This window comes from Candidatus Edwardsbacteria bacterium RifOxyA12_full_54_48, from assembly GCA_001777915.1.
Lineage (GTDB): Bacteria > Edwardsbacteria > AC1 > AC1 > EtOH8 > UBA2226.
In genome coordinates, this window is record MFFN01000006.1 from 337,672 (window position 1) to 395,342 (window position 57,671).

Annotated in this window: 52 protein-coding genes, 1 tRNA gene and 1 other RNA gene (2 of these 54 only partly in view); 1 reads left to right on the forward strand and 53 read right to left on the reverse strand. The window is 53.5% G+C overall.

The genetic code is table 11. The features are described 5' to 3' along the window. The 50 genes from A2273_01350 to A2273_01595 all read right to left on the reverse strand — a co-directional run. Positions 1-577: the 5' portion of a hypothetical protein gene (locus A2273_01350; GenBank protein OGF06879.1), read on the reverse strand. 371 nt of this gene lie to the left of the window's left edge; only the first 577 of its 948 coding nucleotides appear in the window; its start codon is at positions 575-577; its stop codon lies beyond the left edge, outside the window. A 19-nt stretch (positions 578-596) separates the two neighbouring features. Next, positions 597-1,367, reverse strand: coding sequence for a hypothetical protein (locus tag A2273_01355; protein OGF06880.1), 771 nt, complete (start codon positions 1,365-1,367; stop codon positions 597-599). 56 nt (positions 1,368-1,423) lie between these two features. Next, a complete protein-coding gene (locus A2273_01360) occupies positions 1,424-2,497 on the reverse strand; it encodes a hypothetical protein (GenBank protein OGF06881.1) in 1,074 nt (357 codons plus the stop codon). 41 nt (positions 2,498-2,538) lie between these two features. Beyond that, the gene (locus tag A2273_01365; GenBank protein OGF06882.1) at positions 2,539-3,660 is read right to left on the reverse strand and encodes a hypothetical protein; all 1,122 of its coding nucleotides are present in this window, start codon (positions 3,658-3,660) and stop codon (positions 2,539-2,541) included. A 44-nt stretch (positions 3,661-3,704) separates the two neighbouring features. After that, positions 3,705-3,935: a hypothetical protein gene (locus tag A2273_01370; protein ID OGF06883.1), complete on the reverse strand. Its 231-nt coding sequence runs from the start codon at positions 3,933-3,935 to the stop codon at positions 3,705-3,707. A 332-nt stretch (positions 3,936-4,267) separates the two neighbouring features. Further along, positions 4,268-5,503 (reverse strand): hypothetical protein, encoded by a 1,236-nt coding sequence (locus A2273_01375; protein OGF06884.1) that lies wholly within the window; start codon positions 5,501-5,503, stop codon positions 4,268-4,270. Beyond that, positions 5,496-6,128 carry a hypothetical protein gene (locus A2273_01380; GenBank protein OGF06885.1) on the reverse strand — a complete coding sequence of 211 codons (633 nt, stop codon included), beginning with the start codon at positions 6,126-6,128 and terminating at the stop codon, positions 5,496-5,498. The genes A2273_01375 and A2273_01380 overlap by 8 nt, the downstream gene beginning before the upstream one ends. A gap of 59 nt (positions 6,129-6,187) precedes the next feature. Beyond that, positions 6,188-6,826, reverse strand: a complete 639-nt coding sequence (locus tag A2273_01385; GenBank protein ID OGF06886.1) for a hypothetical protein — start codon at positions 6,824-6,826, stop codon at positions 6,188-6,190. Between the two features lie 835 nt (positions 6,827-7,661). Beyond that, positions 7,662-8,051, reverse strand: coding sequence for a hypothetical protein (locus A2273_01390; protein ID OGF06887.1), 390 nt, complete (start codon positions 8,049-8,051; stop codon positions 7,662-7,664). Positions 8,052-8,061: 10 nt separating this feature from the next. Then, positions 8,062-11,280 (reverse strand): hypothetical protein, encoded by a 3,219-nt coding sequence (locus tag A2273_01395; protein OGF06888.1) that lies wholly within the window; start codon positions 11,278-11,280, stop codon positions 8,062-8,064. Between the two features lie 1,118 nt (positions 11,281-12,398). Beyond that, positions 12,399-13,088 carry a hypothetical protein gene (locus tag A2273_01400; GenBank protein ID OGF06889.1) on the reverse strand — a complete coding sequence of 230 codons (690 nt, stop codon included), beginning with the start codon at positions 13,086-13,088 and terminating at the stop codon, positions 12,399-12,401. A 379-nt stretch (positions 13,089-13,467) separates the two neighbouring features. Then, positions 13,468-14,067 carry a recombination protein RecR gene (locus tag A2273_01405; GenBank protein ID OGF06890.1) on the reverse strand — a complete coding sequence of 200 codons (600 nt, stop codon included), beginning with the start codon at positions 14,065-14,067 and terminating at the stop codon, positions 13,468-13,470. A gap of 102 nt (positions 14,068-14,169) precedes the next feature. Continuing rightward, positions 14,170-14,484 (reverse strand): nucleoid-associated protein, YbaB/EbfC family, encoded by a 315-nt coding sequence (locus A2273_01410; protein ID OGF06891.1) that lies wholly within the window; start codon positions 14,482-14,484, stop codon positions 14,170-14,172. A gap of 446 nt (positions 14,485-14,930) precedes the next feature. Further along, positions 14,931-16,577 (reverse strand): DNA polymerase III, subunit gamma and tau, encoded by a 1,647-nt coding sequence (locus tag A2273_01415; protein ID OGF06892.1) that lies wholly within the window; start codon positions 16,575-16,577, stop codon positions 14,931-14,933. A gap of 216 nt (positions 16,578-16,793) precedes the next feature. Continuing rightward, positions 16,794-16,893, reverse strand: an RNA gene (gene ffs, locus A2273_01420) — signal recognition particle sRNA small type. A 47-nt stretch (positions 16,894-16,940) separates the two neighbouring features. Beyond that, positions 16,941-17,624, reverse strand: coding sequence for a hypothetical protein (locus A2273_01425; protein ID OGF06893.1), 684 nt, complete (start codon positions 17,622-17,624; stop codon positions 16,941-16,943). A gap of 290 nt (positions 17,625-17,914) precedes the next feature. Next, positions 17,915-18,919, reverse strand: coding sequence for an aspartate-semialdehyde dehydrogenase (locus tag A2273_01430; GenBank protein OGF06961.1), 1,005 nt, complete (start codon positions 18,917-18,919; stop codon positions 17,915-17,917). An 11-nt stretch (positions 18,920-18,930) separates the two neighbouring features. Beyond that, positions 18,931-19,167, reverse strand: coding sequence for a hypothetical protein (locus A2273_01435; GenBank protein OGF06894.1), 237 nt, complete (start codon positions 19,165-19,167; stop codon positions 18,931-18,933). A gap of 244 nt (positions 19,168-19,411) precedes the next feature. Further along, entirely contained in the window at positions 19,412-20,617 is a 1,206-nt protein-coding gene (locus A2273_01440; GenBank protein OGF06895.1) for an aspartate kinase, read from the reverse strand. A 66-nt stretch (positions 20,618-20,683) separates the two neighbouring features. Further along, complete coding sequence (locus A2273_01445) at positions 20,684-21,799, reverse strand: hypothetical protein (GenBank protein ID OGF06896.1); 1,116 nt, start codon at positions 21,797-21,799, stop codon at positions 20,684-20,686. A 68-nt stretch (positions 21,800-21,867) separates the two neighbouring features. Continuing rightward, positions 21,868-22,608, reverse strand: coding sequence for a hypothetical protein (locus A2273_01450; protein ID OGF06897.1), 741 nt, complete (start codon positions 22,606-22,608; stop codon positions 21,868-21,870). Between the two features lie 131 nt (positions 22,609-22,739). Further along, the gene (locus tag A2273_01455) at positions 22,740-23,306 is read right to left on the reverse strand and encodes a hypothetical protein (GenBank protein ID OGF06898.1); all 567 of its coding nucleotides are present in this window, start codon (positions 23,304-23,306) and stop codon (positions 22,740-22,742) included. 269 nt (positions 23,307-23,575) lie between these two features. Continuing rightward, a complete protein-coding gene (locus A2273_01460; GenBank protein OGF06899.1) occupies positions 23,576-23,782 on the reverse strand; it encodes a hypothetical protein in 207 nt (68 codons plus the stop codon). A gap of 110 nt (positions 23,783-23,892) precedes the next feature. Next, positions 23,893-25,398 carry a hypothetical protein gene (locus A2273_01465; GenBank protein OGF06900.1) on the reverse strand — a complete coding sequence of 502 codons (1,506 nt, stop codon included), beginning with the start codon at positions 25,396-25,398 and terminating at the stop codon, positions 23,893-23,895. A gap of 90 nt (positions 25,399-25,488) precedes the next feature. Beyond that, a complete protein-coding gene (locus tag A2273_01470) occupies positions 25,489-26,280 on the reverse strand; it encodes a hypothetical protein (protein ID OGF06901.1) in 792 nt (263 codons plus the stop codon). A 60-nt stretch (positions 26,281-26,340) separates the two neighbouring features. Beyond that, positions 26,341-26,844 carry a hypothetical protein gene (locus tag A2273_01475; protein ID OGF06902.1) on the reverse strand — a complete coding sequence of 168 codons (504 nt, stop codon included), beginning with the start codon at positions 26,842-26,844 and terminating at the stop codon, positions 26,341-26,343. Positions 26,845-26,846: 2 nt separating this feature from the next. Continuing rightward, positions 26,847-28,646 (reverse strand): hypothetical protein, encoded by a 1,800-nt coding sequence (locus A2273_01480; GenBank protein OGF06903.1) that lies wholly within the window; start codon positions 28,644-28,646, stop codon positions 26,847-26,849. 154 nt (positions 28,647-28,800) lie between these two features. Then, the gene (locus tag A2273_01485; protein OGF06904.1) at positions 28,801-29,403 is read right to left on the reverse strand and encodes a hypothetical protein; all 603 of its coding nucleotides are present in this window, start codon (positions 29,401-29,403) and stop codon (positions 28,801-28,803) included. Between the two features lie 3 nt (positions 29,404-29,406). Next, positions 29,407-30,711, reverse strand: coding sequence for a V-type ATP synthase subunit B (locus A2273_01490; protein OGF06905.1), 1,305 nt, complete (start codon positions 30,709-30,711; stop codon positions 29,407-29,409). Next, on the reverse strand, positions 30,708-32,477 hold the full coding sequence (locus A2273_01495) for a V-type ATP synthase subunit A (protein OGF06906.1): 1,770 nt from the start codon (positions 32,475-32,477) through the stop codon (positions 30,708-30,710). Before A2273_01495 ends, A2273_01490 begins: the two co-directional genes overlap by 4 nt. Then, complete coding sequence (locus A2273_01500) at positions 32,474-33,202, reverse strand: hypothetical protein (protein ID OGF06907.1); 729 nt, start codon at positions 33,200-33,202, stop codon at positions 32,474-32,476. The genes A2273_01495 and A2273_01500 overlap by 4 nt, the downstream gene beginning before the upstream one ends. A 5-nt stretch (positions 33,203-33,207) precedes the next feature. Continuing rightward, positions 33,208-33,828, reverse strand: coding sequence for a hypothetical protein (locus A2273_01505; protein OGF06908.1), 621 nt, complete (start codon positions 33,826-33,828; stop codon positions 33,208-33,210). Between the two features lie 79 nt (positions 33,829-33,907). After that, positions 33,908-34,270 (reverse strand): hypothetical protein, encoded by a 363-nt coding sequence (locus A2273_01510; GenBank protein OGF06909.1) that lies wholly within the window; start codon positions 34,268-34,270, stop codon positions 33,908-33,910. 55 nt (positions 34,271-34,325) lie between these two features. After that, a complete protein-coding gene (locus tag A2273_01515) occupies positions 34,326-35,480 on the reverse strand; it encodes an LL-diaminopimelate aminotransferase (protein ID OGF06910.1) in 1,155 nt (384 codons plus the stop codon). Continuing rightward, a complete protein-coding gene (locus tag A2273_01520; GenBank protein ID OGF06911.1) occupies positions 35,480-36,226 on the reverse strand; it encodes a hypothetical protein in 747 nt (248 codons plus the stop codon). Before A2273_01520 ends, A2273_01515 begins: the two co-directional genes overlap by 1 nt. 101 nt (positions 36,227-36,327) lie before the next feature. Beyond that, positions 36,328-37,095: a 4-hydroxy-tetrahydrodipicolinate reductase gene (locus tag A2273_01525; GenBank protein OGF06912.1), complete on the reverse strand. Its 768-nt coding sequence runs from the start codon at positions 37,093-37,095 to the stop codon at positions 36,328-36,330. Positions 37,096-37,143: 48 nt separating this feature from the next. Next, positions 37,144-37,893: a hypothetical protein gene (locus A2273_01530; GenBank protein ID OGF06913.1), complete on the reverse strand. Its 750-nt coding sequence runs from the start codon at positions 37,891-37,893 to the stop codon at positions 37,144-37,146. 2 nt (positions 37,894-37,895) lie between these two features. Beyond that, on the reverse strand, positions 37,896-38,552 hold the full coding sequence (locus A2273_01535) for a hypothetical protein (GenBank protein ID OGF06914.1): 657 nt from the start codon (positions 38,550-38,552) through the stop codon (positions 37,896-37,898). Positions 38,553-38,585: 33 nt separating this feature from the next. Further along, the gene (locus tag A2273_01540; GenBank protein OGF06915.1) at positions 38,586-39,467 is read right to left on the reverse strand and encodes a hypothetical protein; all 882 of its coding nucleotides are present in this window, start codon (positions 39,465-39,467) and stop codon (positions 38,586-38,588) included. Between the two features lie 220 nt (positions 39,468-39,687). Further along, positions 39,688-41,160: an IMP dehydrogenase gene (locus A2273_01545; protein OGF06916.1), complete on the reverse strand. Its 1,473-nt coding sequence runs from the start codon at positions 41,158-41,160 to the stop codon at positions 39,688-39,690. Positions 41,161-41,392: 232 nt separating this feature from the next. Then, on the reverse strand, positions 41,393-42,196 hold the full coding sequence (locus tag A2273_01550; protein OGF06917.1) for a diaminopimelate epimerase: 804 nt from the start codon (positions 42,194-42,196) through the stop codon (positions 41,393-41,395). A 76-nt stretch (positions 42,197-42,272) separates the two neighbouring features. Continuing rightward, positions 42,273-42,491 (reverse strand): hypothetical protein, encoded by a 219-nt coding sequence (locus A2273_01555; GenBank protein ID OGF06918.1) that lies wholly within the window; start codon positions 42,489-42,491, stop codon positions 42,273-42,275. Positions 42,492-42,558: 67 nt separating this feature from the next. Beyond that, positions 42,559-43,518: an ornithine carbamoyltransferase gene (locus A2273_01560; GenBank protein ID OGF06919.1), complete on the reverse strand. Its 960-nt coding sequence runs from the start codon at positions 43,516-43,518 to the stop codon at positions 42,559-42,561. Between the two features lie 298 nt (positions 43,519-43,816). Continuing rightward, positions 43,817-43,893: transfer RNA gene (locus A2273_01565), tRNA-Arg, on the reverse strand. A gap of 197 nt (positions 43,894-44,090) precedes the next feature. After that, positions 44,091-45,284 carry a methionine gamma-lyase gene (locus A2273_01570; GenBank protein ID OGF06920.1) on the reverse strand — a complete coding sequence of 398 codons (1,194 nt, stop codon included), beginning with the start codon at positions 45,282-45,284 and terminating at the stop codon, positions 44,091-44,093. A gap of 165 nt (positions 45,285-45,449) precedes the next feature. After that, positions 45,450-46,574: a glutaconyl-CoA decarboxylase subunit beta gene (locus A2273_01575; protein ID OGF06921.1), complete on the reverse strand. Its 1,125-nt coding sequence runs from the start codon at positions 46,572-46,574 to the stop codon at positions 45,450-45,452. After that, a complete protein-coding gene (locus A2273_01580) occupies positions 46,571-46,906 on the reverse strand; it encodes a hypothetical protein (GenBank protein ID OGF06922.1) in 336 nt (111 codons plus the stop codon). The genes A2273_01575 and A2273_01580 overlap by 4 nt, the downstream gene beginning before the upstream one ends. A gap of 13 nt (positions 46,907-46,919) precedes the next feature. Beyond that, complete coding sequence (locus A2273_01585) at positions 46,920-48,119, reverse strand: electron transfer flavoprotein subunit alpha (protein OGF06923.1); 1,200 nt, start codon at positions 48,117-48,119, stop codon at positions 46,920-46,922. A 73-nt stretch (positions 48,120-48,192) separates the two neighbouring features. Then, the gene (locus A2273_01590) at positions 48,193-48,978 is read right to left on the reverse strand and encodes an electron transfer flavoprotein subunit beta (GenBank protein OGF06924.1); all 786 of its coding nucleotides are present in this window, start codon (positions 48,976-48,978) and stop codon (positions 48,193-48,195) included. A 112-nt stretch (positions 48,979-49,090) separates the two neighbouring features. Continuing rightward, a complete protein-coding gene (locus A2273_01595; protein ID OGF06925.1) occupies positions 49,091-49,441 on the reverse strand; it encodes a hypothetical protein in 351 nt (116 codons plus the stop codon). A 142-nt stretch (positions 49,442-49,583) separates the two neighbouring features. On the opposite strand from A2273_01595, the gene A2273_01600 reads away from it, so the two are divergent. Next, positions 49,584-50,243, forward strand: coding sequence for a hypothetical protein (locus tag A2273_01600; protein ID OGF06926.1), 660 nt, complete (start codon positions 49,584-49,586; stop codon positions 50,241-50,243). A gap of 497 nt (positions 50,244-50,740) precedes the next feature. Here the strand turns inward: A2273_01600 and A2273_01605 are convergent, their stop codons facing one another. From A2273_01605 to A2273_01615, 3 genes are all read right to left on the reverse strand, one after another. Then, positions 50,741-52,108: an MATE family efflux transporter gene (locus A2273_01605; GenBank protein ID OGF06927.1), complete on the reverse strand. Its 1,368-nt coding sequence runs from the start codon at positions 52,106-52,108 to the stop codon at positions 50,741-50,743. Positions 52,109-52,421: 313 nt separating this feature from the next. Beyond that, complete coding sequence (locus A2273_01610) at positions 52,422-53,594, reverse strand: hypothetical protein (protein ID OGF06928.1); 1,173 nt, start codon at positions 53,592-53,594, stop codon at positions 52,422-52,424. A gap of 182 nt (positions 53,595-53,776) precedes the next feature. Beyond that, positions 53,777-57,671, reverse strand: the 3' portion of a protein-coding gene (locus tag A2273_01615) for a DNA-directed RNA polymerase subunit beta' (protein ID OGF06929.1). The gene runs 194 nt beyond the window's last position; 3,895 of the gene's 4,089 nt are visible here — the last part of the coding sequence; its start codon lies beyond the right edge, outside the window — the gene reads right to left on this strand; the stop codon is at positions 53,777-53,779.

Here is a 57,671-nt window from a genome sequence, read left to right on the forward strand (position 1 = left end):
CCACATGGACCGTAACCGGTATTTTCAGGCGGTAGCCCTCGGCCAGCAGGCTGTGGTTGATGAAAGGGAATCTCCCCTCGTTCAGCATCAGCCCCAGGGTTTCGCCGAAGCCCAGATCCTGGGCATCGCCCTGGATCACCGCACCGTTGATCAGGTCGGCCGTCTCCCGGGCCATGCCGAAGGACCCGTCCTCCAGCCCTATTTGGACATCCTCCGAGGTCCGCCCCCAGCAGGCCAGCTCGAAATCGTGGATGGCCCCGGCCCCGTTGGTGGCCAGGCCGGTGATGAAGCCCCTTTTCATCAGGTCGATGATCACCGGGTTCAGTCCGCATTTTACGGGGTGGGCCCCCATCATCAGGAGCACCGGGCGCTTTTTGCGGCGGGCCGTATTTACGGCCGCCGCAATTTCCCGCAGGTCGCGGGCCCTGAGAACGTCCGGCAGGCCCTTGATGAAATCCTTCAGCGGCCTGGCGGGATCGGGCACGCCGGCCAGATTGCCCTTGCCCACCTTGCTTTTGCGCTTGGCAATGGAATACCGCTTGACCTTCGTCAGGTCGGCCTCGGGGTATCTTCCCATATCGTTCCTGAAATAATTATTATTTTTCGGTGATGCCGGGGCTGTATTCCTTGAGCACCGCGTTGATGGAGCCGATCAGGATCTTGCTCTTCATCAGCACCGGGATCTTCCGCTCGTCATTGGTCAGCCACACCAACAGCCGGCCCTGGTTCTCGAACAGCCCCGGGGTCCTCAGGACCGGCTCCACCAGCAGGCACTCCACCTTGCCGAAGATGGTCTTGATCTTCTCTTTTTTGTAGACCTTGACCTCCAGGGGGTAATTCTTCTTGTCGGTGTGGTTGTCTATGTAGATCGACTTCCCCACCTCCAGCGGGAAAAGCCGGGCCCAGTACAGCGAGATCAGTATGTCCTTGGCCTCCGGGAACAGATCCACCTCCTGGCCGGTGCTGTAAATGGCCTTTCTTTTCTCCTGGTCGAACTCCACCGATTCCTGATGGTGATAGCCGCCCTCGTTGAGCATCTTCTGGTAACGCAGGGAGTACAGCTTCTCGTGGTCCACGAACGATTCTATCCGATCGTGCACCCGGTAGAAGAAGGAGAAAGTGGGATTGGACCAGGTTTCGTTGACGATGTGATAGGCCCGCCGGTCCCGGGCCCAGGTCAGTTCGCTGTCCACCCGCATGAATGAGGTGCCGGCTTTGATGAAGGTTATTCCGGCGCCCTTCCATTCGATGGAATAGGTCATCTTCTCGCCGCGTTTCAGTTTTTTCCCGGAGATGGTGGATCTCAGTGTATCCGCCACCGGCAGGTCTGCCCAGGCGATATTTGACAATCCCAGGAACGTTATCAAGCAGAGTAAAGTACTAATGCCTTTTGATGATCTCATAATGCAACGCTTATTCTCTATTATCGTTTTCGGTCAATGACCGGGTTTATTTTCGAATAGACCTCGTCAACCGTTATCTTCTCCATGCAATCGTATTGGGGGCATTTCCGGCCGGTGCATTTTCGGCATAATCCCACCGGAGGAATAAGCGTTGAATGCCCCGGACCATACGGCCCCCAGCGCTTGGGATGGCAGGGGATCATCGGGCAGTACAGGCCGATCACCCTGGTCTTCACCGCCGTGGCGATATGCAGCGGCCCGGTGCTGTTGGATACCATCGATTCTGCCTGCGACAGAAAGGCCGCCAGCTGCGGCAGGGACAGGCCCGACACCCAGGCCGGTTGGGTTTTAAGATGAGTCTGCAGTTTTTCTTTGAGGTGTTCTTCCCCCGGCCCCAGGGTAACGACTATATTTGAATTTTGAGATTTGAGATTTGAAATTTTAATTTTATCAATAAGCTCGGCAAACTTTTGGAGCGGCCAATCCCTGGCCGATCCGCCGCTGCCGGGGTGTATGGCCATGAACGGCCGGTTGATGTCGATGGTCCCGGACAGTTTCCTGGCCGCCCGTTCTTTAAGCTCCGGCGGGATGGATATCTCCGGCAGGTATTCTTTGCCCTCGCCGGAAGGCAAGCCCAGCCCGGTTCTCACCAGGTCCAGATTGTGCTCCAGTTCGTGCTTCAGGCTGAATTTGCGGTGCTGTTTCACCCGGCGGTTGAACAGCAGGCTGTACCATCGGTAGGCCGTCCCGATCCTGACCGGGATCCCGGCCAGCCGCAGGGCCCAGGCCAGCCGTCCGGTGGGATGCAGCAGTATGGCCGCATCGAAAGCATGGGCCTTGAGGATCTTGGCCAACCCCCGGGCGCTTAAGGCTGGATCGTCATTGATCACCTCATCGACCGATCTTGAGAGCGCGATCAGCGGGGCGGTGTATTCCCGGGCCAGAAATGTTATCCGGCAGCCGGGATACAGATCCTTTAAAAGAGCGGCGGCGGGCAGCGACAGGACCACGTCCCCGATCCGGTCGGTCCTTACCAGCAGTATGTTTTTATATGTTCTATCAGACAATTTATTGAAGAAATATTTTAATTTCAACCTCACCCTTCCCTCTCCTAAAGCATTAGGAGAGGGGGTGGTCAACGATTTATCTTTAGATGATTATACCCCTTCTTGGCCGCCTTGAAGATGGCCCCCAGGTCCAGATCTTTTACGCATTCCAGGCTGTCGCAGGATCTCTTCCAGCAGGGGCTGCAGTCCAGGTCGGGAACGATCTTCTCCCCCCGGCCGAACAGCTCTATCTCGCTGGCGCAGGACAGCCCGAACCACACCACCACCTGCTTTTTGAGGGCGATGGCCATGTGCATGGCCGAGGTGTCCCCGGTGATGACAAGATCGCAGGCGTCCACGTAGACCATGCCCCGGCGGATGCCCTGGTCGGTGGGGCTGTTGATGATGAAGGCCCCGGCCCGGTCCTTGATCTCCTTGTTGCGCTGGCTCTCGGCCTTGCCGCCCAGCAGCATTATCCGGGCATTGGGCAGCTCGTTCTGGATCCGGCCGATCAGCTCCAGATGCTGTTCGACGGTCATCTTCTTGTTGGGAAACAGGTCGGAGCAACCGGTGTTGAAGCCGATGACGATATCGTTCTTCCCGATCCCGTTGTCCAGCCGGTATTGCCGGGCCCAGTCCTTCTCCTCCGGGGTCAGCTCCAGCACGTAATCCTCGCCCTGGTAATCCAGCGCCAGGGCCTGGGCCAGAAATTGGATGCCAGTCACCTGGTTCTTCTTGAACTTCAGGTCGTCGTCTATCCCCAGGCGGTAGGCGTATTCGGCCTCGGGGTTGAAATGGGTGATGGCCCCGTTCTGATCCAGGGCGAAGCCAAGTTTCTCTTCAGCCTGAATCAGCATGGCCAAAGCATCCGAGCGGTAGGCCTTGTCGATGGAGTAGATCTTGTGGTACTTGATGGCCTGGAGAATGGTGACGGTCTCGAAATCGTAGGGCCAGATCCTGTCGATGTAGGGGTTGTTCTGCAATAATGGGATGGCCATCGGCAGGGTCACCCAGTGGAGGGTGCTCTGGGGATCCTGGCGCTTGATGGCCGGCAGCAGGGCGGTGGTCATCAGCACTGCGCCCAGGGCGTCCAGGTTGATGATCAATATCTTTTTGCCACGGGGCTTTTGCTCCTGGCAGGTCTCGCATAGCCAGCCCGGCCGGCAGGGCTTGTAGCCGTTAAAATCCTTGCAGTCGATGGTGGGATTCAAATTTCGTAACCTATAAGTGGGTTAATATATTACAATTCGGGACGTTAGTGTTTTATTATAACAAAATAAAGGGAAATTGCAACAGAAATATGCATGGCTGTTAAATTTAACCCGTTATCATTCCATGCAATGGCTTTTATCATTTCTTTCGGTAATTGCGAGGTTAGCTTTTCACAATACCAAATGAAGCAATCCCCGAGCTGCTTTCTTTCTACAAGCCCGGGTGAGGACCGCTTGGTATGCAAAATAATGGCCGTCTCGCGATGACCATTCATTAGATTCTCAACGATACGGTTGAAATTCAGTTTGAAAGGTAAAATAAAAAGACGGTCTTAAAGGCCGTCTAAAGTTATATTGATATTTTATATTTAAACAGGTCCGGGTCCGGCACTAAGAACCGCCCGATCCGGCAATCGTAATACCGCGCCCCGAAGTAATCCAACCCCGACCAATCCCGCTCCTTCCGCTTACGCTACTATTCATCTTCCTCGAGTGCCACAGCTTCTTTATCTCTTTACAGCTACAGCGGAGGCACTGGCCGTGAACTTGCGGTTATTTTAAAAACACCCGTTTTGATGAATGAACTGTTTACTAGTAAATCAAATAATTAAGGATGTACCTTAAAATATGAAATATACTTATTATCACTCTCTTTTTCATGTGATAACCAAAATACACATAGAACACCATCAACCGCAACTGTTATCCTTGGTCCTACAAAACCAAATGATTTGGGGTTATTATTAATTTGTTGGATATTTTTAGAACCATCCTCATTTATAACAATATATTCTTTTTTATCAGAAAACACAAAACAATGAATTTTCCCAGTCTCATCAATTACCGCATCTCCGAACAGTGTTCGTCTATTGAGGGAATCTGTGCGATCTACTGTGTAGTCGTTCTTATTTATTTTTATAAATTGTACCATATTATTTGATGGCAAATTGATCGAACTTTCCCAAAATGCAACGAAGCACTTGTCGTTACTTATAAGTTTTAACGGAGAAGCCATTGGGGAATGTGTTTGTTTATATTTTCTAGCAAATATTTTTTTTCTGATTTTCCACCCTTTTTCGTTTAAACAAGCAAACCATACATTGTCTCCCTTATTGTAACATCCGTAATCATCAACCCAGATTGTATATAATCCGTCGAGATCTTGATTATATTTTATTCCATTGACACCTTGCACATGATATTTGCCGCGCTTTTGTATATTGATTCTCCTTTCACTACACAAATTTGACAATGGCAACAGATAATGTTTCAAATATCCTTGAAACAAATCGTGGCCAATATTAAATACAAACTGCCTATCGCTAATATCTGCATAGGATAAATACCCTTCGTCTTTTCCCGAAGGCACAATCATGAGATCAAAGTATTTATTCGCGGGATAAGACAATAATTCTTCAATAGAACCATTCCCTGTGCATAGGTTTTGCAATAACAACACAGCCATATTCTTGTCTTTGGCTACTTCCCAATACAAATCGAGACAGTTATTTTTGCCCTGTAATATTTGTACTGGTTTTTTATACGCAAATATCCACGGTGATTTTATACCAGCAATTTGTTTTAAAGAATCATCGGTAAACTCAAATACATTTATAATATTTTTATTAAAATTAGTGACGCAAATATATATTTTTTCTTCCGTTTCACACAAATCATATGCCAGAATATCATTAGTCTGAAGCGAGATCGAGGTAACGGCGGATATTTTACTATTTTGGCCATGTGCATTATCTAATATAATGAGACTTGCGAAAGGAATAATAAACAAAGGAAGTGCCCTGATTCCTTTCACAAATCCTCCCATGAAGTTTTTCTTACTCAAGGGGATACTCCTTTTTTAAGTTTTCGCTATTTACATTAATAAACTTATTTATGTAATGACTTGTAATATCTTTTATTGCCACATCAGCTGGATCATTCTCATCGTACGGCCGATCCGGTGTCTTTTTATCAAATATCGATTCAACGCTATGGCCAAATCGCAGGCCAACAAACAGCCCTCTGTGGGGATGTCTATAGCTATCTTGCAATGAATGCAATGATTCACCAAAATCTGCGACATTTCCTGTTTCAATCGATTTTTCTACCAGTTGAATCGCATCATTTGTAGATATAAAATGTTTTTTATAAGGTGATGAGAAATTATTGATTAGATTTTTCACAGCTGAATTTAAATTACCCTGAAAGGGATTAACACCATATATATCATCCACGCTTTGGTTTGCATAACTAAGATCTCTGGAAAAATTTAGTGAATTTATCTTACCATAACTTGCATCTATTGCGAGATTAAAGGTTAATACATAGTGAATATCTATCCCACACTTTCCGGTAGGATCTTTGTACTTATAGGGGTTATTCAAACAATACGAATACCGGTTCAGCCTTTGCGGGTTGGATAAGATCCCTTCCTTGGGAACGCCGAACAGGTCCGGGTCAGGCACCAAGAACCGCCCTATCCGGCAATCGTAATATAATGTTAATTAAATTTATTTTAGCATATATGCTATGGATAAATATTAGCAGTTTTTGAAAAAGTATATTTATAAAATATTTGGTCATTAATTAAATAACCTATCGCAAATTCAGCTGTCGGATAATCTTTTATCTCAAAATCGATAATAAATACTGCATTTTTATCATAATGACCCTTGATGAATACTTCCGATATTTTTTCAATAACAGCATTACTTTGCTCTTGTTTAGGCATGATATTTTGCAACTCAGATAAAATTATATTTTTCGTCTTTTCATTTTCTTTAATGCTCAACGTGCCATATAAAATAATAGTGTTGGGCTTAATGCTTAAATATGTTTTATATAATAATGTATCTTCTATTGGCCCATATGATATAGTGACATTATCTATACTATTTGTTTTATATTCTTTTTTTATAAGATCTTTTTTCGTATCTATAAAAATAATAGCAACTTCCGTATCCACTTGGGTTTTATGATTTATTTTTTTTTCAATCTCCCCAAAGCTTGAATTTAATATCGAAGAAAATTCATATCCAAAAGGTTTTATGGTTACACTGGGTTTAATTATTACTTTCCCAACCACTTTATCCTTCATGCCGTTGTTGTAACAAGATATATTAAGCAAGGCACAGAAAGCACAAGCAACAATATAATAATATTGCATATTGACACCTATTTTAATAGATTTTTAAGGTCATTAATTAATTCTCCTGGTCTAATTATCATAGCTGTACCTGATGGGTGCTCCTTGAAATTAGAGATGAAATCATTATAATATGACCAGGTTTGAGGATCGTCCTTGCTATAACCCTTTGAAACTGGAGATTGAACCGTAGGCACCGTCCAGCACCCAGCCGTCCCTGATACCAAATTCTCATCCGAAGCCGGATTCCCTGCATGCGAATGAATATGGTCGGCTACACTTTACCCTTGTTGTTGTGGATTTGGTGCTTCTGTCGGCAATGCTTCATTGCTATTGATTATTAATGCATCATGCTTAGGGAAATACGTTCCCTTATGTTTATCAAGCTTATAATTATAGATGCCACTTTTTACGGCTGCATTTGTGTTTTTTATATCAGCCCTTGTTTTCATTCGGTATACTCCGTCAGGTAGCCAACCATTCCACACCAGTGCCAGCGAACCATACTGTGCACTGCGATTATATTCTACGGCTAATATAAATCTACCGTCTGGATCAATGTACTTATATGGATTATTTACACAATAAATATATTTGTTCAGCAGTTGTGGATTCAATAAAATACCTTCTTTTGGTTCGCCTATAAGCGCTGGGTCCGGTGTTAAGAACCGCCCGATCCGGCAATCGTAATACCGCGCCCCGAAGTAATCCAGCCCCGACCAGTCCCGCTCCTTGGCGGCCTGCCTTGAGCAAGACCGCATCGTGGTCGTGTCGAACGGGTGAACTTGTTATTATTATTGTGCCCTGCGGCTTAACCGCAGGGCACAATAGGATACGCCGTTGCCTACTCTATTATTTACTTCCCTAATTCATCAACGTAACTTTTAAATATTGCCAAAGCATCCGGTTCTCTTTCTAATAATGCATCATGGTGCTCATTGTCTTTAATCAACTCCTTATAACCCCAAGACGCTTTTACAAGAATATCCGGTTCTGTAAAAAAGTCCCTGTAATACCACCAATCGGGAATTTTATCATCTAAAATATCAAAGCACGCAGTAGAATACCAATTGGGAAGGTTATAGTCATCACAAACCAATAAGCATACTATACCGTCCGCAAGGTCCATGCCAAAAACATCGTATTCTTTACCAATGCTTAAGTCATATACAGCTTCATCTTCTTCCCCTTCTGCTCTAATACCCTTGATTTGATATCCGCGATTATATTTGCACTTTACACGCATTTTTTAACTCCTATTTGAATTTAAAATCAGCTACCGTGTTTGTCCTTGTGTTTCTTAACCAGTGAATTTCTACTCCATCAATATTTCTTGCCATTTTTACCCACCCTTCAGAGGCATGCCATATGGGGTCCTTCATTTGAATACGCAATTTAGCGCCTTCCAATGGATTAGCCATTACTTTATCCATTGCAGCTTGCTCTACGGCATTTTTCGCCACGTTGCGCCCAGTGCTTAACTGCGGTATTTGCTTTGGCGAACTCGCAACTTCATTCCCAATGATCCCTGCACCCTTGGCGGCAATGGATACATAGGCAACAACCTGTGCGGCCCGCAACACATCCTGTCCCACATAGCCCACGGTCTCCCACAGGGTGTTATTGCCGTTTATCGCATTGTAGGTCCCCACCCCAAAGCGCAGGAAATCATAACTGCCACGGATCACGCTTTCGGTGACATAGGCCGTGGCCGGGGTCATGGTGATCGAGGCGGTGGCCTTGGAGGCTTCGCTGAATATCGTCCGGCTGAGGAATCCGTCTATGGCATCGGCCCAGTCGTAGGGAGCTTCGCCGTTGGGATCTATGAAGCGGTATGGGTTATTCAGACAATACGAATACCGGTTCAGCCTCTGCGGGTTGGATAAGCTCCCTTCCTTGGGCGCACCGAACAGGTCCGGGTCCGGCACTAAGAACCGTCCGATCCGGCAATCGTAATACCGCGCCCCGAAGTAATCCAGCCCCGACCAGTCCCGCTCCTTGGAAGTGAACTTGCGGTTGTTGCTGTAGGTCCCGGTATAATTATACTGCTTGCCGAACGGGTAGTAATTGTCGGTGCGCACCACCGTGCCACTGGAATTGGTTATGGCCTTGGGCGTCCCCAGGTAATCGCAGTGATAGTAATAAGCGCTGGTCCCCTCGACCTTTACCGCCAGCTTGCCGTTAAGATAAATATACTTGCACTTAAGGGCATTGTACTCGTCGTACTCCGCCAGGGTATTGTTCCCGTTGCAAACGTAATATCTGACATAGGGCGGAGTTTGTGGCACCAATGCCGTGACAATGCCGGGTGAATAGTTTCTGGGCAAACCGTTCTTCTGATACTGCTTGACCCTGACGCCGTCTCCATCATACCAGTAATTGGCCGGATAGCCGAAATTGCCGTCCAAAAAGTACTTGAGCCGGCCGGCCGGATCGTAGGTCATGGTCAACCAGGCCCATCCGCCGTCGCTGACCCCGGTCACTTCCCCGGCCCCATTATAAGTATAACCCCAACTATCCGCCGTAGTCAATCGGTTTGTGGAGTAATTATAGGCATAGGTTGAGCTGTATTCCACGGTCTTGGCGGTGATGTTTCCGTGAATATCATAGCTGTATGAATTGCCTGCCCATGGTCCGTTGGCGGTTATCATCCGGTTGACGTCGTCATAGGCATAGCTCTGATTGTAAGCGCTGTTGATGTTGTCGGTCAGCGTGGTCATATTCCCCACCCCGTCATAAAGGTAAGAATAGCCTATGGCACCCGACACGCTGATGCCGCTTATCCGGTAGCGGTTATTGTAGGAGATGGTGGCTGTTTTACCGTTGGCATAGCTGATGGTGGCCTCCCCGCTGGAGGGGTGATAGGTGACCCCGGTTATGTAGCCCGATATTGCCGTTGTCCGGTTTCCGTTATCATAGGTATAGCTGACGGAAATGTTATCGGGATAGATGATGGAGGTCAGATTGTCCCTGGTATCGTAGCCGAATGTCAAATTATAGGTGCGGCTTTCGATGTTCATGACTTTTGATGTCATCCGGTCGGCATTATCGTAAACAAAAGAATATGACACTACCAGGGAACTCAGACTGGTTCGGTTGTTGGCATTGTCATATCCGATGGCCACATCGGCCGAATCGCTGGGATAATCGATGCTGGTCAGGCGGTTGATATCATCATAATCGTAATTGATGGTGCGTTCGGCATCCGCTCTTTGAGTGACTAAACCGATGGCATTGTAGGCATAATTCACCGTTCCCGCTTCGGGGGTCGTTTCCGAGACCAGGAAATTAGTGGTGGTATTATAATTATACGTCCTGATCAGGCTGCCCTTGGTGATCTGAGTCACGCTGCCCAGGGTATTTCGGGTATAGCTGGTGGTCGCGATTGCATCAGCCACTTGCATCAGCCAGCGCTCGTCGGGGTCGCCAAAGGCCTGGTAGGTATAGGTTACGTTCTTGCTCCTCTCGTCATTGACCGTGGTGTTGGCGCCGGAAAAAGTATAGTTTATGGTCGTAGCATCGGGATTGGTTATTTTGTTTATCCTGCCCAGGTTGTCATATTCAAAACTTCGTCCGATATTAGTGGATGTATGGGGGTAGGATTCGTAGGACTTCAATCCCATATTATTATAACTTATGGAGGTATTAACCCCCACCACGTTGGTGGTGCCGGAGGATCTTCCCAACCCGTCGTAATTCTTTTGTGACCAGTAACTACCCCGGGCGCTCTTTTCCCAGGTGCAATTGCTGGCATAAGTGATGGCGGTGTAATCCCCTAAAGGTGGGGTGATTCTTGTTAAACGATTGGCATTGTCGTAAAGATATGACGTGGTCTTGCCACGGCCGTTGGTTTCCGTGGCAACCGTTCCCTCCCAATTTATCGTCCTGGTAATGGAATATATCGGATTTTGTATGGTCTGGGGCAAGCCATAGGCATAGCTGCTGTAGTCGATCCAACTCCCGCTGGCATCGGTGACCCGGTCGATATCGCCGTTGGTGTAATAAGTAAAGGTGGTGGTTACGCCGTATTTATTTTCCGTCAACACGCTGCCCTGGGAATTATAGGTATAACTGATGCCGAAGCTTTGCCCGTTTACGGTTACTGTTTTTGTGGCCGGTTTGTCAACCACATAATACGTGCCGCTGCTCCAGTAGGTTAGGGCGGTGGTTCTGGTGCTTTGGCCGGTCTCGTTGATGTTTTGAGGGTTGCCGTAATTGGTAAAATTGCTGTTGGTGGTGGTATAATTGACCCCGTCGCGCGATATAACCGTAGAACTCAATAAGGGCACAAATATTTGCGTATCGTAGGCGTCATATAGCCATTCCCGGTCATTTGAGATATAGGTGGATTTTATCCAGGTATAGGTTTTGGCTTGGCTTGTCCCAATCGATTCATACACCGGCAAGCCCATCTTCCATTTGTTCCCGCTGCTATAAGAATTATAAGCGCCGTTATAACGATATTCATATACCAAGCCGTTGGGAGCAGTAACTTGGGTTTTATCTTCAGTGCTTTGGGCGGTTGGTTGAATATAAGAAAAGCTCCAAGTATTGTTATCAAGCTTTCTGGTGCTGACCACGAAAAAGTAATTGGTAAAAGTACTAAAGGTATACGTTCTGGTTACGTATGCATATTCGATTGTCCCCCCCTGCGGCGTGGTGATCTTACTAAGTTCATAGGCAGGTCTGGTGGTGGTATATAGATAACCCCAGGAAAACCCGGCCGGAGAAGTCACGCTGGTCAATAAGGGGTGGGAATAGGTAAGGTTATAGGCATAATTATAGGTCTTTCCATTGGCGGTTATCTGGGAAAGCCTTAATTTTGTTGTAGTGTCGTATATAAAATCCACTGTACGACTATAACTATTATCATAAATATAATCTATTACCATTTGAGATAAAATAACAGCGTACGCTATAGTTATGGTATTTCCATAAGGATCCTGAATGGATTTTACCGGGTAACATGTATTACCGTCTATATAATATGCATTCTCATCGCCAAAAATATATTTAATGCCATTGGTCATAGTCAAGGCGTAATCGCCATTGCCTATGTTTTCATAACGCCAGTATTCCTTGGTTATCCAGCGGGCAGTATTGTTTTTATCGCTATAAGCAATATGCTGGGAGCCATCTGCCAGTTCAATTAATGGTTGGTACTTGCTGTCACCCCCGGGCGTAGTGCCGGTCGGGCGGATGACCCGTCCCATGTGCATGGACCAACCCAACCCCACAACAGAAGTGGAGATATCAACCAAAGCCTCATCTACGGTTCCAATATTCCGCCAAACACTGCTGTTGTAATAACGCATTATTTTTAAATCCAGCCCGGCCTTCCCCGGTAACATCAGATCGGTGTGTATTATCGTCAGATTTCCGGTAAAGGGATCCACTTTTTCATAGGGCATACCCTGAAATGCATTTCTGTTTGGGTTTTGGCCCCGATAATTATAATATACATCATCCGCGGCTGTTTTCGATCCGCTGCTGACCTGGGGGATAACTATTTTCTCTTTGTACACTTTTGCAACTAATTGGGTGGAAATAATTGCAGAAATGAACAATGTCACTAATATCTTTTTCATTTTTCTTACCTCAATATTGTTATTTTGCCCTTGGCAAAACTGTTGTTGTTATCCGATAAGACATAGAAATATATTCCGGCGGAAACCTTTTCCCCGCCGTTGTTCATGCCGTTCCAGGTTATTTCGCCGGATGCTTGTGTTATATTTATTTGCTTAACCAACTGGCCCAAAAAATTATATATATTAATTTTTGAGTTATTGCTTAAGTTATTGAAATTAAATTTTATATTGCCTGTTGCCGGATTTGGGAAAGATGTGAATTTCAGGCCTTCAACTTTTGGCGCAACATCTTTTAAAGCCAAATTTATAGTCTTCGAAAGGACAACACCTGATTTATTGCTGATTTGAACAAAAACATTTGCTGTATCAGTTTGAAATTTTGATCCATCAATACTGAAAGGAAAAGATAATTCAATATCTTCACCATTGGGAATAATTACTTCTCTTTTGTTTTCTATGTCTGAAAAAATAATATTTTCAGAACACTTTTCCAATTCAACAGTGAAAGTATTTTTATTATTGACCTCTTCTGCTGCAACCTCAGATACAATGTTCAAAATATCACCGTTTTTGATCTCTAAAATTAAAGTATTATTTTCTATAGTTAATTGATCACTGGTTGCATAAACAGAACTAACCGCTGTAATTAATAACAGCATTAGCAATGTAGCCAACAGGGATGAGGTTTTTTTCATGGCTTTTCTCCCTAAAATAAAAATTTTTATTAATAGACAACCCATTTTACCTCGTATATAAAAGCAAACAAACAATAGGATTACACTCAATATCCGTGCCAATTAAATATTATATTTTTTGTTAATTGTAATGCCTTGCATTACAATTTGTTAGAATTTATCTAATGATGCTGCTCCCTAACAATAAAAAAGGCCAATGAGACATTATGTCTCATTGGCCAATGTAAAAATACGAAATATTTCGTTAAACCATTGTTAAACAACAATATATAAATTATGTGACTTTTGGCACACTTTTTATAAATGTCTCACTTTTACTTACGCCCTTTTTTCAACTAACTAGTACAAGCCTTTAAGTAAACAAACCTTAATAATTATCTCACATCTCCTGCCGGCCGGTCAGGGCCCGGCTCAAGGTCACCTCGTCGGAGAACTCCAGGTCGCTGCCCACCGGCAGCCCCCGGGCGATCCGGGTCACTTTGATCCCCAATGGTTTGACTAATTTCATCAAATACAGCGCGGTGGCCTCGCCCTCGGCGTTGGGGTTGGTGGCGATGATCATCTCCCTGACCTCGGTCCTCTCCAGCCGCTGCATCAGCTCCCTTATCCGCAGGTCGTCCGGGCCGATGCCGTCCAGCGGCGACAGGTGCCCCTGCAGAACGTGGTACAGCCCCCGGAACTCCGAGGTCCTCTCGATGGCCAGCAGATCGTTGGTCTCCTCCACCACGCAGATCAGGGCCGGCTCCCGCTTGACGTCCCGGCAGATGGTGCACAGGTCGTTCTCCGAGGCGTTGTAGCACTGGACGCAGAAGCGAACCTTCTCTTTCAGCTCCACAATGGCGTTGGCCAGGGCCACCGCGTCCTCCTGGCTGGACTTGAGCAGATAGAACGCCAGGCGCTGGGCGGTCTTCCGCCCGATGCCGGGAAGCTTCATCAGCTCGTCTATGGTGCGCGACAGTATTTCCGACCCGTAATGCATAAACCTTATTATATTTTAACCACCAAGGCTCCAAGGCACAAAGGAGAAATCATTTTACCGGAAGAAATTGGTGACTTAGTGTCTTAGTGGTTGTTTGTAGTTCTAAAACATTCCCGGGAGGCTCATGCCGCCGGTCAGGGCGGACATCTCTTTGGCCGCCAGGTCGCGGGACATTTTTATGGCCTCCTGCACCCCGCTCAAGACCAGGTCCTGCAGCATATCGGCTTCCTCGGGCTTGATGATCTCCGGGGAGATCTTTATGTCCAGGATGTTCTGCTGGCCGTCGGCCGTCACCCTGACCATGCCGCCGCCCACCGAGGCCTCCACCCTTTTGTTCGCCAGTTCTTTCTGGATGCTTTCCATCTTCGATTGCATCATCTGGGCCTGCTTGAGCAGGTCGCCCATTCCCTTGGCCATCGTGTCTCCTTTGTGTTCTATACTTGATGTCACCCTGAGGTCAGCTTCATATCTGTCAGGCCGAACGGGTGAACAGTGCCATCCTACAACCTGTGCAACCTCGAAGTGTACTCAGGATGACAGTTAATAAGCATATACTTAAATTGTCACCCTGAGACTAGCACCTTGTTTGACAAGCCGAGTGCCTCCGCTAAGTGCCTCCGCTAAAGCTTTGGCACTCGAGGAAGTCATACATTAAAGCGTAGGCGGAAGCTACTGCACTTAAAGAAGACATTAGAGTAGCGTAAGCGGAACGGGTGAACAGTGCCATCCTGCAACCTGTGCAACCTCGAAGTGTACTCAGGATGACAGGGTTTATTGCATATTTTGAAAATTGTCACCCTGAGCCAGGTATTGCCGATCCGTTTGAATCCGAAAAAAATCCTGATGATCCGCGTCCAATGGTCCTACACCACTTCGCCGTCCACCGCGTCCATAAAGCTTTTCAGCTGGGGCGATTCCATGACCTCGGACTTGCGGCGGTCTATCTCATCCTGCCGGCTCAGGCGCTGGGGAGTCTCCTTGACCTGCGGCGTCTGGGAGGCCTGCCCTTTTTCGACCTGGCAGACCACCTTGAGCTTCTGGCCCCATAATTTAAAGGTCTCCTCCTGGATCAGCTCCTGGTAGGCCTTGTCCTCCAGCGATTTCTTGTGAAAGTTGGCCTGCGGGCCGAAGCTCAGGATAAGATTTCCGTCGCTGACCCCCACCGGGCGGGCCGAGGCCAGGCAGGTCCCGGCGGTCATGTGCCGCTCCTGGACCGCTGTTATCAGACTCTGCCACAGGGATTCGAAATCCCGGCTCAGCGGCTGCGGTGGAGCGGTGTACTCGGCCGGTTCTTCTTTAATCGGACTGACGTTCAACTTAGCTTGCTGGGGAGGTTTTAGGGCCGGGGCCGGCGGTTCCTCCTTTTCGGGATCGTCCCCGCCCTGGTCCAGCAGTTTTATCACTTCCTCCAGCCGGACGGTGGAGTCAAGGTTGCAGAGGCGCAGGCAGGCCATCTCCAGTATCAGCCGGGCCTGGGAACTGCGCTTCATGGTGGCCTCGGCGTCGATCAGAATGTTGGCCATCCGCAATATATCCCGGTCATCCAGGCCCTGGGCCTGCTGGGTGAATTTCTCCTGCTCATCGGGGGTCATCTCCCCGGCCGCGGTCCGGCCGGAGCCGGCGGCTATCAGCAGCAGCTTGCGCAGGTGGGCCAGCCATCCCAGGATGAATTCCTGCAGGTCGTAGCCGCCAACGGCCACCTGGTCGATCAGCGACAGGATGCCCGGCTTGTCATGGGCCCGCACCAGCTCCAGGGCCTTGAAATACATCTCCTCGTCCACCAGGCCCAGCACCTGCCGGGCGTCATCGGCCTTGATGCTGTTGCCGCTGAAGGCGATCAGCTGGTCCATCAGGCTGATGGAATCGCGCATGGAGCCCTCGGCCTTCTTGGCCACGATATACAGGCATTCGTCCTCGGCCTTGACCTCCTCGCCGGACAGCATCTTTTTGAGATGGGACACGATCTGGTTCAGCTGGATGCGCCGGAAATCGAAGCGCTGGCAGCGGGACAGGATGGTGATGGGCACCTTGTGCACCTCGGTGGTGGCGAAGACGAAGACCACGTGGGCCGGCGGCTCCTCCAGGGTCTTCAGCAGGGCGTTGAAGGCCTCCTTGGTCAGCATGTGGACCTCGTCGATGATGTAGACCTTGTACTTGCCCTGGGTGGGGGTGTATTTGACGTTCTCCCTCAGGTCGCGGATCTGGTCGATGCCGCGGTTGGAGGCGCCGTCTATCTCCAGCACGTCCATGCTGCGCGAGCCGGTGATCTCCAGGCAGGAGGTGCACTGGTTGCAGGGGGTCTCGGTGGGCCCCTGGGCGCAGTTGAGGGCCTTGGCCAGGATGCGGGCGGTGGTGGTCTTGCCCACCCCCCGGGCCCCGGCGAAGATGTAGGCGTGGGCGGTGCGCTTGGTGCGGATGGCGTTGCGCAGGGTGGTGGTAACGTGCTCCTGGCCCACGATCTGCTCGAAGTTCTGGGGCCGCCATTTGCGGGCTAATACAAGATAGGACATTTTTTAGACAATCTTTTTAATTATTTTATTTTTACTGTATCGAGCGAATTGCTCCATTTGTCATTCCCGTCCCGCATCAAGTGTGGGATAAATTCCGACGGGAATCCACCAAAAACCTGGATTCCTGCTTCCGCAGGAATGACTGACAGCCTTGTTAGGCATACCAAAAAAAATGATTTGCAACAAAATGAAGTTATTTAGTGATAAACTAAAAAAGAGGGCCAGGCTTATCCGATAACAAGGAGAGATCTTGCGTACCGTTGCTACCTTCCGGTCCTGGCGGGGTTGGCAGTCTTCGCTTCCATCGGGCCCGGCCCATATTCAATTTTATCAGAGCGGCGGGGATTTGTCAACGATTGGCCGTTACTGCACCCCCACCTTGAACAACCCGCCCACCGCCGACAGGATCAGAATGAAGGCCGCCCAACAGCCGAACACCGTCCAGTAGCTTTTTTTGCGGGGCGCCCCGGAGAAGACCGAAAAGCCGATGGCCATCACCACCAGCATCCAGAGGGTGAAGAAGTCGATATGGTTCAACAGTCTAACCAGGAAGCCTTCCTCCATCTCGGCCGGGAGCATCAAACCCAATGAGGTGCTGACCTTGGCGGTCTCCTTCAGGAACATCAGCGGGACCTTGAGGATGGCTCCGGGAATGCCGATCAGCGAACTGTATACTGCGGCGGTGAACATCTGTTTAAAATCGGCCTTGTGGCCCAGCATGGAGAATATCCACCAGAAGATCAGCCCGATCAGCAGCAGCCCGGCCGGCATCAGGATCAGGTTGCTGGCCAGCCCGGCGATCAGGGGGATGGGCCCGCTCATCCTGGCCTGGATGGCCTCCACCTGCTCCGCCGGGATGTCGGGATTGCCGGCGATCTTGGCCGCCTGCTCCGGCATTATTATGGTGGGCAGGATGATGGCCGTCACCATCAGGGTGAAGACCACGCTGACGATCAGGGGTATCAGCCAGCGGGGCTGGTCCTTCATTCCTTCAAAGACCTTGTCCGGCTGGTAATAGATGCCCAGAATGTCGTTCAACCATTTCATGCTATTCTCCTTCCTTAGGTTAAATAACCCTAGGTTTTGTCATTCCTGCGAAACCTGTCCTCGCGGAGGCGGGGAGCAGGAATCCATATTCTTAGTTGGATTCCCAGAAATCAGTAATCCAGGGCTTCATCCCTCACACAAAGGCACAGAGACACAGAGTTTTGTTTAATATTTTAGCGCCATTATGTATGTCTATCAGATAAAAATGATCGTGTCATTCCCGCGAAGACGGGAATCCAAGCCTGGATGCCCATTTCCACGAGCATGACAACTGCGGTAGTTGCTGTTTTCTATATTTTATCTTTGATTTTTAATTTCAATAACAATTCCGCTATCTGCACGGCATTGGTAGCCGCGCCTTTGCGCAGGTTGTCCGCCACCACCCACATCACAAAGGCATTCTTTTTAAAAGGATCGGGCCGCAATCGGCCGACATAGGTCAGGTCCGAATCCTTCAATTCCGCCGGGGTGATGTAATCCTTGTTGTTGAAAACCACGCCCGGCGCCTTGGCCAGCAATTGTTCGATCTGCTTTAAAGTGCAGTTCTTCCCGGTCTCGAAATAGACCGACTCCGAATGCCCGGTCAGCACCGGGACCCTGACCGTGGTGGCGTTGACGGCGATATTTTTATCGTGCAGTATCTTCTGGGTCTCGCGCACCATCTTCCACTCCTCGCCGCTGTAGCCCAGCTGGGAGAAGTCGGATATCTGAGGTATCACATTGAAGGCAATCTGCCTGGCAAAGATTTGATTTTTGATTTTTGATTTTTGATTTTTGATTTCATCTTCAAGAGTCTTCGCCCCCCCCCTCCCCGCTCCCGACACCGCCTGATAGGTGGACACCACGATCCGCCTGACCCGGTATTTTTTATATATGGGCGCCAGGGCCACCACCATCTGGATGGTGGAGCAGTTGGGATTGGCTATCAGCCCTTGGTGTTTTTTGACGTCCTGAGGGTTGACCTCGGGAACGATCAGCGGGATTTTTGGATCCATCCTGAAGTCGGAGCCGTTGTCGATCACCACCGCCCCGGCCGCGATGGCCTTTTGGGCATACCGCCGACTGGCGCCCTTCTCACCTTCGGTGCCGGCAAAGAACACGACGCCGCAGCCGGAGAAGTCGGCCCGCTCCACCGAGGCCACCGGATAATTTTTCCCCTTGAATTTGATCCGCCGTCCGTCCGACCGGCTGGAGGCCCACAATCTGAGCCCGGCCAGGGGAAAGCTTCTTTCCGCCAGAACCTGGAGTATGGTCTGCCCCACCAGCCCGGTGGCGCCCACCAAACCTATTGTCATCGGTCCCTGGGTCATTCCAGCGGTCTGGATTTAAGGGCCACCTCGGCCATCACCAGGATGGAGCACTTGCCCATGACCTCCTCTTCGGCCGGACCGTCATTGGCCTTATTCACCCCCAGCAGGGCGGTGAATCTCTTGGGCTCCTGGCTGCTTTCCGGCAGAAGTGAGCCGTCCACCCAGAAACTGCACTTCTCCTTGATGCACTCCGATTCCTCGGGCTTCCTGATGAACCTGATGGGACAGATCATGGTGGTCCTCCAATTATTGGTTGGGAAAAGACTGCGTTACCTTTGCCACGCTTGCCCGCCTGCCGTTGGCCGAGTTGCCGTTGTCTCGATACGCTTTAATGCTACTCGACAACCGGCAGTATCGAGGATCGGTAGGCACTGAAACACGGAATTTATGAATATATTTTTGGGGTTGTCAACTGAAACTTAGAAATATTCCCTGTTTCCAAAATTTCCGTGATTCCGTGGTTAACCCCGGGAAGGGTTATCCGATAAAACTCTTGTGCAAAGCCAGCACCGCCTTCTCGATGTCCTGGCGGGACACGAAGCAGGTAAGCTTGGTCTGGCTGGTGGTCATGCCCTCGATGTGGATCTTCATTTTTCCCAGCTGGGCCAGCATCTTGGCCATCACCGCCGGCTCGCTGCCCACCCCGCTGCCGATCAGCGACACCGCGCCGATGTCGTCATTGAGGTACAGCCCGGCCCCCTTCATCTTCCTCAGATCCTTCTCCATGATCTCTTTGGCCGCCTTGAGGTCCGTCTGGTTGACGATGAAATTGAGGTCGGTCTTATCCTTGTCTCCCCCGCCGTGGAAGTAGGACCGGATGTTTATCCCGGCCCCGGCCAGCTGGGTGACCACCTGGCTCAGCAGGACGCTCCTGCGGGGCACCGCCTTCATGGCCAGCATGGCCAAAAATTTATCGTGGGCAATGGCTTTGACGACCACCCTCTCCATCTTAGAACCTTTCCCTACTGTCGTTCCCGGTTTGTTATCAAAACTGCTGCGGCAGACCAGCGGCATTCTGTACTTGGCGGCCAGCTCCACCGCCCGCAAATGAAGAACCTGAGCCCCGCAGCTGGACAGCTCCAGCATCTCATCGAATGATATCCGTTTTATCGGCCGGGCGGTTTTGACCAGCCGGGGGTCGGCCGAAAAAATGCCGGAAAAGTCGCTGTAGATCTCGCAGGTGTCGGCCTCCAGGGCCACCGCCAGGGCCACCGCGGTGGTGTCCGAGCCGCCCCGCCCCAGGGTGGTGATCTCCCGCGCCAAACTGACCCCCTGGAACCCGGCCACGATCACTATGCTATCATTTTTAAGGGAATCTTTCAAGCGGTCCGGTTTTATTTCCAGGATCTTGGCCCGGGTGTGGCTGGAGTCGGTGATGATGCCCACCTGCGACCCAGTGAAGGATACCGCCTTTTCGTTCAGCGAATGGATGGCCATAGCCAGCAGGGCCATGGATATCCGCTCGCCGGTGGTCAGCAGCATATCCATCTCGCGGCGGGGCGGGTCGGAGGATATCTGGCGGGCCAGGGCGGTGAGGTCGTCGGTGGTGTCGGCCATGGCCGAGACGACCACCACCACTTTGTTGCCCCGGCGCTTGGCCCGGACGATCCGGGCGGCCACCGCCTTGATGCGCCGGACGTTGGAGACCGAGCTGCCTCCGTATTTTTGGACGATTATCGGCATATATTTGATATTATCATAAATGAATATAAATGTTTTAAATTAACCGGTTTCCCTTTATTTTACTCTTTATTTTTTTCTATTATGGTAGTTGTCTTGTGCCTCTTTATCTAATTTATTTGCCAATGAAAGAACATCAATATTAGTTTCTTTAAAATTTGAACCCAGGAAAGCACCCCTAAAGAATCGCGAAATAGACATTTTCTGATTGTCAGTTTGAATCCATTCATTTCTATCTCTATACCAACAATAACAAAGCAATAGATTGTAGGATTTTTCTTCAAGTATTTTACCATTATCTTCAATTGCCTTAACAGTATTGAGCATATCCGTTTGCTGTATCATATTGTATTCCCCATTTGAACGCGAATCATAATCATTCACTGTAAAACAGCCGTAAAAGACCTCGCGATATTTTTTTTGATTCTTTTTATAAAGAATAGCAGAGCAAAATGATCTTATAACTAATGAATTAGATTTTAGGCTATCTTGGAGAATTTTCTCATCTTCTCTGCTAATATTCGTGGATGAATATTTATTCAAGTTATTTAATGTAATGATATCGTTCTGTTCTGGATAATTAAATAACGTCGTATCAATTTGCCTTTCAAAAAATGCCTTCTCGGATTTTGTCAATTCCTTTTGCCATTTCTTGCTATTCATCAAGGTCTTTAAGGCCGGTTTTAATTCTTCGTTTTTTATTAAGCTATAATTATTATTCGTCCACTGGCCATTGGCAATGCAGTATTCCAGATACTGCAGAGAGGACTCGGCCTTTCCTCCCAGCGAATAGCCCCGGGTTATCAAGAATGGTATGCCGTTAATGATTTCGATTGGTTCTGACGGCCAATCCTTATAGCCGGTGTTGCCGATAAAACCGGCGGTGCCGATGAGCGGTCTTCTTAAAACCGTGTTTTTCTTTCCTTGGAATAACAGTCTGGTTAAAATTATTATCTGGTCCTCATATTTATTGGTTCCGGCACATTCCTTAAGGATCTCTATCGCTTTGGTCCGGTCCAGAGACTGAATGTAGCCGGCCAATGAAAGGTACGGGCTGCATTTGTAATTTTCGGAATTAATGGAAGAGCATTGGTCGATCAGGAATTGAAATCTATCACTTTCTTTTTGTCCGAATGATGTGCCGGTTAAGATCGTTACAAATAATAGCGTCAATAGCTTTTTCATGCTTGTTCCTTTTTTAAAATTACCAGCACCTGCCTCCGTACTTTAGTTGCCTGATTTCACATATAATATCATGACAAATAACCGGAACTCAAGGCCTTCTCCCAATCAGGCCTGTTTTGCTTTCCGGCCTGCCGGGCGGCTTTGTCCCAATCGTATTTTAATGCGATGAACTCCAGCGCCCACTTTCCTTCTTCAAGATCAATGACGGCATACCGGGCGTGGGGAGAGCCCGTTTCCACCATATGTCCATCGGCCCCTTCCTCGACATAGGCCTGCAACCCCAGACTGCCCGGGTTGATTATGGTGGTCTCGTCGTCGAGCCTTACGCATCTTGGGGTATGCGAATGGCCGCAAAGCATCAGGGGGGTTCTTTGATCCCCGACCCTGGCCACTATCTCCTCCCGGCTTGACAAATGGATCCTGTTGTTCCCGATGGTCTCCAGCAGGTATTGTTTTTCATCCCCGGGGGAGCCGTGAAAGGCGGAGATTCCATCACCGATCCGGGTGAACGATTGTTGTTGTTCAAGCCATTTCAAATCATCGAAGGAAAGTCTTTCCCGGGCAAAGCGGTCGGATAGTCCCAGCTGTTCCGGGGTTTGGCTGACGATCCGCTGGTCGTGATCACCGTTCAGGTTCACCCAGCTGTTGCCCTTCAGCACCTCCATGGTCTCCTTGGGCCATAACGGCCCGGAGACATTGTCCCCCAGGTTGACCACCTCGGTTATCTTCCTGCGTTTAATATCATCCAGAAAGGCTTCCAGGGCACAAATATTGCCATGAATATCCGCCACAACGGCAAACCGGTTCATGCGTCACCTGTAAAATAAAATCAGATCGGTGTATTTCCGAGGCAAGGTTTTCTGCCGCCTTGATGCGCCGGACGTTGGAGAGCTAACCGCCTCCGTATTTTTGGACTATGAAAAGTATTCCTTTCCAGGCATCAGATCGTGCTGAATTGAATTTGGGCCGTGGCCATCCTTGAATAAAAATCCAGTTCCTTTCTTCGTTTTCCCGAATAATCGATCAAACGATCAAGTCCCGTCCAGAGGCAGAACCATCCGCCCGGCTCGAATAACACCAGGAGCAGCTGAAGGTAGTATCTTTCCGAATTTAAAAAAGTGATGTAACTGGCAAAGATCATCAAGGCAATGCCCGATAGGGTCAAAATGACGGCATTGCGGATTCCATTTTGCCTTTCTTTCTTAAATTGGTTGCATCTTTCCGTGAAATAAAGCTGCAGGCGGACGGCGATTATTTCTTCATCCTGTTCGTTTCTTGTTCCGGCCGGCAGCTGCAGCCGCAGGATCATTTCTTTCCCTTGCTGGTCGGCAACCACTTTCCTGACCTGGGCGATGAAATCGTCCGATACGGTGCGTTTAAGATACGATCTGGGATCGAAATCGGAAAACAATTCATCCAGGGAGTCCAGCCAAATGTTGACCACGTCCCGCTTGGAGGTGGTTTTATCCCGATCACTGTTTTCCGGGGATTTGTTCGGTTGATCCATGGTATAACCATCTTATCTGAAGTTATTAATGGGGTCAGTAAATAAGTAAGAATTTTATTAGGAGTCCATGAAACCACTTGTAGTGAGTATGCCGAACTATGAACACTTAACTGTAAAAACCCTATCGATTCCTGCGTTCTACACCTGCGCTTTGCTTCGGCGCACAGGCTGGCTTCCTTATAGAATAAATCCATTTGTCTTCGGGCATTAGGCAATTAATTAAGTGCTCTGGTAAATAATGATGTTTTTTTATAGAAAACAGGCCTTATCTATTTCAAAATAAACGTCATCACCAGTGCGAACACTGCATATGTCTCCGACATGGCTCCGGCCACCACCATCATCATCATCGCCATCGCCATCGTCGTCGTCGTCAACGTCATCGTCGTCGCCACCACCATCATCATGATGATGGTCACCTCTATTTCTATTTTTAACATAGACACCATGTCTATCTCAATGTCTATGTTTATCATTAAAACCTATCGCGACACGATGTCGCGATTAATGTCTCGATGTAAATTGCCCCTATTCCCTCGTCATTTCAATATCATCTTCAACATGGACATTATGTCTATGTTAATGTCTATGTTACAGTGTACTTCAGTTTTGGCGACTTGGGTTTCTCTCCATTCGTTTTCACAAGTTTAAGCTTGAGCATTTTGCTTAGATGTCTGCTTGTCTGTCTTGAGGTGATTTTCATGTGTGTGGCATATTCTTTTGCTGACACTACTTCCTTACCTTTTATCCATTCATAGCCTTCAAATTCTTCACCGGTAAGTTTGCCCATTGCTTTACTGCCTGCCTTTTTCACTGCCTCAACCGTTCTTGGGAAAGTCACAACCACATTCAAACCATCATACTCAATTATCGGCAATGGCAGATTATACTTAGCCCTGATGGATTTAAAAGTGTCCATCCCCAAACCAACTTCTTCCATGTAGTCCATTTCATTGAATACAAAGGTAAGTTTCTTGTTGCGGCTGTATGAGGTGGCAGTAAAATTCTTCATTGCCTCAATGGTAATTGGCGGAAAAGGTTCGCCTGGGCTCTTAACAACAATCCTATCCTCGTACACTTCAAGTTGAACTTTCGCACCATCCCTGGAATAGTCACGATGTGTAATGGCGTTTATAACTGCTTCCCTGATTACTGGAATAGGAAAGGATGGAACATGCACGGCCTTGAATGTTGTACGATCAATACTTGCAGGCAAAACTTTTCTCAACCAGGCTTCCACCTGATCGGGTAAAAGCACTAACGCGTCATCAAAAGTCTTTGTATCTGTTTTCCCATCAGCATAATTCACTTTGGCCTTAATGCCCGCCTGTGGAAATTTATTCCGCGGCGATTTGCCAAAGAGCAAAATGGCGTTGCCGGTTGGTAAATAAGTTTTTTTCTTTGAGTCATATTCCAGCAAGTCCATTTCCTTCAATTCTTGAATAAATGCGGCTGACCTCGGTTTGTATTTTCTTTTTGATTCGTTCAGGAAATTTTGTAGTGCCTCATCCGACAAGCTGTCCATGTTTGTTGAAGCAGCCCGCTCATCCAAGTGGGCAGCAGGCTTATTCTTAGCCTGCTTCTCTTCCTCGTTCTTCATGTATGCCCATTTCATAAATTTCTTATTCACATCCTCTATCTCCTTATGAAACTGAGGAGAGAATTGGTGGACCTTTACCCCGTTTTCTACTAAGTAATCAATTCCCCCGTGGTCGACTTTTGGATTCTTGTCCTCAATGCCAAACCACAAGTCGGAAATCCGGGCATTTACGATACGTTCTGCGCAACTTACTTTCGGAGCGTTGCGGGCACCGGGGGCGCATGGCTCAAGCGTAGCAAATAACCAACAACCGGATACCTCACGGTGACGATTCTTTTTGTCAAGCACCGTATATTCCGCATGGTCCCCTTCTCGATATTCGCCTCGATATGCAGTCTCAACCGATCCGTCTGGAAAAACAAGCACCGCACCCACATACGGGCTCGGATCATTCTTCTTGCGTTCAGGTATGGATTTTTTCATTACCTCCACTGCAAGCTTCATGTATTCCTTTGGGTCCTTTCGGCCGCTAACTGCTTTTGACTTTGCCATATTTGTCAATCTCGTCGTTTATGAGCTTTATTGTAGCCAGAATATCGGACATTCAAATTAATCCTTCATTTGAATGAATATTAAAATACGTTATGTGCCGTTTTTATTATCAATTAACTCTTTTGCTAATTTTCTATAAACCTCATTCTCTGCGTTTTTAGAAATACCAGTGTATATCTTGATTAACTTTTTATCAGGCTCGTCAAATACTGAAATATATTGGGAGAAATCTTTCTTTTGATCAACTTTTCTTTGCTTATACATTTCAAGAAAACCATAGGGATTATTTTGAATTGCTTTAACAATAAAATCCGGCATTGCTTCCCCTAATTCAGCATTTGTCATTATATTACTGTTCAATTTGATCAATGCTGAAATAAAACAGGTATCCTTTTTACTTTCATTTGACATTATTTGAAACGTCTTCCAAACCAAACCGTAATTTTCATCATCATTTGTAAGCAGCTGTGAAAAAAGTGCTTCACCGGTAAAATAATCATAGTCGGAATAAAGTTTTACCAATATATCAGCTTGTGATTTACTTAATGACTTTTTCGTTGTTATCTCAAGCAGTAATTGTTTTAACTTATTATTAACCTCAGTATATCTATCAATGGATTCTTGGGAAGTTAATATTTCCAGACGTTTAATTTGTTCATCAAGTTCTTTGCTGTCTTTTGCCGGGAACCAGTCATAATAAAATTGACAAATTGAGGCACTGTCATTTGGAAATACTTTTACGGCTTTCTCTATGATATTCTTGAATCTCAAAGAAGCGTTGTTTGATGAATTTATATTTTTCCCCGCCTCATTACTGCTCGTTTTATTACTGCAGGAATACATCAAAGCTGTAATCAACATTAAATATACTATTCTTTTCATTTCACATTCCCCTTTTATAAGGCGTGCAATTCATCAATTTCCAATAAAAATACGAAACATCTACTTTAGTATAAACGTCATTACCAAAGCGAACACTGCGTAGGTCTCCGGCATGGCCCCGGCCACCAGCGCGTTCCCCAGCGTATTCTTCCCCTCCTGTATGCTCTTTATCCCCGCGGCGCAGACGATCCCCTGGTACCAGGCGCTGATCATCAATATCACGCTGGCGATGGCCGCCTTGCCGGCCACGGTGTAGGGGTCGGTGGCGAAGCCGCCCAAGTTGGTGAAGAATATCACCATCCCGTAGATCCCCTGGGTGGAGGGCATCAGGGCCACCGCGATGTTCTTGTAAAAATTCTCCTCGCCCCCGGCCAGCAGGGCCTGGAAGGATATCACCAGGCCGATGGCCGAGCCGCTCAGGGCCAGCGACAGACTTAAACCCAGGGCCATCTTGGCCAACAGGGGCGCCCAGACGAAGGCGGCCGGAGCCTCCTGACCTAGGGCCGGTGCGGCGGCCATCAGCGACAGCAGGAACAGGGCCGGGATGGTAAGTTTCTTTTTCATGTCTATCCTCTTTCGGTTTTGAAGGGTTTGTATTCTATGCCCCCGCCCTGGAAGAAATTCTTAAAAGCCTCCACAAAATGGAGCCGGGCGGAATGGACCGTGCTTCCCAGTATGGACAGGGCCAGGTTGAAGCTGTGGCCGGCGATCAGGATCAGCACCGCCAGCGGGATGCCCAAAGCCGGACCGGCCGAGCCGTAGACCATCCCGGCCAGCTGGTTCATCACCGAGGCGATGGCCGAGGTGGCGATGCCCAGCCCGAACAGCCGGGCGTACGACAGCAGGTCGCCGATCAGCCCGGTCAGCCCGTAGATGCTCCATAGCCCCAGCCCGATGCGGGCCAGCCAGTTCCTGTGGTCGGAGGAAAATAACAGCGTCAGCAACAGGCCCAGGATGATCAGCCCCGAACCGGCGTAATAGAGTATCGGGCTGTATGCCGCATTAGTGAACCATATGTTGCGGCTGACCAAGCTTACCCCGCCCCACAGCACCAGCAGAGTGGCCAATTTTTGCAGGACGCCCTGAAAGTTCTGGGCCTGGAGCATCCCCAGCAGATACGAAAAGGAAAGATGCAATACCCCCAGCCCCAGGGCCAGGTAGAAGAACAGCATGGGGTCCCCGGCGCCCACCGAGACGTCCAACAGTATCCACTGGCGGCTGGCGAATTCGTAGCCGAACACCGAACCGGTGATCAAGCCCACCACGATGGTGGAGACGGCGAAGGCCTGGCACAATCTCAGAGGCAGGATCAATGCGGGGTTCTTGGGCCCCAGTTTCTTTTCCATAATATGGGCCGCCAGCAGAAAGACCAGCCCGTAACCGGCGTCGCTCAAACAGATGCCGAAGAACAGTATCATGAACGGCGCGAAGAAATACGAGGGATCGATGTCCCGGTACCGGGGCAGGCCGTAGAGTTTGAGCAGGGGCTCGATCCGTTTAATGAACCAGTTGTTCTTCAACAGCAGGGGCGGCTGTTCGTCGGGCGAGGGTTTCCTCATCTCGATCTTCAGGGGGAGGCCGCTGTCGCTGACTGTTTTCTGTAAAAGGGATTCATTTTCGGCCGGCAGCCAGCCCTCCAGCCCGAAAAGATATTCCTGGGAATGCAGGGCCGCGATACCGTGCTCTAAGGTCGCCCGGTTGAGCGCCTCTCTATACTGCTTTTTGACCGCCTCCCTTCTGCCGGCCAGCCCGGCCAGGGTTTTTCTGACCATCTCCTGCTGCTGCGTCAAGCTTTGCTGTTCCCGGCGGGCCTGCTCCAGGCCCATCTCGGGCCAGCCCAGCAAGGCGGCGTGAAAGACTTCTAGCTCGGGACGATGGGAGATGACGAAGAACAGCGGATATTTCTTCTGCGACACCACCTGGAGATAAGCGTCCTGGGGGATCTTTACCGCCTCCAGGTCCTTCTGGGCCGCCCGGTAGCGGTTGACATACAGCCCGTGCCGGCGGAGCTCTTCGGCATGGGCCGGGTCGAAGTCGCCCCAGGGCTCCAAGTCGGTGATCAAACCATCCAGATGGGCCAGCCGGGCGGTGGCCTCGCTGAGCCGGTGCAGCAGGGACTCGACCCGGAAGACAAGCTGATCGTCGGGTATCTGATCATCGGATATGCCGTCCCCGTCGGCGTATCTGTCCAGCGCCTTCAGGACCGCATCTATCTTTTTCAGCTCCGGCAGGTCGGCGATCCTGGAAATTTTTTCCTTCGGCAGGTCGATATGCACCACCCCGGCGCTTTGCAACAGGGCCATGGCCCTCTCCCTGGCCTGGGAAGGGCCCACCATGTAGATCCGTGTCATGGGGGCGATGGACAATTTTTGATTCTCCGAATATTATGATTTTCAGAATTTATGCGGTGGTTTCGATACGCCCCGCCGTTGACCGAGTGGCTGTTCAGTCAGGTTTGGCTTTATCGCCGGCTTGCTGAACAGATGTATCGAGGCAGGCGGGGCACTCAACTACCGGCATTTAAAACGACACGGCGCTCAAGCGCTTGGCCGCCTTGGCCACCCCCACCGCCACCGCCCGCTGGTCCTGCAGATAGACGTTGATGTGCCGGATGGCATCCCGGCAGTCCGGCATCAGCCGCTGTTCGTAGAGGTTGATCCGCTGGCTGGTCTTGCGCAGCCCCTCGGACAGCAGGGCCTCCTGGTCCCGCAGGAATCTCAATTCGGTCTTTAAGTAGATGATACTACGGGCGGTGTCCCGGACGGTCTCGAAGGAATAGGGCGTGTCGAAGAATCCGTAGGCCGGCTGGCGGAAGACAATGCCGTCCAACTGCGGCACTTTCAGGCCGGCGAAATTCTTGACCGAGCTTTTCAGCTGCTCGATCTCCAGGAACGGCCCTAAAAGTCCCTCCATCTCCCGGAACAGCGACGAGAAGGCCCCGGCCTTTTCCAGCGAAGCCTCCAGCTGAAGCGACTTCTCCCGGATGGCTCTTCTGACCTGTGCCTGCTGCAGCAGAAAGAGCTGCTTCCGGGCCTCCAGGGCCGGCAGGAACCGCTGGTACATTCCCAGCTTCTGCTTCTGCTCCCTTAAGGAGACCTTATTTAGTTTGATGTTCTCCGGCATAGATCAATTTTTCTTGGGCCAGTATTTGTCTATCATCTCCTGCTTGATCCCCACCTCGTCCGGGGTGAAGCACTCGGCCAGGGTCTGCCAGCCCAGGTCCAGGGCCTGTTCCAGCCCGATATCCACCTTCAGGTCCAGGAACCGCCGGTAGAACTTTTGGGAGTAGTCCAGATAGCGATCGTCCTCCGGGGTCTTATCGAAGCCCATGGCCAGCTTCTGCTCCACCTCCCGGCTCTTGGCGTAGAGCCGGATCATGCTGTTCATGATGTGGCCGTGGTCCTCCCGGGTCACCTTGCCGATCACCAGCTGCTTGAGGCGGGACAGCGAGCCGAAGGGCTCCACCACTCCCTTGCGCAGGTAGAACTGCCCCTCGGTGATGTAGCCGGTGTTGTCCGGCACCGGATGGGTGACGTCGTCGCCCGGCATGGTGGTCACCGCCAGGATGGTGATGGAGCCGGCCCCCTCGAAATCCACCGCCTTCTCGTAGCGGGCCGCCAGGTCGCTATACAGCGAGCCGGGATAGCCCAGGTTGGAGGGCACCTGGTCCATGGAGATGGCGATCTCCTTGAGGGCGTCGGCGAAGGCGGTCATGTCGCTCAGCAGCACCAGCACCCTTTTCCCCTGCACCCCGAACTGCTCGGCCGCCGCCAGGGCCAGGTCCGGCACCAGCAGACGCTCCACCACCGGATCGGAGGCGGTGTGGATGAACATGATGGTCCGGGACAGCACCCCGGCCTGCTCGAAGGAATTCTTGAATTTCAGATACTCGTCGTATTTCAGGCCGATGCCTCCCAGGATCACCACGTCGGCGTTGGCCCGCATCCCTATCCGGGCCAGCAGTTCGTTGTAGGGCTCGCCGGCCGCAGCGAAGATGGGCAGCTTCTGGCTCTCCACCAGCGGATTGAAGACGTCCACCATCGGCACCCGGGTCTCGATGAATCCCCGGGGGATCACCCGCCTGATGGGGTTGACCGACGGTCCGCCGATCTCGATCTTGGGCAGTGCTTTCAACTCCGGCCCGCCGTCCATCGGCTGGCCCGATCCGTTGAAGATCCTTCCCAGCAGGGCCTCCCCGAAGGCCACCTGCATGGGGTGTTTGAGGAACCGCACCTGGTCGCCGGTGGAGATGCCCCGGGTCCCGGCGAACACCTGCAGGAAGACCTGGTCGCCCTGCAGGCGGATCACCTGGGCCAGCGAAGAGCGGCCCTGTCCCTTGACTGTGGCCAGTTCGCCGTTGCGGATGCCGGCGGCCTGGACGGTGATGATGTCCCCCTGGATCCGGGAGATCAAATTATATTCCTGGATCATCTGGCCTCCTCCTTGCCCAGCATGGCGCCTATCTCCCGGCGGTATCCCGTATATTTTTCGCCCTGGTAGGGGCTGTACTTCATCTGGAAGAACAGGTTCTGCAGGCGGGTCATCTGGTCCCGGGCCTGCTGCTTGTTCTCAAAATCGAATTGGTGGCGGACCATCTCGGTCAATAAAATAAAATCCTCTATCTGCCGGTCGCGCGAGGTGGCCCTGTCCACCGGGTCGAAGGAATCCTGCTGCAGGCAGGTGGCGTCCACGATCTCCGATTTCTGGTAGCTCACCAGGTCGGGCAGGGAGATGCCCTCCTCCCCCACCACCAGCATCATCTGCCGGACGGCGTTGCCGTCGGCCATCAGCTTATGGGTCTCCCCCACCATCTCCACCCATTCCGGATGGCGCCGGTTCAGGAAATCCTCCATCTGTTTGAGGTACAGACTCCAGGATATCAGCGGATCGATGGCCGGATACCTCCGCTGGTCGGAGCGGCTGCGCGACAGCCCGTGGAAGGCCCCCACCACTTTCAGGGTGTTCTGGGTCACCGGTTCCTCGAAGTTGCCCCCGGCCGGGGAGACGCTGCCGATCATGGTCAGCGAGCCGGTGCTCTCATTATGCAGTTTGACCACCCCGGCCCGTTCGTAGACCGCGGCGATCCGGCTCTCCAGATAGGCCGGGAAGGCCTCCTCGCCTGGGATCTCCTCCAAGCGGGCTGAGGATTCTCTGAGGGCCTGGGCCCAGCGCGAGGTGCTGTCGGCCAGCAGCAAAACCTTCAGGCCCAGCTGTCGGTAGTACTCGCCCAGGGTCAGCCCGGTGTAGATGGATGCCTCCCGGGCCGCCACCGGCATGGAGGAGGTGTTGCAGATGATCACCGTCCGGTCCATCAGGGAGCGCCCGGTCTTGGGATCCTCCAGCTGGGGGAACTCCCGGATGGTCTCCACCACCTCGCCAGCCCGCTCCCCGCAGGCCACGATGATGACGATGTCGGCCTCGGCATAGCGGGAGATGATCTGCTGCAGCACGGTCTTGCCGGCCCCGAAGGGGCCGGGGATGCAGGCGGTGCCGCCCTCGGCCAGGGGGAAGAAGATGTCTATCAGCCGACACTGGGTCAGCAGCTGCTTGTCCGGCAGCAGCCGCTCCCGGTAGGCCCGCATCGGCTGTTTTACCGGCCACTCCTGTTTCATGGTAACATTGATCTCTCGACCATCCTGGTTTTTTATTTTGGCGATGGTGTGGGATATCTTGTATTTGCCGGCCGGGGATATTTCGGTGATCTCCCAATTGCCGGAAAGCGCCAGGGGGACCATTATGGGATGGCCGAACAGCCCCTCGGTGACCTCCCCCAGGTATTCCCCCGCCTTGACCCGGTCCCCCTTTTTGGCCAGGGGAACGAAGTCCCACAGCTTCTCCTCGTCCAAAGGCGGAAGGTATTGTCCCCGCTTCAGGAAGAAGCCCTGGTTGTTCTCCAGCAGGGCCAGCGGGTTCTGCAGGCCGTCGTAGATGTTGCCCAGCATGCCCGGCCCCAGCACGGCCGACAGCACCTGTCCGGAGAAATCGACCCGGTCGCCGATCATCAGTCCGGCGGTGCTCTCGAATACCTGCATGTCCACCTGGCGGCCCCGGATCCTGATGACCTCCGACTTTAGCGATTGCCCCTGGCAGTGGACGTAGGCCACCTCGTTCTGCATCACCTCCCGGCCGGGATCGATCTCGGCCACCACCAGCGGCCCGTTGACCGATACCACTCTTCCTATGGTCTTATCCGTCACTTAACTTCTCCGGCAAATGTTATTTTATCCAGGTCGAATGGCTTTCCCTGATCCTGCCACCGGGAAAATATATAGGCCTGCGATAGATGTCCCAGCAGGGCGTCCAGCGAAAAGCCGTCATGGTCCAGGCAGCCCGAGATGAACTTCAGCCGCTCCCGGTCCAGGTACCTCTCCGCCTCCAGCGGGCCGGGGCATTCCCCGAGGCCGGAGAGCAATTTATCGAAACTGTAGCCCGCCTGGTTCGGGGCCACCAGATATCCGGCCGGATCCAGGCCCGCCGCAGAGGCCCGCCATGACGACAGCGCATTGCGCAACTGGATCTCCCAGGGCAGGTATTTTTTCAAAAAGGCATTGCCGGACCTCTCAGCTGTCCCCAGGGCCCGGGCGTGATACATCTCCCACAGACGATCGTAGACATAGGGCCGGGCCGGGGCGTCAGCCTGCCCTTTCAGAAAATCCAGGATCACCTCCGGCAGGCCCTCCTGGGTGTCGATACCCTCCAAAGTCAGTCTTCCCCCCGGCAGGAATTTTTCCCGGCCCGATTCCCGGCTGATGAAATTGGCCACGTCGGCGCAAAGCAGATGGACCTCCAGCGTTTCCCGGTCGGCCGGAGCTATGTTCTGCCGGGCCTGGGCCGCCAGCCAGGTTACCTCCGCCCCCAGGGGCTGGCCCAGGGCCGCCGGCAGGGGCGGCAGCAGGGACATCAGGTAATAATAATTGCCCACGGAATTTATTTCTCCCTGGGAGCAAAGAAATGCTTGCGGAAGCGGGGGGAGCAGAAATCGGCCAGGGCCTCGGCCAGTCCGTCGCTGAAGTTGAAATGGGTGCCGCTCCCCTGAAGTCCCAGCTTGAAGCCGAAGCTGATCTGGTCGGTGAAGCGGACGTCCACCTGGCCCAGCATCTTGTGGCTGCATTTGTCCAGAAACCAGGCCTCCAGTTCTTTTTTCTGCTTCTCCGGCAGCAGCAGTTCTATCCTGGTTTCCTTCCCGGCGCCCTTGGAAAAGGCGGCCAGCACCTGCTCCATCATCTGGGTCATGAATCCCGGGGCGGCTGCCAGCCGGCGGATCTCCTCATCCAGCACCGGCCGGACCACCGAGCCCTCCAGATCCTCCTGCACCTTCAAAAGGAAGTTCCGGGCGGCGGTGTCCAGGTCCGCCTCTATCTGCTTTTTTATCAGGCCGGCCGAGGCTTTGGCTTGGGACACCGTCTCATCGGCCTGCCTGCGGGCCCCGGCTTTGATGGCCTCGGCCTCAAGTCTGGCCTCGGCCAGTATCTTCTCGGCCTGGCCCTTGGCCGGCTCGATGATCCCGTCCTTGAGCTCCTTGGTGATATCGCCCAGGGTTCTGGTCATTTATATCTCCTTTTTCTTGGAAGCATGACTGGTCAATTTAATATTTCAAAATGCAGATATTAAATTGTAAATTTCAAATTTATTGTTTGCCGCGCTTGGCAGTTACCACTGACTTCGCAATTATTTTAACCAACTCGGTTGCTTCTTTGAATAAGTCGTCTGTTTGAACGTCGGGTACTAATTGAGCCTTGCGAATAAGCCTTAGCCAATACAACGATTCTTTTAATTCTTTCAGAACGATCTGCATCTTATGGATGAAATCATTCTTGCTTTCTGCCCCGCAGCATTCCTCATAATTTGCCCCGGCCGAGGTCGTAGCTCTCATCAGCTGTTTCGAAATGTGAAATCCGGCTGCGGTCTTTGCCAAGGTTCCCATTAATTTGATTATGGCGGCGGCAAAATTCAACAGGCGTTCTGATATTTCATTCTTCTGCAGGCTCATTTTTCAATTTGAATTTTTAATTTTACATTTTGCATTTTGCATTTTGCATTTTTAATCAAAGTATCTTCCCGATCCTCTCCACCGCTTCCTTCATCCGCTGGCTGGGTATGGTCAGGGCCATCCGCACGTATCCCTCGCCGTTGGCCCCGAAACCGACCCCCGGAACCGCCATCACCCCGGCCTTCTCCAGCAACAGATCGGCGAAGTCTATCGACCCCGTTTTGCCCGGCGTCTTCAGCCACAGGTAGAAGGTGGCCTTTGGCAGATCGAATTCCAGCCCCATTTTCTTGAGCCCGGCGGCCAGGATGTCCCGGCGCTCCTGGTAGATCCGGCAGTTGTCCCTGACGCATTCCTGCGATCCCTCTAGGGCGGCGATCCCGGCGTACTGCACCGCCTGGAACACCCCGGAATCGGTGTTGGTCTTTATCTTGAGAAGGGCTGATAGGATATCGCTGTTTCCCACCGCCATCCCTATCCGCCATCCGGTCATGTTGTAGGTCTTGGAGAGCGAGTGGAATTCGATGGCGCATTCCTTGGCCCCCTCCACCTGCATTATGCTGGGCGGCTGGTATCCGTCGAAGGCGATCTCGGAATATATCCCGTCGTTGAGGATGATGATCTGGTTCTTGACCGCCCATTCGACCAGCTCCCGATAGAAATCCAGGTCCGCCACCGCCGAGGTGGGATTGCTGGGGTAGCACAGGAATATGGCCTTGATGTTTTTGGTGGGAAGATCGGCGATGAGCGGCAGGTATTGGTTCTCCGGCCGGACCGGGTATTTGACTATCTCCGCCCCGGCGAACATGGTCTGGGCGGCATAGACCGGATAGCCCGGATCGGGGCACAGCACCCTGTCGCCCGGCCCGAACAGGGCCCAGCAGATGTGGGCCAGGCCGTCCTTGGCGCCCATCAGGGCCACCACCTCATTTTGGGGATCGAGCGCGGCCCAGAATCTTTTATGATACCAGGCTGCCACCGCCCGGCGGAAGGACAGCATCCCGTCGTAGGTGGGATAGCAATGGTTCTCGATGTTGCCGGCCTGGGCGCACAGGGCGTCCACGATATGCTTGGGCGTGGGCAGGTCGGGATCGCCCACCCCCAGGTCGATGATGTCGGCCCCCTTATCCTGCAGCTCCTTCTTCTTGGCGTTGAGCTGGGCGAACAGATAGGGCGGCAGCCTTTGCAGCCGGTCGGCGGATACTATCCTCATTATTTTCCCCTCAGCTCCTTGATCTTATTTTTGGCGAAATCATTCTGGACCATGCCGCCCTGTCCGCTCTCCAGATATCTCTCCAAAGACTTTATGGCCTCGGAGGTCTCCTTCGAAGTGCGATCTTTCTTGGCGGCCAGCCTGGAGCCCAGCAGGTAGTGGGCCTCCATCTTCTGGTCTTCGCACAGTACGGCCCGTCGCAGGTAGCGGATGGATTCGTCCAGGTATTTGGGGTCGGTCATGGCGTAGGCCAGGTTGTAGCTGATCTCGCTGCTGCAGGAATCCAGCAGGTAGGCCTTTTTATAATAGACGATGGCCGAATCGTTGGCCGGCATATTGAGAAAACAGTAGGCCATATTGCTATAAAGGGAGGGCTGGTTGGGATTCCCGGCCAGGCCTTTTTGGAGCGTTTCGACGGCCTGGTCGAATTTTTCCATCCTGGCATAGGCCTGGCTGAGGGCGATTATGGCATCGGTGTAATTGGGATTATACTTGACCGCCTGGGTAAAATTCTCTATGGCCGTCTCCCGGTTCTGGGGAGTGGAATAGCAGATCCCCAGGTTGAAATAGGCTGGGGCGAAATCCGGCCTGAGCTTGACGGCCTTCTGGAACTCGCCGATGGCCATCAGGGTGTCGCCCCTCTGGAAGGCTTGCACCCCCTGGTCGAAATGCTCCTCGGGGGTCCCGCTGACGCAGCCGATGGTGAAGGCCGACAAAGCCAGTGCGATCAAAATATTTATTTTCATATATCCGCTTTCTTGTTTTCTTTTGTCCCCCTTCCCGAAACGGGAAGGGGCAGTTTGCCCGCCTATATGTACTGCCTGCTAATGGCGGGGGGTTGAGTTGGTTAGGCCAGCACGTCCTTCATATCGTACATCCTGGGCTTGGCCTGGGCCAGGAATTTGGCGGCCGCCAGCGCCCCCTCGGCAAACACCCGCCGGCTGTGGGCCCGGTGGGTGAACTCCAGCCGCTCGCCCGGCCCGGCAAAGATCACCGTGTGCTCGCCCACAATGTCCCCGGCCCGGATGGACACCACTCCGATCTCGCCCTCGGCCCGGGGTTGGCTGGAGTTTTCCCGCTGATAGACCGGCCGGCCGCCCCGCACCGCGGTTATCTCGGACAGCAGCTTCTTGGCGGTGCCGCTGGGGGCGTCCTTTTTGTTCTTATGGTGGGTTTCGATGATCTCCACATCGAAGTTGCCGGGGATGGTCTTGGCCGCCCGGGAGATGATGTCGTAAAGCAGGTTGACCCCGATGGACAGGTTGGAGGAGACCAGCAGGGGGACCTTTTGGGAGAGCTCCTGCAGTTCCTTCATCTGCCCGTCATTGATCCCGGTGGCGCCGATGACCATGGGCTTTTTATGCTGGGCCGCGATCCGGGCGTTGTTCAGCGAGGCCTCGGGCGAGGTGAAGTCTATCACCACATCGCCTTGGTCTATTATTTTGCCGAGATCCGCCGACAGCTCCGGCAGAGTGTCCCCGAATTTCTGGCCGATCATCGAATGTCCCTGGCTTTCGATTAGGCCAGCGATGGTAAAATCAGAATTCTCCCGGCAGGCTTCGATCAGGGCCTGGCCCATCCGGCCGCCCGCCCCGCAGATGATTAAGTTGATCATGGTATTATTCCATCCTATTCATTCCAAAAAGAAAAACAGGGCAACCTTTTAATTATGCCCCAAGGTATGCAACCATGTTATGAAATCATTATCTCCCGCTCTAAGAATCAAGGTGTCCAGTGGCGCTTTTTGTGCAAAATGCCTGAATATATAACCGTATTTCCGGTAATCCCCCCGTTCCGGGTCCCCTATGGTTCTCCATATTTCCCCGGGGCTCATCCGGTAGTCCTTCAATTTCAACTGGTCGGCCGCATATATGGCAAACCCCTCGAAAAACCAGACCGGGCCCATGGCCTCCTCATTGCCGTTCAATATCCTGATATGGAGCCGGTGGGCCATTTCATGAGCCAGCAGTTTGGCGTAATAATCATCCTCTTTGCCCTCGGGAAAATTCTCTATGAATATCTCCGGGGTCACCGCCATTAAGATCCTGTTCTCCAAAGCTGCCGAATAGGTTTTGGGCAGTTTGGCGCCGATATCCAAACCGGCGCTTTTCAATATTGCTTCATCGAACATTCCTTTGTCGGCAAAGACCACAAAGCTATCGGCAAAACTTTCTGTTGCCAAAGGTGCCCAGCCATTTTTCCCCGCAAAGTCACCGATCATTTTCCGGGCCGCCGTCAAAGCCTGCTCGAATTCGATTCTCCTTTTATCCAAAGAGGCTGGAAGGATTACCGAAATGCTCTTCATTTTGTTGCCATCACTGTCTTTGGTCTTGTTGAGAATTGGCGGTTCGCTTGAGGCCCGGCAGCCTGCCAGCAGAACCAGGCAAACCAGGGATTTTATCATTTGCGACATATTCAGTGCCGGGCTATGTAATCGTCCAGCTCCCCGTGCCAGGCGCCGGGCTCATAGGTCTTAGGCACCGTCTCCTCGCTGAACAGCAGGTCTATCAGGTAACGCGGCCGTTTGCCGCCTATATGCATCGATTTTATGCAGGATATGCAATAGACCGCCACCTCCTGGGCCGGCATCTCCCAGGCCCGCTTGGTCATCTGCGCCTTGACCTGTTCCACCGGGATGACCCCGTAAAAGCTGTCCCCGCAGCAGGTGCTTTTGGTCCGGGTGTGGGCCGGCTCCGCCACTTCGATGTTCATCTTTTTCAGCAGGGTCCGGACGGCCTGGTGCACCCGCTCCTGGTCCCGGGTGGGGCAGGCGTCGAGGATGGACATCCGGCGGCCCGCATGGTCCGGGAATTCGAAGAAATCGCTCTGGGCCAGGATCTCCCACAGGGAGATGGTGGAGGTATTCTGGTAATCGTTCCGGAACCGCTTGTCGCAGCCGGGACAGATGTTGATCACCTCGGTCGCTTCGGTAAACTGCGGATCATGGTGACAGCAGATATCCAGCCGGTTCATCGGGCCCAAGTTTTCATTCAGCAGGGAATGCAGTTTGCCGGCCAGTTCCGGCTTGTACAGCATCAGGCCGCAGCCCGGGGCGAAGATCCTTTTCTTCATATCTCTTCTTTAAAAGCGCTGGATATTTTCCCCTTAAATGGGCCGGGCGATCAGGATCCCCTCCAGGCGGTTGTAGTAATCGTAGCTTCCGGTCCACAGGCCGTACCACTGGCCCCCCAGCTTCCAGTGGTATTTATAGGGCCGGTTCCGGCCGTTGGTGGAAAGGCCGTATCGCATCCAGCCCACCCCTATCCCGCTGCCGTCCAGGCTGGCGGTGCCGGCGCTGTCCCGGGTATCGCCGTAATGGCCGCTGCTGGCGCAGTCCAGTATCCTGATGGTGGCTTCGCTGCCGATGATGATGGGCTGGCTCCAGGCGATCATGACATGGCCGGTGCTGGCGTCCTTGTTCTCCCGGTCCTGGTACTGCTTCCGCCAGTCCTGGTCGTATTTCACCACGATGATGTCGCCCTTCCTGATGGAATCCGCCGCCAGGAACACCTTCCAGTATTTGTTCTGGCCCACCGGGTTGGCTTCCCCGCCGGCGTCGTTGCCCAGGATGTCACGGAAATAATCGTAGAACCCCCAGGCCCGGGGCCGGGGATCGAAGGTGTGGAAGGCATTGGCGAACAGCGCCAGGTCCTGGTAATGGTCGTACAGCGCCTGCCGGATGACAAAATCTCCCACCAGGCCGGAGCAATCGTAGATGTAGGTGCCGGAGGCCTCGTCCATCACCCGGCCGGAGTAGTGTTCGTATTTGGTGGTGTCCAGATTGTCCAGGATGGCCTGGGCCCTGGCCTTGAAGATCCCGCCGGGCGCGGCGGCGCCGCTGGTGTCCTCGATCTGGACCGGCGGGGTGAAAACGGTGAGATCGAATTCCACCGGAAGGATCTCGTAGTCCGAATGGTAGGTCTCGGTGAAGGAGGGATCCTCGGCGCTGGTGGGGGTTTCCTTGCTGCAGCCGAAGACCAGCAGCACTAAGCTTGTTAATGAAAGAACAGCTCTCTTCATTATATTTCCTTTGATTAATTTCCCGATATGCGATAGTTCTCAAGACATAGAGATATTTCTTAAAAGCCAGTTTAAACGTTCAAACAATTCAAACACCGCCTGCCACTTATCATTGCAACTCATACTGTAAACCATCGCCCGACCTTTATCATTCCCCCTCAAACAAACATCCCGGCAAGCATGGGGCCTATCCCCGCTCCACCTCGTAGTTCGGAGCCTCCTTGGTGATCACCACGTCATGCACATGGCTTTCCTTCAAGCCGGCGTTGGTTATCCTCACAAAGGTGGCCTTCTGCTGGAGGGCCTTAAGATTGGCCGCCCCGCAGTATCCCATCCCGCTCTTCAAACCCCCGATCAACTGATAAACAGTATCGGCCAGCGGGCCCTTGTAGGGTATCCGGCCCTCTATGCCCTCGGGCACGAACTTTTTCTCCTCGGTGTTCTTCTCCTGGAAATACCGGTCGGCGCTGCCCTTGCGCATGGCGCCCAATGATCCCATCCCGCGGTAGACCTTGTAGCTGCGGCCCTGCAGCAGGATGGTCTCGCCCGGGCTCTCCTCGGTGCCGGCGAAGATGTTCCCGATCATGATGCAGTCGGCCCCGGCCGCCAGCGCCTTGACGATGTCGCCGGAGTATTTTATCCCGCCGTCGGCGATGATCGGTATCTTGTATTTAAGGGCCACCGCCCTGGCCTCCATCACTGCGGTCAGTTGCGGCACCCCCACCCCGGCTATCACCCGGGTGGTGCAGATGGAGCCCGGCCCGATCCCTATCTTGACGGCGTCCACCCCGGCCCGGATCAGCTCCCGGGTGGCCTCGGCGGTGGCCACATTGCCGGCCACCAGGTCCACCTTGGGGAACTTGGCCTTGACCTTCTTGACCGCGGCTATGACCCCGATGGAATGGCCGTGGGCGGTGTCTATCACCAGGGCGTCCACCCCGGCAGCCACCAGGGCCCCGGCCCGCTCCAGAAAATCGCCGGACACCCCGATGGCGGCGGCCACCCGCAGGCGGCCTTGGCTGTCCTTGCAGGCGTTGGGGTGCTTCTCCTTTTTCATCACATCCTTGACGGTGAACAGCCCTTTCAGCATCCCCTTTTTATCCACGATGGGCAGTTTTTCTATCCGGTGCTGGTGAAGGATCCGGCTGGCCTCGTCCAGGGTGGTGCCCACCGGAGCGGTGATCAGGTTCTCTTTGGTCATCACATCGCCGATCTTTTTGGTGTGGTCCTTTTCGAACACCAGGTCCCGGTTGGTGATGATGCCCACCAGATGGCCTCCCGGGTCGGTGATGGGGATGCCTGAGATGGAGAATTTTCTCATCATGGCCAGGGCGTCTATCAGCAGGTGCTCCGGCGAAAGGGAGATGGGGTTGGACACCATCCCGCTCTCGGAACGCTTGACCCGGTCCACCTCGGAAGCCTGATCCTCGATGGCCAGATTCTTGTGGATCACCCCCAGGCCGCCCTCCCGGGCCAGGGCCACGGCCAGCCGGTGCTCGGTGACGGTGTCCATGGCCGCCGACACCAGCGGGATGTTCAGCTTTATGTGCCGGGAGAACCTGGTGCCGATCTCCACCTCGTTGGGCAGCACTTCGGATCTCTGGGGGACCAGCAGCACGTCGTCAAAGGTCAGCCCCTCGCCCTTAAGCCATTTGGTCATATATCCTCCATCATAAAATTTTCAAAAAAGGCTTTGCCACCAAGACACTAAGACACAAAGTAATTTTGATTGTTTGAAAAGCGGTCAACCCCCGACCTCAATCCAGCAGGTCCTTACGAGCCGGCTTGATATTGAACTGACTTCACTCATGTCACCCTGAGCCAAACACCATGCCCAACAAGCTGAATGGGTGACCCTGTCATCCAACGCCCAGCGACGTTTGCCAGCCGTCTCAGGATGACAGGATTTCCCCCTGGAAGACCAGCTTCACAGAACCCTCCAGGAAGACCTGGCTGACCGCCTCGCCGTCCAGCTGGAAATGGATGGTGAGCGTCTCCCCGCCCCGGGTCAGGCACTCCACCGGGGACTCGGCCATCCCCAGTCGGGCCGCCACCACCGCCGCCGCGGTGGCTCCGGTGCCGCAGGCCAGGGTCTCGTCCTCCACCCCCCGCTCGTAGGTCCGGATCTTAAGGTGGTGTCGGTCGGCGATCTCGATGAAATTGGCGTTGGTCCCGGCCGGCTGGAATCTGTCGTGGTGCCGGATCTTGCGGCCGGTCTCCACCACCGGAAAGTCATCCAGCTCGGCCACCGGGATCACCACGTGCGGCACCCCGGTATCGGCAAAGGAGGCCGAAAATCCCCGCTGGTCCAGCTCCAGCAGGAACCGCAGGTCGAAGTCGCGGGGCTCCCGCATCTGCAGTTTCACCCGGTCATCAACCACCTCGGCCCTATGCAGGCCGTCCCCGGCCTGGAATGACATCGCCTGGCCGGCCGCCCCGATGGAATGGGCGAACCAGGCGATGCAGCGCCCGCCGTTGCCGCAGAAGGCCGCCTCGCCGCCGTCGGCGTTGAGATAGCGCATCCGGAAATCGGCCTGGGCCGATCTTTCGATGACCAGCACCCCGTCGGCCCCCACCCCGTTGCGGCGGTGGCATAATCTTTGGACCAGCGGGGAGAGATCGGAGGGCAATTGCCCGTCGCGGTTATCCAGCAGGACGAAATCGTTGCCGCTGCCGGACATCTTGTAGAAATTCATATCACCTGTATGCAATGATAAAAGAAGTATACAGCACCCGGTATACAGTATACTGGATACTTAATACCCAGACGGGCTACTTTACTTTGAGCACATCCACCAGCTGGTCGAACTTGGCCAGCAGTTCGCTCATCTGCTCCTGCTTTTTGGCTCGGTCATTAAGCTCCGCCTGGTAGTACTCGGTGGCCTGCTTGAAAAAGCGCAGGCTGAAGTAGAACCACACGACCCCCAACCCCAGCACCAGCAGCATGAAAAGGCCGTAGAATATAATTCCTATTCCCCCTAAAACGCCCATGATGGTCTCCTTTATGGGTAGTTGTTATTAGTGCCACCGCGAGCACTCGGGGTGGCACTAATTATTTTTATTTCTTCTTTTTGGCCTTGGGCCTCCGGGCATTGTTCTTGACCAGGGTCACCATTATCGCCTTCTGGATATGCAGCCGGTTCTCGGCCTGGTCCAGCACCTGGGAGTGCGGGCCGTCCAGCACCTCGCTGGTGACCTCCTCCTCCCGGTGGGCCGGCAGGCAGTGCAGGAAGATGGAATCCTTTTTGGCTACGTCGATGATATTCCGGTTGATCTGGTAGGGGGCGAACACCCGGGCTTTGAGCTCCTTCTCCGACTCCTGGCCCATCGAGGCCCAGACGTCGGTGTAGATGACGTCGGCGTTGCGGGCGGCCTCTCGCGGATCACGCACGATCTGCAGGGTGGTCTTGGTCTTGGCGGCCAACCCCTGGGCCTTCTCCCAGATGCCCCGGTCCGGCTCGTAGCCCTGCGGGCAGCCCACCGTCATGTTGACGCCCAAAGTGGCGGCGGCCAGCAGCAGCGAATTGCAGACGTTGTTGCCGTCGCCGATGTAGGCCAGCTTAAGGCCCTTGAATTTCTTCTTGTGCTCCAGGATGGTCAGGAAATCGGCGAATATCTGGCAGGGATGCTCCAGGTCCGACAGGGCGTTGATCACCGGTATGTCGGTGTTCTCGGCTATCTCCACGATGCTCTTGTGGGCGAAGGTGCGGGCCATTATCAGGTCCACCCAGCGGTTGATGTTGCGGGCGATGTCCGGGGTCGACTCCCGCTTGCCCAGGGACATTTCCAAAAATATTCCATGCCCGCCCAGCTGGGTCATGCCGGTCTCAAAGGTGACCCGAGTGCGCAGGGACGGTTTTTCGAAGATCATGGCCATGGTCTTGTCGGCCAAAAGTTTGGGTGATTTCCCGGCCTTGGTCGGCTTCTTGATTTTTATCGCCAGCGCAAAAAGATCATCCATCTCCTTTTTATTCAAGTCCGCTACCGAGAGAAGGTCCTTCTTCATTTGTTCCTCCATTTAATGGTTTGTGAGCAAAGGTACTAGCCTTAAGTTATGAATTTCATTTCAAAAATAGCCCGCAAGTTTTTAATCGCTTGCGAGCCAATATCTTCAACAATCTATATATCCATATGATACAATGTGTTATAAAATATGTTGATGCTGTTATTTACGGGCTAATTTTACCTTATTATAAGATTTTAGTCAAGAGAAAACGAAATGCCTGATATTGTGTCTTCTGGTGCGCCTGGCCCGATTCTCCACCGGAGGCGGACGGTTCACACCTAAAACTATTATAGGAAAAACCCAAACCTAATGGTGCGCCTGGCCCGATTCGAACGGGCGGCCTGCGGATTCGAAGTCCGATGCTCTATCCAGCTGAGCTACAGGCGCATATTATGACTACCTTGATGCCTGGCTTCCTTGCCTCTTGTCCTGAGCTGCCAGGCTGAGTTTATCGAAGTCCGGTCGAAGGAAGCTACCGGCGCAGATTGGCAAATGGTCATCGAGTTGGCCGGGGTCTCGATACATCCTGCCTTCGGCGAGATACTCGACCACCGGCCAGTATCGAGATGACCATTTGCTATTCTTCAGATATTAGCCAGCGCCTGTTCCAGGTCGGCCATAATGTCCTCCGGGTCCTCGATGCCCACCGCTATCCTGACGAAACCGGCCGTCATGCCCACCGAGGCCAGATCCTCCTCGGAATAGGCCAGATGGGTGGTGGAGGCCGGGTGGGTGACCAGGGTGTCCACGCTGCCCAGGCTGACCGCCAGCTTGCACAGCCTGAGGTTGTTCTGGAATTTGCGGCCGGCCTCGCGCCCGCCCTTCAGGTCGATGGCCAGCACCCCGCCGTAGCCGCCGCTCATCTGTTTTTTGGCGATCTTATGGGCCGGACAGGATTCCAGGCCCGGATAGCAGGTGCGCAATACCTGGGGGTGTTTCTCCAAAAATCGGGCGATGATCATGGCATTCTGGGAATGGCGCTCCACCCGCAGGGGCAGGGTCTGCAGGCCGCGGGACATCAGCCAGGCGGTGAGGGGCGCGATGGATCCTCCCAGGTTCTTGAAGGCCATGGGCCGGATCTGGTCGATCTCGGCCTTGGGCCCAACCACCACCCCGCCCATGGTGTCGCCGTGTCCGCAGATGTACTTGGTGGCCGAGTGCAGGACGATATCCACCCCCATCTCGATCGGCCTCTGCAGGCAGGGCGTGGCGAAGGTGTTGTCTATGACCACTTTCAGATTGTGCTTTTGGGCGGCCTTGACGGTCTCGGCGATGTCCACCACATCCAACGTCGGGTTGGCCGGGGTCTCTATGTAGACCAGCTTGGTTTTATCGTTGGCCTTGGCCGCCAGCAGGTTGTGAATGTCATTGGCCGGCAGGTAGATGATCTCGATGTTCATCTTGGGCAGCAGGTCCTTGAACAGCCCGAAGGTCCCCCCGTAGATGGGGGCCGAGGAGATGATGTTGTCGCCGGGGCGGCAGTAGGTCAGTATCACCGCGGCGATGGCCGCCAGACCCGAGGCGAAGGATATGCCCTCATCGGTCCCTTCCAGCAGGGCCATCCGTTTTTCAAAATCCTGGCTGGTGGGATTGCCCAGCCGGGTGTAGACGAAGCCCGGCTCCTGCCCGGACATCACCGCCGCGCCCTGCTCGGCCGAATTAAAAACGAATTCTGATGACTGGTAGATGGGCATGGATACCGGACGGATCTTGGTAAGGTCCGGCATGCCGGCCCCGTGCACCGCCAGGGTGTTGAATTTGACTTTTCCGTGAGACATTTTTTTGGCCCTTCTATAAATTTATTTTTTAAAGATTGCATCTATAAGGAAACCATGAATGCAGGAATTATTTCAGGTTGGACCAAACATTTACCAAATAAATCTGCGTGAATCAGCGTTCTATAAAGGTTTCTGTTTCAATCATATCAGCTGAAGACTATAATTTTACTTCAAAAGGGAGATCAGCACCCCGGCCGCCATGGCGGTGCCCAGCACCCCGGCCACATTGGGACCCATGGCGTGCATCAGCAGAAAGTTATTCTTGTTGGCCCTCTGCCCCTCCACCTGGGAGACCCGGGCCGCCATGGGAACCGCCGAGACCCCGGCCGAGCCGATCAGCGGATTGACCTTTCCCCCGCTCACGATGTAGAATAATTTTCCCAGCAGCATGCCCCCAAATGTGCTGAACCCAAAGGCCACCAGCCCCAGGGACACTATCTTCAGGGTGGACAGGCTCAGGAAATTGCCGGCCTCCATGGTGGCGCCCACCGAAGCAGCCAGCAAAATGGTGACGATGTTGCACATCTCGTTCTGCAGGGTCTGGGAAAGCCTTTCGGTGACCCCGCTCTCCCGGATGATGTTCCCCAGCATCATGGTCCCGATCAGGGCGATGGCCTGGGGCAGCAGCAGGGCGGTGATGATGGAGATGGCAATGGGAAATATTATCCGCTCCCGATGGCTGACCGGCCGCAGCTGTTTCATCACGGTGGCCCGCTCCTTCTTGGTGGTCATCAGCCGCATGATGGGCGGCTGGATCAGCGGCACCAGCGACATGTAGGTGTAGGCCGCCACCGCGATCGGCCCCAGCAGGTGCGGGGCCAGCTTGCTGGCGGTGAAGATGGCGGTCGGCCCGTCGGCCCCGCCGATGATGCCGATGGCCCCGGCCTCGGCCAGGTTGAAGCCCAGGGCGGTGGCTATCAGCAGGGCGGCGAAGACCCCGAACTGGGCTGCCGCCCCCATCAGAAAGGTGGTGGGATTGGCCAGCAGCGGGCCGAAATCGGTCAGGGCCCCGATCACCATGAACATCATGGTGGGCAGAACCTCGGTGGAGACGCCCACGTTGTAGATCAATGTCAGCAGCCCATCAGGCCCCACCACGTTCGACAGCGGCAGGTTGGCCAGAAAGGCCCCGAACCCGATGGGCAGAAGAAGCAGCGGCTCAAATCCCTTGAAAACCGCCAGGTAGACCAGGGTCAGGGAGACCGCCATCATGATCACGTTGCCCAGGGAAAGATTGGCCATCCCGGACATTTGGATCAGCAGTGAGAGGTGGTGAATTATGGTGTTCATCTTCTGCCCCCCCTGCTGGCCGCTTCCTGAAGGGAGACCAGCCGCCAGGAGCTGCCCTGTCCCGCCGCGGGTTTGACCTGTCCGCCGGCCAGATCAAGTTCCGCCGATAAGGCCCCCATCACCACCGCGGCGATCTCGGAGTCATCGGTTTCGGCCGGTACGGCCGATTGGACCGGCATCGGCTGGACCTCCGGGGTACCGTTCTTATCCCCGGCCAGCCGGCCCACCAGGGATATCACTCCGGCCATGATGGCCAGGGCGATAAAGACTATGGTCTGGGCGATCAGGCAGACGATCAGGGCCCCGCCCATCCCCACAAAATCGTTAGACATCTTTTCCTTTCTATTACTTTCCGCAGGTTTCCTGCAGTTTCTTGGTCAGGGCCGGAAGCACTTCGAAGACATCGCCCACTATCCCGAAACTGGCCACCTTGAAGATGGGGGCCTCGGGGTCCTTGTTGACGGCGATGATGCAGTCGGAGGACTGCATGCCCACCAGATGCTGGATGGCCCCGCTGATGCCGCAGGCGATGTACAGCTTGGGAGCCACCGTCTTGCCGGTCTGGCCCACCTGGTGCGAGTAGGGTATCCAGCCGGCATCCACCGCCGCCCGGGAGGCCCCCACCGCGCCGCCCACCGCCCGGGCCAGGGCCTCCACCAGCTTGAAATTCTCCGGGGCCTTCAGCCCCCGGCCGCCGGAGACTATGATGTCGGCCTCGGTCAGCTTGATCATGTTGGTGGCTTCTTCGACGACCTGGGCCACCGAGGTGCGGGAGGCCAAAGCGGCTTTGTCGTATGATTTTTTGATGATCTGGCCTTGGCGGGTTTTATCACACTCGGCCTCCTTCATCACCTTGTGCCGCACCGTGGCCATCTGGGGCCGGTGGTTGGGGCAGATGATGGTGGCCATTATATTTCCCCCGAAGGCCGGACGGGTCTGGAGCAGGATCCTTCTCTCCTCGTCGATGGCCAAAGAGGTGCAGTCGGCGGTCAGTCCGGTGCGGGCTTTGATGGCCACTTTGGGGATCAGGGCCCGGCCGATGGTGGAGGCGCCGCCCAGCACTATCTCCGGCTTATACTCCTTGATCAGGGATGCCATGATCCTGGCATAAGGCTCGTCGCAAAAATGCTCCAGGGCCGGATCGTCGGCGGCATAGACCTTGTCGGCCCCGCGCTGGATCAGATCCTGGCAGGCCGGGCCGATGTCCTTGCCCATGATCACCGCGGCCAGCTCCACCCCCAGGGCATCGGCCAGCTTGCGGCCCTCGCCCATCAGCTCGTAGGAGATGCTCTGCACCTGGCCGTTCTTCTGCTCGGCGAACACCCACACCCCTTTGAAGCCCGAGATGTCGGCCTTCTCCACCGCATCCTTGCGCAGCAGGATGGCATCGAAGCCGCAGGAGGCCACGCAGGCCCCGCACAGGGTGCACTTGTCGTCGTCGATGACCGCCAGGTTGTCCTGCAGGCTGATGGCCCCGTAGGGGCAGGAGGCCAGGCAGGCCCCGCAGCCCACGCATTTGTCTGGGATTATCTCTATATCGCTCATTTGGCTCCTTACTTTTCTTAGCCTCACCCTTCCCTCTCCTAAAGCATTAGGAGAGGGGCAGGGGAGAGGTCTGTCAGATTATTTGCTGTTCTTTCAGTCCGTTGACCACCTTCTCCACCGCTTCATTGATATCGCCCTGCAGGATCACCCCTCCCGAGCGCACCGGCGGCGTGAAGATCTTCACCACGTTGGTGGGCGAGCCGTTCAGCCCGATGTTCTTCTCGTCGGCCGCGATATCGGCGGCCTTCCAGACGGTGGGCTGGAACGATTTGGCCCTCATCTTGCCCTTCAGCGACGGCAGGCGCGGTTCGTTGATCTCCTTGACCACGGTGAACATGGCCGGCAGGGAGGTGTCCACCACCTCGTAGCCTTCCTCGGTCATCCGCCACACCCGGGCCTTTTTATCGTCGATCTGCTCGATCTTCTTGACGTAGGTCACCTGGGGAATGTCCAGGAATTCGGCCACGCCGGGTCCCACCTGGGCGGTATCGCCGTCGATGGCCTGCTTGCCGCACAGGATGACATCGGCCCCGCCCATTTTTCTGATACCCATGGACAGGGTGTACGAGGTGGCCCAGGTGTCGGCCCCGGCAAAGGCCCGGTCGGAGAGCAGGACGGCGTCATCCACCCCCATGGAGATGGCTTCTCTCAAAGCATCGATCACCTGGGGCGGCCCCATGGAGATTACGGTGACCTTGCCCCCCAGCTTCTCCCGAAGCCTCAGGGCCTCCTCGATGGCATACATGTCGAAGGGATTGATGATGGAGGGCACCCCCTCCCGGATCAGGGTGTTGGTGGCCGGATCTATCCGGACATCGGTGGTGTCCGGCACCTGTTTGATACAGACGACGATGTTCATAATCTTTTATTATCTATTGAGTTATGGGTTTATAAATTTAATACAGGCATTGATTTTATCATAAAATTTAGAGGGTGTCAATTATAATAAAAAAAGCCCCCTCCCGGGGGCTTCACTTGCCATTGGCACATTTTATAAGTTCTTTTATACAAACGCTTGCGGAGCGGATTATGTGATATTTTTGTTTTTCCAAAATTATGGCTATTTTTTGAATTTCTTTTGTTTTAATAGTAGTTTCGTTCTTTTTGAACTGTTTGTCATCAAACAAATCTTTTAAAGATATGTTCAGCGCCTTGGCAATTGCTTGAGCGCTTTCTATTGACGGGTTCCTTTGACCCCGTTCTATGGCCCCTATATAGGTATTATCCAAGCCGGAAAGTTCGGCCAGTTTTTCCTGGGTAAACCCTTTGGCCTTTCGTAAATACCTTATTTTTTGGCCCAATATTTTGCTGATTTTGCTCATGGCTACCCCTAATATAGACTGTCAGAGTTTACCAGAATAGCCGATAATTAAAAAGTGTCTATTGTCGTTATTTTGTTATTGACAAATACGACTATTGGGCGTATTATTATCAAAATACAAATTTAAATATTGGGAGGGGGAAATGAAAAAGCTGATTATTATCGCCATTCTGCCTATTTTAATTATAGGATGTTCAACAACGCGTGTTATGAAAATAACAACTTCAGAACCGGATGCAAAGATATATGTGGATAATGAGCTTAAGGGTACTGGGGCAGCTTCTGTGCCTATAACAGAAAACGAAAAGGTTATTACACGCATCGAAAAACAAGGCTATGTTACATGGATTGGAACATTCTCAAATTTAAAAGGAAAACAATTTCAATATAAAAACAATATTATTCTAGATAAAGACCAAGCCTTTGACGCTTCTATTCAATCGGATATGGCTAACGTTGATTTTTCTCAAGTTGTTAATAAAAAATTAACCGAAGGACAAGCTTGGAAGTTAGTTAATAATATTGTTACTAATTATTTTGATGAAGTTGAAATATCCGACAAAGCCACTGGCTATCTTAAGACCAACTGGGTTGTTACCCCTTTTAATAGCGGGAAAGTCCGGACTAGGATCATAGTTAAGGGCGGTAGCGACGAACCTTTGACTTATAAAATTAAACTTGTAAGCGAACAAACAAATGATCCAAATGCCAGCGTAAAAGAAGATGAAAAATTCAAAACATGGGATAGGGTTTTAAAAAAGTATCGTGATGTAATTCAAGAATTCCAAACACGGCTAAAATAAGGCAAACAAATGAAAAATATTATAACGAAGGATGAATACTGCAAAATAAGCTCAAAAAGGGGATTACCATTTAGGTGCCCCGTTTTGAATAACTGTATGCGAAGGGCAAATACAATATTGTTTTTTAGCTATTATGATAAAATTGGAATTAAAGACCCTATCGCTTATTTAATATCAGCGGGGGAACTGACCAACGATTTTAGAAACAATTATTTACCCGAAACATGCGAAGCATCATCTTGTTCAAAAAGTAAAGATGTTTTTTATTTTAATAATGTTTGCCCCGAAGTAAATTTGTTTGATGACACACATGCACCACCATTCGCTCAAGGCATAGCCTGTATCTCTGGTTCACACATAGATAGAACAACCAAGCTTAATAAATTTAGGCATTACTCTGAATGTCCCGAATATTGTGCAAATCAAAATATTAGATAGTTACCTATTATCAGTAAAAAAGGGCTGCTTTTCAGCAGCCCTTTTTAATTTTCAAGCGGTCACTCCACCGCCGGCGTTTCCGGATGCATCACCAGGGCCGGGGCCGCCGGCTCGATCACCCTCATGCCCTTCCACCTGCCGCCCAAAAAGCGGAAATAGAAGGCCAAACCCAGGGCCACCACATAGACCGAAGCGATGGTCCAGGAAACGTATATCCCGGCCTTCATCACCACGATGGCCAGATAGCTGGGGATCGACAGCAGCCCCAGGGACAGGGCCAGCACCATGTACATCACGAACTTGGTGTCGCCGGCTCCTTTGATGGCCGAGGAGAAGATGATGTTGAACCCGTCGAACAGGGAATAGATCGCTACGAACCGCAATAGGATAATTGTGGTCCGTCGGATGTTTTCAAACCGGGCCGGATCGGCCTTGGCGGCGAAGGGCATCAAAAAAAGATCGGGCCAGAAGAAATACAGCAGGGCCACCGCCGCCATGTAGATGAAGGTCAGGTGGAAGGCCGAGTAGACGCTGCGGCTGGCGGTTTTGGGGTCTTCCCCGCCCAGATACTGGCCCACCAGCACCGAGGTGGCGATCCCGAACCCGATCATGGGCATGAAGGCCAGGGTGTTGACGTTGAAGGCGATGTTGGAGGCCGCCAGGTTGTCGCTGCCCAGCCGTCCCACCAGCAGGATGAAAAAGGTGAACCCGGCCATGTCCACGAAGAACTGGATGCCGTTGGGAAACCCGAATTTCAGCAGGGACCCGAACCGGGTCTTGTCGAACCTCCATCCGCCCAGGGTGTTGTAGATCCGGTTATACTTGGGCCGGAAGATCAGCGCTGCATAGGCCGCCACCGAGAACACCGCCGAAAATACCGTGGCCCAGGCCGCCCCGGCCATCCCCATCTCGGGGAATCCGCCGTGTCCGAAGATCATCAGGTAGTCGAAGACGATGTTGATGGCGGTGGCGGCGATGTTGACCCACATCACCGGCACGGTCTTTCCCAGGCCGGAATAGAAGCCCGACAGGGCCGAGGCGGCCAGGGCCGGCAGGGCCCCGGCGCACAGGATGGCAAAATATACCGCCTCGTTCTTCTGCACCAGCGGTTCGTGTCCCACCCACCGGAAGATGTCGCCGGCCCAGGGTATCAGCAGCAGGGTAAGCAGACCTCCGATGGCGGCGATGTAGATCCCCTGCCAGATCATGGGGCCGATCTGTTTTTCCTGCCTGGCCCCGTAATACTGGGCCACGAAGGTGCTGACATACCCGGCGGTGCCCAGGAAGATGCACATCAGGGCGAAGTTCAGCATGCCGGCCGGCATGGCCGCGGCGATGGCCTCTGGGGAATACCAGGTCAGGAACATCCGGTCCACAAAATGCTGGACCGACCACGAGGCGGTGCTCATGATCAGCGGCAGGGCCATCACCAGGACCTCGCGGTAGCCTCCGGGGGAACGCCAGCGGGATTTTACTCGAGTGAGGATAATTAATTTTCCTTTATGATGCAAATAATATATTTATGCTGACATCAAGTTATGGTCATTTATGACCATTGATGATTAACCAGCGATATCATTAATGGTATCGCTGGGCATCCACCAAGGCCGGCTTAAGCTGGCCTACCATAAGTAAATCCCTAAAATCAAATCAGCAATTGCGTTTATATTGCTACTATCTTTACGCTTTTAACCTCCCCTATCCCCTCCTTGATCAAGGAGGGGATTTAAGGGGTGGTGTTCACTCTATGGCCATAAAGGCGCACTTGAGATACTGGGTCTCCTTGCTGGCCAGCAGCACCGGATGGTCCTTGGCCTGGTGCCGGAACTCCAGCAGCTTGATGGTCCGTCCGGCGTCCCGGGCGGCGTCCACCAGCATCACCCGGAACTGCTCCTCTTCTATATGATAGGAACAGGAGCAGGACACCAGGATCCCGCCCCGCGGCAGGAGCTTCATGGCCCTTAAGTTTATCTCCTTGTAGCCCTTGAGGGCCGGCTCCACGGATTTCTTGTTTTTGGCGAAGGCCGGGGGGTCCAGTATCACCAGATCGTACTTGACATCGGATTCGGACATGATCTTCAGCTCCTGCATCACATCGGCCTTGCGGAACCGGCAGGTCTGCTGCAGGCCGTTGAGCCCGGCATTTTTTGAAGCCATCTCGATGGCCGGTTCCGATATGTCCATCCCGGTGACCTCGGAGGCCCCGCCGGCCGCCGCGTTTATGGCAAAGGCCCCGGTGTGGCAGAAGCAGTCCAGCACCGTCCGGCCCTGGACATAGGGATGCAGGGCCGCCCGGTTGTCCCGCTGGTCGAAGAACCAGCCGGTCTTCTGGCCGTGCATCAGGTCGGCCGAGAATTTCAGGCCGTTCTCCTCGATGATCACCTCCGGCCTCAGCCGGCCCTGCAACTCTCCGATGGCCGGGGCCAGACCCTCCAGCTTGCGGGAATAGCTGTCGCTACGCTCGTAGATGCATTCCGGATCGAACTGCTCCTTGAGCGATTCCACCACGAACTCCCTGCGGCAGTCGGTCCCCAGCGACATGATCTCCAGCACCAGCTGCCGGTCGTAGCGGTCGATTATCAGCCCCGGCAGGCCGTCGGACTCGCCGTAGCACAGCCGGTAGAATTTGGATCCGGGATAGAACCTCTGCCGCAGGTCGTCGGCCTGCTTCAGCCGTTCCCTGATCAGCTCCCGGTCGAATTCCCGCCGCTCCCGGGAGTAGATCCGGACCGAGATCAGCGAATGGGGGTTGTAGAAACCGCTGCCGATCAGGTGGCCCCGGGAGTCGGACACCTGGACGTCCTCGCCGGGATACAGCCTCTCCGGCATTTTCCAGATCTCGTTGGAGAACACCCAGGGATGCCCGGCCTTGATCCGGCGCTCCTGGTTCTTGCGCAATAAAATTGTTTTCATGATCTGATTATATCCTGTTTTAAAAATATTAGCAATTTGGTGTATTGTAAGGATAAACTCCGGCACAAAGTTCGCACAACCTTATTTTAAATATCCTCTTGGCGCACTTCGCGTCTTGGCGTTTTGTCGGTTATATGCAGAATGAAGAAGGCCGGCATGAAGCCGGCCTTCTGTGCAGTATCCTATTCCTCGTCTTCATCGAATTCCGGCTCTGCCGCCGGGGCCGGGGCCAGCTCCTCCTCGTCCTGGCTCTGCTGCTCCACGATCTTAAGGTTGCGGTAGCGCTTCAGTCCGGTGCCGGCCGGGATCAGCCGGCCCACGATGACGTTCTCCTTCAAGCCCAGCAGGAAGTCGGTCTTGCCCTGGACCGCGGCCTCGGTCAGCACCCGGGTGGTCTCCTGGAAGGAGGCCGCCGAGATGAAGCTGGAGGTGGAGAGGGCCGACTTGGTGATGCCCATCAGCAGCGACTGGAAGGTGGCCGGCCGGCCGCCTTCGCGCATCACCCGCTCGTTCTCGTCGCGCACCTGGATCTTGTCCACCTGGTCCCCCTCGATGAAGATGGCGTCGCCCGGGTCCTCGATCTTTATCTTCTGCAGCATCTGGCGGACGATCACCTCGATGTGCTTGTCGTTGATGTGCACTCCGTTCAGACGGTAGACCTCCTGGATCTCGTTGACCAGGTACACCTGGACCGCGCCGGGCCCCTTGATCCGCAGGATGTCGTGGGGATTGATGGAGCCCTCGGTCAGCTTCTCTCCGGCCCGGACCCGGTCTCCCTCCCTGACGTACAGATGTTTGCCGTGGGGTATCAGGTAGGCCCGTTCCTCGTCGTTCTCGTTCTTGACGATGATGGTCCGCTGGCCCTTGGAGATCTCGCCGAACTTGACCCGTCCGTCGATCTCGGTGACCACAGCGGGATCGGTGGGTTTGCGGGCCTCGAACAGCTCGGCCACCCGGGGCAGGCCGGCGGTGATATCGCGGCTCTTGGATATCTCCCGCGGGGTCTTGGCCAGGAATTCGCCGGCCGTGATATTCTGGCCTTCCTGGACCATGATCCGGGCCCCTATGGGGATGGGGTAGCTGGAGCGCACCTTGCCGCGTTTGTCGACGATATTTATATGCGGATACAGGCTCCGGTCCTTGCTCTCGATGACCATGGGCCGCCGCATGCCGGTGATGTCGTCGAATTCCTCGGAGATGGTGACGTCGGGCACCATGTCGGCCAGCTGCACCGTGCCGGTGTGCTCGGCCAGTATGGCTGCGGTATGGGGGTCCCATTCGAAGATGACGTCTCCCGGCAGCACCGCCGCCTTGTCCGCCACCTTCAGCACCGAGGCGTAAGGCACGCTGTAGCGGGTCTTGACGTTGTTCTTCTCGCCGTGCAGGATGATCTCGCCGTCCCGGTTGATGGCCACCACCTCGCCCGATTCCATGGTGACGGTCTCCAGACCCTTGAACTCCAGGGTGCCCGGGATCTTGACGGTGACCTTGGACTGAGCCGCGATGCGGGACGAGGTTCCGCCGATGTGGAAGGTCCTCAGGGTCAGCTGGGTGCCCGGCTCGCCGATGCTCTGGGCCCCCATCACGCCGATGGCCTCGCCCATGTCCACCAGGTGGCCGGTGCCCAGGTTGCGCCCGTAACACCTGCGGCACAGACCGCGCTTGGCCTCGCAGGTAAGCACCGAACGGATCTTGACCTTCTCGATGCCGGCCTCCTCGATCTCCTCGGACGCCTCCTCGTTTATCTCCTGGCCGGCTTTTGCGATGATCTCCCCGGTGATGGGGCTGACCACGTCCTCCATGGCCACCCTTCCCAGGATGCGGTCTTTGAGGGTCTCGATGATGTCCTCGCCCTCTTTTAAGGCTCCGCGCTCATCGCCCAGAATGGTGCCGCAGTCGTCCTCGGTGATGATGATGTCCTGGGCCACATCCACCAGCCTCCGGGTCAGGTAGCCGGCCTCCGAGGTCTTCAGGGCGGTGTCGGCCAGGCCCTTCCGGGCTCCGTGGGTGGAGATGAAATATTCCACCACCGTCAGCCCCTCCCGGAAGTTGTTCAGGATGGGGGTCTCGATGATCTCCTGTCCGGTGAAACGCTTCTGGGGTTTGGCCATCAGGCCGCGCATGCCGCCCAACTGCCGGACCTGCTCCCGGGTGCCCCGGGCCTCGGAATCGAACAGCATGAAAACCGGGTTGAAGCCTTTCTTGTCTTCGGCCATGCCCTTGAGCAGGCTCTCGGTGACCTGGTTGTTGACGTGGGTCCAGGTGTCGATGATCTTGTTATATCTTTCGGTGTCGGTGATGACCCCCTTGCGGTACTGGCCCTGGATCTTCTCCACCGACTCGATGCCCTTGTTGATCAGGGCCTGTTTCTCGGAGGGAACGATGATGTCCGACAGGCTGATGGTCACCCCGGATTGGGTGGCGTACTTGAAGCCTATCTTCTTTATCTCGTCCATGAACATGGCGGTCTTGTAGCTGCCGATCTTGCGGAAAGAGGCCATGGCCAGTTTGTCCAGGGCTTTCTTGACCATGGTATCGTTGACGAAGCCCAGCTCCTTGGGCACGATCTGGTTGAACAGCACCCGCCCCACGGTGGTCTCTATGATCCGGCCCTCCAGCCTCAGCTTGATCTTGGCATGGATGTCAACCACCTCGTTATGATGGGCCAGGATCACCTCATCCTGATGGGCGAACACCTTGCCCTCGCCCTTGGAGTCGGCCCGGGGCTTGGTCAGGTAATAACAGCCGATGACGATGTCCAGCTTGGGAGTTATCACCGGTTTGCCGGAGGCCGGCAGCAGGATGTTGTTGGACGAAAGCATCAGGGTGGCCGCCTCGATCTGGGCTTCGTAGGACAGCGGCACGTGCACCGCCATCTGGTCGCCGTCGAAGTCGGCGTTGAAGGCCGCGCAGACCAGGGGATGGATCCGGATGGCCTTGCCCTCGATCAGCACCGGTTCAAAGGCCTGAATGCCCAGGCGGTGCAGGGTGGGGGCCCGGTTCAGCAGGACCGGATGCTCCTTGACGATATCCTCCAGGATCTCCCAGACGCCGGGCTTCTCCTTCTCCACCAGCCGTTTGGCCCCCTTGACGCTCTGGACGTAGCCCTTCTCCTCCAGCTTTTTCAGGATGAACGGCTTGAAAAGCTCCAGGGCCATGCTCTTGGGAAGGCCGCACTGGTATGGTTTCAACTCGGGACCGACCACGATCACCGAACGTCCGGAGTAATCCACCCGCTTGCCCAGCAGGTTCTGGCGGAACCGGCCCTGTTTGCCGCGCAGGATGTCGGACAGGCTCTTAAGCTCACGGTTGCCCCGGCCCTTGATGGCCCGGGAGCGGCGGCCGTTGTCCAGCAGGGCGTCCACCGCCTCCTGCAGCATCCGTTTCTCGTTGCGCAAAATGATCTCCGGGGCCCGCATGTCGATGATCTTCTTCAGGCGGTTGTTGCGGGTCAGCACCCGGCGGTACAGGTCGTTGAGGTCGGAGGTGGCGAAGCGCCCTCCCTCCAGCGGGACCAGGGGCCGCAGGTCCGGGGGGATCACCGGCAGGATGTCCATTATCATCCACTCCGGACGGTTGCCGGACTGGCGCAGGGCCTCCACGATCCGCAGCCGCTTCAGCAGGTCCTTCTTGCTCTCTACCGAGACCTCGCGCCTCAGGCCCACCTTCAGCTCGGCCGAAAGGTCGTCCAGGTTGATCTCCCTCAGCAGGTCGCGCACCGCCTCGGCCCCCATCTTGGCCACGAATTCCTTGCCGAACTCCTCCTCGGCCCTGGTGCACTGTTCCTCGTTGATCAGGTCCTTCTTATGGTGGCTGCTGGCGCCCGGGTCGATCACTATGTACGATTCGTAATACAGCACCCGCTCCAGGTCCCGCATGGTAACCCCCAGCAGCTGCCCCACCCGGCTGGGCAGGGATTTGACGTACCAGATATGGGCCACCGGCACCGCCAGCTTGATGTGCCCCATCCTCTCCCGGCGGACCTTGGAAAGGGTGACCTCCACTCCGCAGCGGTCGCAGACCACGCCGCGAAAACGGATCTTTTTATATTTTCCGCAGTTGCACTCCCAGTCCTTG

Excerpts from the sequence above, each read along its gene's own strand:
- A2273_01590 (OGF06924.1), bottom strand. The coding sequence starts at position 48,978 with ATGAACATCGTCGTCTGTATCAAACAGGTGCCGGACACCACCGATGTC.
- A2273_01390 (OGF06887.1), bottom strand. The coding sequence starts at position 8,051 with ATGCGTGTAAAGTGCAAATATAATCGCGGATATCAAATCAAGGGTATT.
- A2273_01560 (OGF06919.1), bottom strand. The coding sequence starts at position 43,518 with ATGGAGGAACAAATGAAGAAGGACCTTCTCTCGGTAGCGGACTTGAAT.
- A2273_01400 (OGF06889.1), bottom strand. The coding sequence starts at position 13,088 with ATGAAAAAAACCTCATCCCTGTTGGCTACATTGCTAATGCTGTTATTA.
- A2273_01605 (OGF06927.1), bottom strand. The coding sequence starts at position 52,108 with ATGGCCCTGCCGCTGATCATGAGCACCGCCTCGTGGTCGGTCCAGCAT.
- A2273_01520 (OGF06911.1), bottom strand. The coding sequence starts at position 36,226 with ATGAAAATAAATATTTTGATCGCACTGGCTTTGTCGGCCTTCACCATC.
- A2273_01525 (OGF06912.1), bottom strand. The coding sequence starts at position 37,095 with ATGATCAACTTAATCATCTGCGGGGCGGGCGGCCGGATGGGCCAGGCC.
- A2273_01405 (OGF06890.1), bottom strand. The coding sequence starts at position 14,067 with ATGCATTACGGGTCGGAAATACTGTCGCGCACCATAGACGAGCTGATG.
- A2273_01545 (OGF06916.1), bottom strand. The coding sequence starts at position 41,160 with ATGACCAAATGGCTTAAGGGCGAGGGGCTGACCTTTGACGACGTGCTG.
- A2273_01430 (OGF06961.1), bottom strand. The coding sequence starts at position 18,919 with ATGACAATAGGTTTGGTGGGCGCCACCGGGCTGGTGGGGCAGACCATA.
- A2273_01570 (OGF06920.1), bottom strand. The coding sequence starts at position 45,284 with ATGTCTCACGGAAAAGTCAAATTCAACACCCTGGCGGTGCACGGGGCC.
- A2273_01600 (OGF06926.1), top strand. The coding sequence starts at position 49,584 with ATGAAAAAGCTGATTATTATCGCCATTCTGCCTATTTTAATTATAGGA.
- A2273_01515 (OGF06910.1), bottom strand. The coding sequence starts at position 35,480 with ATGAGGATAGTATCCGCCGACCGGCTGCAAAGGCTGCCGCCCTATCTG.
- A2273_01465 (OGF06900.1), bottom strand. The coding sequence starts at position 25,398 with ATGGCAAAGTCAAAAGCAGTTAGCGGCCGAAAGGACCCAAAGGAATAC.
- A2273_01485 (OGF06904.1), bottom strand. The coding sequence starts at position 29,403 with ATGCCGGAGAACATCAAACTAAATAAGGTCTCCTTAAGGGAGCAGAAG.
- A2273_01490 (OGF06905.1), bottom strand. The coding sequence starts at position 30,711 with ATGATCCAGGAATATAATTTGATCTCCCGGATCCAGGGGGACATCATC.
- A2273_01410 (OGF06891.1), bottom strand. The coding sequence starts at position 14,484 with ATGGCCAAGGGAATGGGCGACCTGCTCAAGCAGGCCCAGATGATGCAA.
- A2273_01475 (OGF06902.1), bottom strand. The coding sequence starts at position 26,844 with ATGAAAAAGAAACTTACCATCCCGGCCCTGTTCCTGCTGTCGCTGATG.
- A2273_01450 (OGF06897.1), bottom strand. The coding sequence starts at position 22,608 with ATGAACCGGTTTGCCGTTGTGGCGGATATTCATGGCAATATTTGTGCC.
- A2273_01460 (OGF06899.1), bottom strand. The coding sequence starts at position 23,782 with ATGATAAACATAGACATTGAGATAGACATGGTGTCTATGTTAAAAATA.
- A2273_01535 (OGF06914.1), bottom strand. The coding sequence starts at position 38,552 with ATGAAGAAAAGGATCTTCGCCCCGGGCTGCGGCCTGATGCTGTACAAG.
- A2273_01505 (OGF06908.1), bottom strand. The coding sequence starts at position 33,828 with ATGACCAGAACCCTGGGCGATATCACCAAGGAGCTCAAGGACGGGATC.
- A2273_01385 (OGF06886.1), bottom strand. The coding sequence starts at position 6,826 with ATGCAATATTATTATATTGTTGCTTGTGCTTTCTGTGCCTTGCTTAAT.
- A2273_01440 (OGF06895.1), bottom strand. The coding sequence starts at position 20,617 with ATGCCGATAATCGTCCAAAAATACGGAGGCAGCTCGGTCTCCAACGTC.
- A2273_01550 (OGF06917.1), bottom strand. The coding sequence starts at position 42,196 with ATGAATTTCTACAAGATGTCCGGCAGCGGCAACGATTTCGTCCTGCTG.
- A2273_01455 (OGF06898.1), bottom strand. The coding sequence starts at position 23,306 with ATGGATCAACCGAACAAATCCCCGGAAAACAGTGATCGGGATAAAACC.
- A2273_01425 (OGF06893.1), bottom strand. The coding sequence starts at position 17,624 with ATGAAATGGTTGAACGACATTCTGGGCATCTATTACCAGCCGGACAAG.
- A2273_01370 (OGF06883.1), bottom strand. The coding sequence starts at position 3,935 with ATGAATGGTCATCGCGAGACGGCCATTATTTTGCATACCAAGCGGTCC.
- A2273_01595 (OGF06925.1), bottom strand. The coding sequence starts at position 49,441 with ATGAGCAAAATCAGCAAAATATTGGGCCAAAAAATAAGGTATTTACGA.
- A2273_01445 (OGF06896.1), bottom strand. The coding sequence starts at position 21,799 with ATGAAAAAGCTATTGACGCTATTATTTGTAACGATCTTAACCGGCACA.
- A2273_01510 (OGF06909.1), bottom strand. The coding sequence starts at position 34,270 with ATGAGCCTGCAGAAGAATGAAATATCAGAACGCCTGTTGAATTTTGCC.
- A2273_01555 (OGF06918.1), bottom strand. The coding sequence starts at position 42,491 with ATGGGCGTTTTAGGGGGAATAGGAATTATATTCTACGGCCTTTTCATG.
- A2273_01470 (OGF06901.1), bottom strand. The coding sequence starts at position 26,280 with ATGAAAAGAATAGTATATTTAATGTTGATTACAGCTTTGATGTATTCC.
- A2273_01575 (OGF06921.1), bottom strand. The coding sequence starts at position 46,574 with ATGAACACCATAATTCACCACCTCTCACTGCTGATCCAAATGTCCGGG.
- A2273_01585 (OGF06923.1), bottom strand. The coding sequence starts at position 48,119 with ATGAGCGATATAGAGATAATCCCAGACAAATGCGTGGGCTGCGGGGCC.
- A2273_01580 (OGF06922.1), bottom strand. The coding sequence starts at position 46,906 with ATGTCTAACGATTTTGTGGGGATGGGCGGGGCCCTGATCGTCTGCCTG.
- A2273_01435 (OGF06894.1), bottom strand. The coding sequence starts at position 19,167 with ATGATCTGTCCCATCAGGTTCATCAGGAAGCCCGAGGAATCGGAGTGC.
- A2273_01530 (OGF06913.1), bottom strand. The coding sequence starts at position 37,893 with ATGTCGCAAATGATAAAATCCCTGGTTTGCCTGGTTCTGCTGGCAGGC.
- A2273_01415 (OGF06892.1), bottom strand. The coding sequence starts at position 16,577 with ATGTCCTATCTTGTATTAGCCCGCAAATGGCGGCCCCAGAACTTCGAG.
- A2273_01610 (OGF06928.1), bottom strand. The coding sequence starts at position 53,594 with ATGAAAACAATTTTATTGCGCAAGAACCAGGAGCGCCGGATCAAGGCC.